52 protein-coding genes and 2 pseudogenes (2 of these 54 cut by a window edge) are annotated in these 57,150 nt (G+C 69.1%); 27 read left to right on the top strand and 27 right to left on the bottom strand.

Features of this window, described 5'->3' with window-relative positions; translation table 11 throughout:
* The 6 genes from ACWEJ6_RS03140 to ACWEJ6_RS03115 all read right to left on the bottom strand — a co-directional run.
* A protein-coding gene (locus tag ACWEJ6_RS03140; RefSeq protein WP_452420857.1) for a bifunctional FO biosynthesis protein CofGH crosses the window boundary here: on the bottom strand, positions 1-1,634 show its 5' portion. It extends 919 nt beyond the left edge of the window; only the first 1,634 of its 2,553 coding nucleotides appear in the window; the start codon lies at positions 1,632-1,634; the stop codon falls past the left edge of the window.
* Between the two features lie 51 nt (positions 1,635-1,685).
* Positions 1,686-2,579 carry a DNA-3-methyladenine glycosylase family protein gene (locus tag ACWEJ6_RS03135; protein WP_358282624.1) on the bottom strand — a complete coding sequence of 298 codons (894 nt, stop codon included), beginning with the start codon at positions 2,577-2,579 and terminating at the stop codon, positions 1,686-1,688.
* Between the two features lie 63 nt (positions 2,580-2,642).
* Entirely contained in the window at positions 2,643-3,722 is a 1,080-nt protein-coding gene (locus ACWEJ6_RS03130; RefSeq protein WP_449922201.1) for a mannose-1-phosphate guanylyltransferase, read from the bottom strand.
* Between the two features lie 32 nt (positions 3,723-3,754).
* Positions 3,755-4,873 (bottom strand): glycosyltransferase family 4 protein, encoded by a 1,119-nt coding sequence (locus ACWEJ6_RS03125; RefSeq protein WP_358282620.1) that lies wholly within the window; start codon positions 4,871-4,873, stop codon positions 3,755-3,757.
* 97 nt (positions 4,874-4,970) lie between these two features.
* Positions 4,971-5,879, bottom strand: coding sequence for a lysylphosphatidylglycerol synthase domain-containing protein (locus ACWEJ6_RS03120; RefSeq protein WP_352349216.1), 909 nt, complete (start codon positions 5,877-5,879; stop codon positions 4,971-4,973).
* Entirely contained in the window at positions 5,876-6,703 is an 828-nt protein-coding gene (locus ACWEJ6_RS03115) for a class I SAM-dependent methyltransferase (RefSeq protein ID WP_358282616.1), read from the bottom strand. Before ACWEJ6_RS03115 ends, ACWEJ6_RS03120 begins: the two co-directional genes overlap by 4 nt.
* Positions 6,704-6,793: 90 nt before the next feature.
* Between ACWEJ6_RS03115 and ACWEJ6_RS03110 the strand changes: the two genes are divergently transcribed.
* Positions 6,794-7,753 carry a lysylphosphatidylglycerol synthase transmembrane domain-containing protein gene (locus tag ACWEJ6_RS03110; RefSeq protein ID WP_387668838.1) on the top strand — a complete coding sequence of 320 codons (960 nt, stop codon included), beginning with the start codon at positions 6,794-6,796 and terminating at the stop codon, positions 7,751-7,753.
* Here ACWEJ6_RS03110 and ACWEJ6_RS03105 read toward each other — a convergent pair.
* The 4 genes from ACWEJ6_RS03105 to ACWEJ6_RS03090 are packed head-to-tail and all read right to left on the bottom strand — an operon-like array spanning position 7,654 to position 12,598.
* Positions 7,654-8,718, bottom strand: coding sequence for a glycosyltransferase family 4 protein (locus ACWEJ6_RS03105; protein ID WP_452420853.1), 1,065 nt, complete (start codon positions 8,716-8,718; stop codon positions 7,654-7,656). The genes ACWEJ6_RS03110 and ACWEJ6_RS03105 overlap by 100 nt on opposite strands.
* Before the next feature lie 3 nt (positions 8,719-8,721).
* Positions 8,722-9,651 (bottom strand): glycosyltransferase family 2 protein, encoded by a 930-nt coding sequence (locus tag ACWEJ6_RS03100; RefSeq protein ID WP_358282610.1) that lies wholly within the window; start codon positions 9,649-9,651, stop codon positions 8,722-8,724.
* Between the two features lie 58 nt (positions 9,652-9,709).
* Complete coding sequence (locus ACWEJ6_RS03095) at positions 9,710-10,537, bottom strand: hypothetical protein (protein WP_452420851.1); 828 nt, start codon at positions 10,535-10,537, stop codon at positions 9,710-9,712.
* Positions 10,538-10,570: 33 nt separating this feature from the next.
* Positions 10,571-12,598: a glycosyltransferase family 39 protein gene (locus ACWEJ6_RS03090; RefSeq protein WP_452420849.1), complete on the bottom strand. Its 2,028-nt coding sequence runs from the start codon at positions 12,596-12,598 to the stop codon at positions 10,571-10,573.
* Positions 12,599-12,663: 65 nt separating this feature from the next.
* On the opposite strand from ACWEJ6_RS03090, the gene ACWEJ6_RS03085 reads away from it, so the two are divergent.
* The 5 genes from ACWEJ6_RS03085 (at position 12,664) to ACWEJ6_RS03065 (ending at position 19,144) form a co-directional block, all read left to right on the top strand.
* Entirely contained in the window at positions 12,664-14,229 is a 1,566-nt protein-coding gene (locus tag ACWEJ6_RS03085; protein WP_452420847.1) for a hypothetical protein, read from the top strand.
* A 143-nt stretch (positions 14,230-14,372) separates the two neighbouring features.
* Positions 14,373-16,007, top strand: a complete 1,635-nt coding sequence (locus tag ACWEJ6_RS03080) for an LCP family protein (RefSeq protein WP_387668852.1) — start codon at positions 14,373-14,375, stop codon at positions 16,005-16,007.
* Positions 16,008-16,179: 172 nt separating this feature from the next.
* Positions 16,180-17,379, top strand: a complete 1,200-nt coding sequence (locus ACWEJ6_RS03075; protein ID WP_452420844.1) for an acyltransferase family protein — start codon at positions 16,180-16,182, stop codon at positions 17,377-17,379.
* A gap of 56 nt (positions 17,380-17,435) precedes the next feature.
* Positions 17,436-18,398, top strand: a complete 963-nt coding sequence (locus ACWEJ6_RS03070) for a glycosyltransferase (RefSeq protein WP_387668856.1) — start codon at positions 17,436-17,438, stop codon at positions 18,396-18,398.
* A 38-nt stretch (positions 18,399-18,436) separates the two neighbouring features.
* Entirely contained in the window at positions 18,437-19,144 is a 708-nt protein-coding gene (locus ACWEJ6_RS03065; RefSeq protein ID WP_387668858.1) for an acetoacetate decarboxylase family protein, read from the top strand.
* Here ACWEJ6_RS03065 and ACWEJ6_RS03060 read toward each other — a convergent pair.
* From ACWEJ6_RS03060 to ACWEJ6_RS03035, 6 genes are all read right to left on the bottom strand, one after another.
* Entirely contained in the window at positions 19,141-20,025 is an 885-nt protein-coding gene (locus ACWEJ6_RS03060; protein WP_352321577.1) for a glycosyltransferase family 2 protein, read from the bottom strand. The genes ACWEJ6_RS03065 and ACWEJ6_RS03060 overlap by 4 nt on opposite strands.
* A 186-nt stretch (positions 20,026-20,211) precedes the next feature.
* On the bottom strand, positions 20,212-20,979 hold the full coding sequence (locus tag ACWEJ6_RS03055) for a CDP-alcohol phosphatidyltransferase family protein (protein WP_352321579.1): 768 nt from the start codon (positions 20,977-20,979) through the stop codon (positions 20,212-20,214).
* The gene (locus ACWEJ6_RS03050) at positions 20,957-21,997 is read right to left on the bottom strand and encodes an iron-containing alcohol dehydrogenase family protein (protein ID WP_358283907.1); all 1,041 of its coding nucleotides are present in this window, start codon (positions 21,995-21,997) and stop codon (positions 20,957-20,959) included. The genes ACWEJ6_RS03055 and ACWEJ6_RS03050 overlap by 23 nt, the downstream gene beginning before the upstream one ends.
* A gap of 29 nt (positions 21,998-22,026) precedes the next feature.
* Positions 22,027-22,761 (bottom strand): phosphocholine cytidylyltransferase family protein, encoded by a 735-nt coding sequence (locus tag ACWEJ6_RS03045; RefSeq protein ID WP_352349191.1) that lies wholly within the window; start codon positions 22,759-22,761, stop codon positions 22,027-22,029.
* A 77-nt stretch (positions 22,762-22,838) separates the two neighbouring features.
* Entirely contained in the window at positions 22,839-23,447 is a 609-nt protein-coding gene (locus ACWEJ6_RS03040) for a DUF5941 domain-containing protein (protein WP_387668862.1), read from the bottom strand.
* Positions 23,448-23,517: 70 nt separating this feature from the next.
* Positions 23,518-24,933, bottom strand: coding sequence for a CDP-alcohol phosphatidyltransferase family protein (locus tag ACWEJ6_RS03035; RefSeq protein ID WP_452420840.1), 1,416 nt, complete (start codon positions 24,931-24,933; stop codon positions 23,518-23,520).
* A gap of 91 nt (positions 24,934-25,024) precedes the next feature.
* Here ACWEJ6_RS03035 and ACWEJ6_RS03030 point away from each other — a divergent pair, with 91 nt between their 5' ends.
* Together ACWEJ6_RS03030 and ACWEJ6_RS03025 are read left to right on the top strand one after the other, a co-directional pair.
* Positions 25,025-25,759, top strand: a complete 735-nt coding sequence (locus ACWEJ6_RS03030; protein ID WP_387668867.1) for an IspD/TarI family cytidylyltransferase — start codon at positions 25,025-25,027, stop codon at positions 25,757-25,759.
* 69 nt (positions 25,760-25,828) lie between these two features.
* Positions 25,829-27,562 (top strand): CDP-glycerol glycerophosphotransferase family protein, encoded by a 1,734-nt coding sequence (locus ACWEJ6_RS03025; protein WP_452420838.1) that lies wholly within the window; start codon positions 25,829-25,831, stop codon positions 27,560-27,562.
* Here the strand turns inward: ACWEJ6_RS03025 and ACWEJ6_RS03020 are convergent, their stop codons facing one another.
* Positions 27,563-28,579, bottom strand: coding sequence for a glycosyltransferase family 2 protein (locus tag ACWEJ6_RS03020; protein WP_452421302.1), 1,017 nt, complete (start codon positions 28,577-28,579; stop codon positions 27,563-27,565).
* A gap of 82 nt (positions 28,580-28,661) precedes the next feature.
* Here ACWEJ6_RS03020 and ACWEJ6_RS03015 point away from each other — a divergent pair, with 82 nt between their 5' ends.
* From ACWEJ6_RS03015 to ACWEJ6_RS02995, 5 genes are all read left to right on the top strand, one after another.
* Positions 28,662-30,104, top strand: coding sequence for an LCP family protein (locus ACWEJ6_RS03015; protein WP_387668873.1), 1,443 nt, complete (start codon positions 28,662-28,664; stop codon positions 30,102-30,104).
* Between the two features lie 34 nt (positions 30,105-30,138).
* Positions 30,139-30,486, top strand: a complete 348-nt coding sequence (locus ACWEJ6_RS03010) for an STAS domain-containing protein (protein WP_352349177.1) — start codon at positions 30,139-30,141, stop codon at positions 30,484-30,486.
* A 98-nt stretch (positions 30,487-30,584) separates the two neighbouring features.
* The gene (locus tag ACWEJ6_RS03005; protein WP_452420835.1) at positions 30,585-31,154 is read left to right on the top strand and encodes a hypothetical protein; all 570 of its coding nucleotides are present in this window, start codon (positions 30,585-30,587) and stop codon (positions 31,152-31,154) included.
* Entirely contained in the window at positions 31,151-31,990 is an 840-nt protein-coding gene (locus ACWEJ6_RS03000) for an LLM class flavin-dependent oxidoreductase (RefSeq protein ID WP_452420833.1), read from the top strand. Before ACWEJ6_RS03005 ends, ACWEJ6_RS03000 begins: the two co-directional genes overlap by 4 nt.
* A 132-nt stretch (positions 31,991-32,122) precedes the next feature.
* Complete coding sequence (locus ACWEJ6_RS02995) at positions 32,123-32,836, top strand: DUF4097 family beta strand repeat-containing protein (protein ID WP_452420831.1); 714 nt, start codon at positions 32,123-32,125, stop codon at positions 32,834-32,836.
* Positions 32,837-32,932: 96 nt separating this feature from the next.
* Here the strand turns inward: ACWEJ6_RS02995 and ACWEJ6_RS02990 are convergent, their stop codons facing one another.
* Entirely contained in the window at positions 32,933-33,580 is a 648-nt protein-coding gene (locus ACWEJ6_RS02990; protein ID WP_452420829.1) for a hypothetical protein, read from the bottom strand.
* Positions 33,581-34,067: 487 nt separating this feature from the next.
* Between ACWEJ6_RS02990 and ACWEJ6_RS02985 the strand changes: the two genes are divergently transcribed.
* The 3 genes from ACWEJ6_RS02985 (at position 34,068) to ACWEJ6_RS02975 (ending at position 35,717) form a co-directional block, all read left to right on the top strand.
* The gene (locus ACWEJ6_RS02985) at positions 34,068-34,304 is read left to right on the top strand and encodes a hypothetical protein (protein ID WP_358282576.1); all 237 of its coding nucleotides are present in this window, start codon (positions 34,068-34,070) and stop codon (positions 34,302-34,304) included.
* Between the two features lie 375 nt (positions 34,305-34,679).
* Positions 34,680-35,138 (top strand): hypothetical protein, encoded by a 459-nt coding sequence (locus tag ACWEJ6_RS02980; RefSeq protein WP_387668883.1) that lies wholly within the window; start codon positions 34,680-34,682, stop codon positions 35,136-35,138.
* A 63-nt stretch (positions 35,139-35,201) separates the two neighbouring features.
* Complete coding sequence (locus ACWEJ6_RS02975; RefSeq protein WP_452420827.1) at positions 35,202-35,717, top strand: N-acetyltransferase family protein; 516 nt, start codon at positions 35,202-35,204, stop codon at positions 35,715-35,717.
* A gap of 327 nt (positions 35,718-36,044) precedes the next feature.
* Here the strand turns inward: ACWEJ6_RS02975 and ACWEJ6_RS02970 are convergent, their stop codons facing one another.
* On the bottom strand, positions 36,045-36,698 hold the full coding sequence (locus ACWEJ6_RS02970; protein WP_387669269.1) for a DNA alkylation repair protein: 654 nt from the start codon (positions 36,696-36,698) through the stop codon (positions 36,045-36,047).
* Between the two features lie 105 nt (positions 36,699-36,803).
* Here ACWEJ6_RS02970 and ACWEJ6_RS02965 point away from each other — a divergent pair, with 105 nt between their 5' ends.
* A complete protein-coding gene (locus tag ACWEJ6_RS02965) occupies positions 36,804-37,463 on the top strand; it encodes a hypothetical protein (protein WP_452420825.1) in 660 nt (219 codons plus the stop codon).
* A 48-nt stretch (positions 37,464-37,511) separates the two neighbouring features.
* On the opposite strand, the gene ACWEJ6_RS02960 is transcribed toward ACWEJ6_RS02965, so the two are convergent.
* From ACWEJ6_RS02960 to ACWEJ6_RS02945, 4 genes and pseudogenes are all read right to left on the bottom strand, one after another.
* Entirely contained in the window at positions 37,512-37,925 is a 414-nt protein-coding gene (locus ACWEJ6_RS02960) for a hypothetical protein (RefSeq protein ID WP_452420823.1), read from the bottom strand.
* A gap of 99 nt (positions 37,926-38,024) precedes the next feature.
* A pseudogene (locus ACWEJ6_RS02955) lies at positions 38,025-38,105 on the bottom strand (hypothetical protein); the annotation flags it as partial.
* Between the two features lie 597 nt (positions 38,106-38,702).
* Positions 38,703-42,236 (bottom strand): hypothetical protein, encoded by a 3,534-nt coding sequence (locus ACWEJ6_RS02950; protein WP_452421313.1) that lies wholly within the window; start codon positions 42,234-42,236, stop codon positions 38,703-38,705.
* 213 nt (positions 42,237-42,449) lie between these two features.
* Positions 42,450-42,653 (bottom strand): annotated as a pseudogene (locus ACWEJ6_RS02945) (helix-turn-helix domain-containing protein); the annotation flags it as partial.
* Positions 42,654-43,093: 440 nt separating this feature from the next.
* Here ACWEJ6_RS02945 and ACWEJ6_RS02940 point away from each other — a divergent pair.
* The gene (locus ACWEJ6_RS02940) at positions 43,094-44,038 is read left to right on the top strand and encodes an ADP-ribosylglycohydrolase family protein (RefSeq protein ID WP_452420821.1); all 945 of its coding nucleotides are present in this window, start codon (positions 43,094-43,096) and stop codon (positions 44,036-44,038) included.
* A gap of 1,143 nt (positions 44,039-45,181) precedes the next feature.
* Here ACWEJ6_RS02940 and ACWEJ6_RS02935 read toward each other — a convergent pair.
* On the bottom strand, positions 45,182-47,092 hold the full coding sequence (locus ACWEJ6_RS02935; RefSeq protein WP_452420819.1) for a hypothetical protein: 1,911 nt from the start codon (positions 47,090-47,092) through the stop codon (positions 45,182-45,184).
* A gap of 462 nt (positions 47,093-47,554) precedes the next feature.
* Here ACWEJ6_RS02935 and ACWEJ6_RS02930 point away from each other — a divergent pair, with 462 nt between their 5' ends.
* Positions 47,555-49,399, top strand: a complete 1,845-nt coding sequence (locus ACWEJ6_RS02930; RefSeq protein WP_452420817.1) for an IS481 family transposase — start codon at positions 47,555-47,557, stop codon at positions 49,397-49,399.
* Positions 49,400-49,553: 154 nt separating this feature from the next.
* On the opposite strand, the gene ACWEJ6_RS02925 is transcribed toward ACWEJ6_RS02930, so the two are convergent.
* Together ACWEJ6_RS02925 and ACWEJ6_RS02920 are read right to left on the bottom strand one after the other, a co-directional pair.
* On the bottom strand, positions 49,554-50,021 hold the full coding sequence (locus ACWEJ6_RS02925; protein WP_452420815.1) for an SRPBCC family protein: 468 nt from the start codon (positions 50,019-50,021) through the stop codon (positions 49,554-49,556).
* Positions 50,022-50,142: 121 nt separating this feature from the next.
* Positions 50,143-50,370, bottom strand: coding sequence for a GntR family transcriptional regulator (locus ACWEJ6_RS02920; protein ID WP_352365806.1), 228 nt, complete (start codon positions 50,368-50,370; stop codon positions 50,143-50,145).
* Positions 50,371-51,141: 771 nt separating this feature from the next.
* On the opposite strand from ACWEJ6_RS02920, the gene ACWEJ6_RS02915 reads away from it, so the two are divergent.
* A complete protein-coding gene (locus ACWEJ6_RS02915; protein WP_452420813.1) occupies positions 51,142-52,356 on the top strand; it encodes a helix-turn-helix domain-containing protein in 1,215 nt (404 codons plus the stop codon).
* Positions 52,357-52,547: 191 nt separating this feature from the next.
* Here ACWEJ6_RS02915 and ACWEJ6_RS02910 read toward each other — a convergent pair whose 3' ends face one another.
* Entirely contained in the window at positions 52,548-52,928 is a 381-nt protein-coding gene (locus tag ACWEJ6_RS02910) for a GntR family transcriptional regulator (RefSeq protein ID WP_452420811.1), read from the bottom strand.
* Between the two features lie 144 nt (positions 52,929-53,072).
* Here ACWEJ6_RS02910 and ACWEJ6_RS02905 point away from each other — a divergent pair, with 144 nt between their 5' ends.
* From ACWEJ6_RS02905 to ACWEJ6_RS02875, 7 genes are all read left to right on the top strand, one after another.
* On the top strand, positions 53,073-53,405 hold the full coding sequence (locus tag ACWEJ6_RS02905; protein WP_452420809.1) for an SCO3933 family regulatory protein: 333 nt from the start codon (positions 53,073-53,075) through the stop codon (positions 53,403-53,405).
* On the top strand, positions 53,398-54,768 hold the full coding sequence (locus ACWEJ6_RS02900; protein ID WP_452420807.1) for an FtsK/SpoIIIE domain-containing protein: 1,371 nt from the start codon (positions 53,398-53,400) through the stop codon (positions 54,766-54,768). The genes ACWEJ6_RS02905 and ACWEJ6_RS02900 overlap by 8 nt, the downstream gene beginning before the upstream one ends.
* 6 nt (positions 54,769-54,774) lie before the next feature.
* Positions 54,775-55,470: a DUF2637 domain-containing protein gene (locus ACWEJ6_RS02895; protein ID WP_452420805.1), complete on the top strand. Its 696-nt coding sequence runs from the start codon at positions 54,775-54,777 to the stop codon at positions 55,468-55,470.
* Between the two features lie 13 nt (positions 55,471-55,483).
* A complete protein-coding gene (locus tag ACWEJ6_RS02890) occupies positions 55,484-55,825 on the top strand; it encodes a hypothetical protein (RefSeq protein WP_452420803.1) in 342 nt (113 codons plus the stop codon).
* Positions 55,826-55,827: 2 nt separating this feature from the next.
* Positions 55,828-55,995 (top strand): hypothetical protein, encoded by a 168-nt coding sequence (locus ACWEJ6_RS02885; RefSeq protein WP_452420801.1) that lies wholly within the window; start codon positions 55,828-55,830, stop codon positions 55,993-55,995.
* Positions 55,992-56,150 carry a hypothetical protein gene (locus tag ACWEJ6_RS02880; RefSeq protein ID WP_452420799.1) on the top strand — a complete coding sequence of 53 codons (159 nt, stop codon included), beginning with the start codon at positions 55,992-55,994 and terminating at the stop codon, positions 56,148-56,150. The genes ACWEJ6_RS02885 and ACWEJ6_RS02880 overlap by 4 nt, the downstream gene beginning before the upstream one ends.
* A gap of 122 nt (positions 56,151-56,272) precedes the next feature.
* Positions 56,273-57,150: the 5' portion of a replication initiator gene (locus ACWEJ6_RS02875; protein ID WP_452420797.1), read on the top strand. Its footprint extends 430 nt past the window's final position; only the first 878 of its 1,308 coding nucleotides appear in the window; its start codon is at positions 56,273-56,275; its stop codon lies off the right edge, out of view.

Raw genomic sequence — 57,150 nt, 5'->3', positions numbered from 1 at the left:
GCGTCGGTCCTGCGCTGGGCGAAGGCGCAGAAGCGGCAGCCGGTGTAGCAGACGTTGGTGAAGTTGATGTTCCGGTTGACGACGTAGGTGACCTCGTCGCCGACGGCCTGCGCGCGCAGCGCGTCGGCGATGGCCGCCAGCTCGTCCAGCGCCTCACCCTCCGCGCCCAGCAGCGCGACGGCCTCGGCGTCGGTCAGCCCGGCGGGGTCGGCCTCGGCCCGCCGGAGCGCCTGCCGCACGTCGCTCGGCGTCGAGGCGGCGATCGGGCCGAGGCGTTCGCGCAGGGCCGTCCAGTCGCCGTAGACGTGGTCGAAGTCGTCGCGCCGGTCGGTCGCCCGGCCGGTGGTGTCCACCTCGACGTGCAGGTCCACCCGGCCGGCGGCGGTGAACCCGCCGTCCGGCTCCTGCCAGGGACGGCCCTGCGGCACGGCGTCCTCGCGGGCGAGCCCGGTGTCGGGGTCGGCCAGGGCCTCGACGTGCGCGAACAGCCGCGGGTCCAGCCAGGGCTCGCCGGCCCGCACGTACTCGGGGTAGATCGTCAGGCGTTCCCGCAGGTCGAAGCCGGATTCGGCGGTACGCGCCGCCAGGTCGTCGATCTGCGGCCAGGGGCGTTCGGGGTTCACGTGGTCGGGGGTCAGGGGCGAGACGCCGCCCCAGTCGTCGATGCCGGCGCGGATCATGAGCGCGTACTCGGAGTCGACCAGGTTGGGCGGGGCCTGGAGGCGTACGCGGGGGCCGAGGACCAGGCGCGCGACGGCGATCGTGGCCGCGAGCTCGTGCAGGTCGGCGTCCGGCAGGCCGCGCATGGCCGTGTCCGGCTTGGCGCGGAAGTTCTGGACGATGACCTCCTGGATGCCGCCGTACTCGCGGGCCACCTTCCGGACGGCGAAGATCGACTCGGCCCGGTCCTCGACGGTCTCGCCGATGCCGATGAGGATCCCGGTCGTGAACGGCACGTTGCTGCGGCCGGCGTCCTCCAGCACGCGCAGCCGTACCGCCGGGTCCTTGTCGGGGGAGCCGTAGTGCGGCTGCCCCTTCTCCTCGAACAGCCGCCGCGAGGTGGTCTCCAGCATCATGCCCATCGACGGCGCGACCGGCTTGAGCCGCTGCAGGTCACGCCAGCTCAGCACACCGGGGTTGAGGTGCGGCAGCAGCCCGGTCTCCTCCAGCACCAGGATGGCCATGGCTCGCACGTAGGACAACGTGTCGTCATAGCCGTGCGCGTCCAGCCACTCGCGGGCCTGGTGCCAGCGGTCCTCCGGCCGGTCCCCCAGCGTGAACAGCGCCTCCTTGCAGCCCATCGCCGCGCCCTGCCGGGCGATCTCCAGCACCTCGTCCGGGCTCAGGAAGGCCGACTCCAGCTTGTGCGGCGCGGTCGCGAACGTGCAGTAGCCGCAACGGTCCCGGCACAACCTGGTCAGCGGGATGAACACCTTCCTGCTGTAGGTGATCACCCCTTCCCTGCCGGCGGCCTTCAGCCCGGCGTCGCGCACGCGGGAGGCGTGGTCGAGCAGCGCGTCGAGCTGCTCGCCGCGCGCGTGCAGCAGCACGACGGCCTCGGTGAGGTCGAGCGCCTTGCCGTCACGGGCACGGGCGAGGGCACGGCGAAGCGCGGAATCACTGACAAGACTCATAGAGGCACAGTACGCACCCCTGAGTTCGTGACGCGCACTCAGGGCGGGATGTCAGAAGGACCGGTAGTCGCGCGCGGCCATCCGCGGCCCGCGCGCGGGCGGGCGCAGACCGCTGAGCCAGACGAGCACCGTCGCCCGGTGCCGATGCCCCCGGTACGGCTCCAGCAGCCGCATCATCCCCTGATCGTCGGTCTTCTCCCCGGTCAGCGCGTAGCCGACCAGCTTGGCCAGGTGGAAGTCCCCCACGCTCACCGCGTCGGCGTCGCCGAAGACCCGCTGGCGCACCTCGGCCGACGTCCAGACGCCGATGCCGGGCAGGGCCCGCAGCAGCCGGTCGAGCTCGTCCGTGGTGGCCGCGGCCTCCAGCTTGGCGGCGTGCCAGGCGGCGTTGGCGATCGTCCGGGCCCGGACGGCCTCCGCGCCCGCCCGGTGCCAGTGCCAGCTCGGGATCTGCCGCCACACGACCGGCTCGGGCGGCACCCGCATGCCGTCGGGGGCGGGGCCGGGGGCGGGCTCGCCGTAGTGGCGCAGCAGGTAGCGCCAGGCCCGCCATGCCTCCCGGCCGACGACCTTCTGCTCCAGCACCGCGGGCACCAGCGCCTCCATGACCCGCCCGGTACGCCCGATGCGCAGCCCCGCGTGCTTGCGCGCCACGTCCGCCAGCACGTCGTGCCGGACGCGGAAGCCGGAGACGTCGTCGAGCGCGCCGAGCAGGGCGGGCAGGGTCTCCAGCGACCATCCGGCGCCCGGCCCCCACGCCTGGGCCCGCACGGCCGCGGCCGTCACGGTCACCCGCAGCGTGCTCGGGCCGTCGGGGGTGCGGCAGGCGCGCCAGATCGAGCCGTCGGAGGTGCGGCGCCAGGCGGGATCGCCGGTGCCGCGCCGGTGGGGGCCGAGGGCCAGCTCCACGTCGAGCGGCCCGTCGGGCTCCCACCTGCGTTCCATCACATGTCCAGTCTGCCGCGCGGCGGCGGGTGGTCGCTCACCCGCGCGGCCCCGGCGGGCGGGTCAGACGTCGCTGGAGTAGCGGACCGCGCGCTCGGGCAGCTCGACGCCCGGCCAGACGCGCACCCCGCCCTGCAGCTCGTTGCCCGGCCCGACCACCGCGCCGTCGCCGATCACCGCGTCGCGCACGACCGTGCCGGCGCAGATCCGGGCGCCCTTGCCCACGACCGAGTCGCTCACCGTGGCGCCCGCCTCGACGACGCTGTCGTCGCACAACACCGAGCCCACCACGGACGCGCCCGCCTCGACGACGGCCCGCGCGCCGACGGCGGTGCCGCCCTGGACCTTGGCCTCGGCCGAGATCTTCGCCCCGGCGAGGGCGAGGTGCTCGCCCTGCGGGCCGGGCAGGGCCGGCGAGTCGAGCCGCCCGAGCACCAGGTCGCGCGAGCCCTTCACGAACGCGGCCGGCGTGCCCACGTCGAGCCAGTACGTGCGGTCGGCGTAGCCCAGCACCAGCTCGCCGGAGTCGATGAGCCCGGGGAACGTCTCGCGCTCCACGGAGACGACCTCGCCGCGCGGGATCGAGTCGATCACCGAGCGGGTGAAGACGTAGCAGCCGGCGTTGATGCGGTTGGTGACCGGGTTGGGGGTCTTCTCCAGGAACGCGGTCACCCGTCCGGACTCGTCGGTCGGCACGCAGCCGAACCGCGTCGGGTCGTCCACCTCCGTCAGGTGGAGCGTCACGGCGGCGCCGCGCTCGCAGTGGGTGCGCACCTGGTCGCCGATGTCGTGGCCGGACAGGATGTCGCCGTTGAGGATGAGCACCGGGTCGGAGGGCCCGCCGGTGAGCGCCTCGGCGGCGTTGCGGATGGCCCCGCCGGTGCCGAGCGGCGTCTCCTCGGTCATGTATTCGAGCGAGAGCCCGAGTGCCGACCCGTCACCGAAGGCCGGCTCGAACATCGCCGCCTTGTACGAGGTCGCGAACACGATCCGGCGCACGCCGAAGGACCGGGCACGGGCGAGTTGGTGGGCCAGGAACGGCACTCCGGCGGTCGGCAGCAGCGGCTTGGGCGTGCCCAGTGTCAGCGGACGCAGGCGTGTGCCCTGCCCCCCGACCAGGAGGATCGCCTCGAGGTCTGGCAAAGAGCTCTCCATCACTCCGTGAGAGTAGCGAACTATTCGATTGCGCGTTGATAGGAGTTGAGATGGGCCTCCGCCGAGGCCTCCCAGGTGAATTCGCGAGCCCGCGCCCGCCCGGCCTCCTGCAACTGCCGCCGCCGATCGGCGGAGGCGAGCAGCTCGCCCAGGGCGTCGGCGATGCTGTCGGCGTCCGGCTCAGTGTAGGCGACGGCGTCGCCGCCCACCTCGGGCAGCGAGGTGCGATGGCTGGTGAGGACGGCCGCGCCGCAGGCCATGGCCTCCAGCACCGGCATGCCGAAGCCCTCGCCCCGGGAGGGGAACGCCACGACGAGCGCACCGCCCAGGAACCCCGGCAGATCGGGCGCGCGCAGGTATCCCGGCCTGATCACCCGGACGGTGGCCTCGACCTCGCGGCAGGCGGCGTCGACGTCGTCCTCGTGCACGCCGCCGCCGAGCACCAGCGCGGGCGGCGTCTCCAGCCGCTTGACGGCGGCGGCGAAGCCGCGGATCAGGTTGGGCACGTTCTTGCGGGGGTCGAGGTTGCCGAGGAAGGCCACGTACGGCTGGCCGCGCAGCCCGCACCTGATGGCCGCCCGGCGCACCTCGTCCTCGCTCGGCGGGTGGAACTGGGCGAGGTCGACGCCGTGGTAGGCGACGTCGATGCGGGTGGGGTCGGCCGACAACACGCGGACCAGCTCGTCCCTGGTGGCCTTCGACGGCACGATGACGCGCTGCGCGTGCCGGACGGCGGTGCGCGTGGCCGAGCGGAAGAACGCGGCCCTGGCCGGGCTGTGCTGCTCGGGCTCGGTGAACCAGGTCACGTCGTGCACCGTCACGACGGTCGGCAGGCCGGAGCGCAGCGGCATGGAGTAGTAGGGGGCGTGGATCACCTCGGCCCCCGTCTGGCGGGCGAGCAGCGGCACGCCGGTCTGCTCCCAGGCGAGCCGGGCGGCCCGGTTGGTGATGGCGACGGGGCCGGGGACGACACGGGCCGAAGGCGCCAGCCGCTGGTACCTTTCCGCTTCCGCACGCTGGCAGACCACGACCAGATCGGTCCCTGCCTGGTGGAGCGCGGCCACGAGCCCGTCCACGTACCGGATCAACGCACCACGGTCGGCGGGGACCGCGGCGGCATCGACGAGCACTCGAGGCATTACGTGGATCTTCTCCCCTCAAGATCGACGTGGGACCTGGCAAGTCCCCCCTCTTTGCTTCAGCTTATGACCACCCTCCCCCAAATCGTGGGCCAAATCACACCGAGTCGCGACGTGCGGCAATTCCCGCCATACCTGCGCAGATCAGGTCGCCGAGGATGATGACGATGCGGGAGCAGAGGGCCACCGCGATGGCCGCGCCGCTGTCGAGCACGGGGGCGAGCACCGCCACCATCGCCAGCTCGCGCACCCCCGCCCCGGCCGGCACGACGAAGGTCACGATGCCCAGGCACCACGACAGCGCGAAGGCTCCGACGGCGAACAGCAGGCCGCCCTGCGGCGCGACGAAGTAGAAGTGCACGCCGTAGGCCGTCCAGCCGGCCAGCGCCCAGCCGAGCGCGGTGAGCATGCCGCGGCGGGTGAGCGGGCGTTCCAGGGGCTCGCGCTTCAGCCTGCGCAGGCCGAAGCCGATCACGCCGTTGACGACCTTGGGCTCCAGCAGCACCAGCAGCAGCGGGATGAACAGCAGCACCCAGCCGAACCGGTGCCAGCCGAGCGTGACCAGCGTGACCAGCAGACCGCTGGCGATCTGGACGGGCATCATCAGGAAGAACGCCGCGGCGCTGCGCGGACGCGGCACGCCGAGGTCGCGGCCCATCTCCATCTGGGCGAGCACCGGCCAGACCGCGCCGGGGATGTACTTGCCGAGCTGGCCGACGAAGAACACCTTGGCGGCCGGCCGCAGCGGCAGCGGCGAGCCCAGGTCGGCCAGCAGCGTGCGCCAGGTGAGCATGGCCCCGAGCAGCGCGGCGACCACGGCGACGAGCGACCCGGCCAGCGCCGGCCACGACAGCCGGGCGAACCCGGCCACCACGGCGTCCCACTGCCTGGCCACCGCCCACGCGCCGAAGGCGAGCGCGACGGCGAGGAAGCCGAAGCGCAGCAGCCGGCGCGGCAGCGACCGCTTGGGGATCGCGCTCGCGCCGGTCTCGTCCACGAGGCTCACAGCGGCAGGACCCGCTCGGGCGGCTGCGGCAGCGCCGGCCCCGCGGGCCTGCGCGGGGTCTTGGTGGCCACCCACAGGTACGTCGGCACGACGGGCAGCAGCAGCCGCAGCACCTCGCGCGGCGCGCGGGCCAGCACGGCCTTGACCAGCCGGCCCGGCAGGCCGGGGAACAGCTCCGACCCGGCGAACCTGGTCGGCGTGGCCAGCACCGGGAACGTGTAGTCCCAGACGTGGAAGGCACGCAACATCCGGCGCAGCCCCCGCCGGGTCCTGAACCGCTCGTAGTAGTGGTCGGCCCGGCCGAAGGCGCGCACGTAACGGTCGGCCAGCGCGGGCGGCAGGTACGACAGGAACGGCAGCTTGTAGTGGGGCTCGACGACCCCGAGCCGGTTGCCGAGCCCGAGGTAGAGCACCCCGGTGTCGGACAGCACGCGGTGCATCTCGGCCACCACGGCGTCGGGGTCGACCACGTGCTCGTAGATGTGGTTGAACACCAGCACGTCGATCGACCCGTCGGGGAAGGGCAGCGCCGTGCCGTCGCCGCAGACGAACGCCACCCGCTCGCCGAACCGGTCGGCGGCCTTGCGCAGCCCCGGCACGTCGATGTCGATGCCCAGCGTGTGCTTGGCCCCGGCCTGGGCCAGCTCGTCGGCGATGAACCCGGCCGAGCAGCCGACGTCGCCCACGGTCAGCCCGCCGAGCGGCCCCTGGAAGTGCTCCAGCACGGCGATGATCTTCGCGGCCTTGCGGCGGCGTTTGTCCTCGTCGAGCATGGCCGACTGGAATTCGGAGTACTCGAGCTGCGCGACCCGTTGCTTGCCCACGTCGCCCAACAGTACCCGCGCCGCGGGCCTCGGCAGGCTGACCTGGCCCACATGCTGGCCCTCCCCCGGGCTCCCGCGTAGCCTGGGCTGATGTTGCGCCGCCTGCTGCGCGTCCTGCTCGCGCTGGTCGCCCTCGCCTTCCTCGGCTACGGCCTGGCGCGGAACTGGCACGACACCACGCAGGCCCTCTCCAGGCTGTCGCCGTGGGCGGTGCTCGGGGCGTTCGGCGCGGTCCTGGCCGGGCAGGTCTGCATGCTGGCGGCCTGGCGGCAGATCATGGCGGGGCTCGGCACGCGGCTGCCGCTGCGGGTGGCCGGACGGATCATGTTCGTGGGCCAGCTCGGCAAGTACATCCCGGGCGCGGTGTGGGCGTACGCGGCCATGATGGACCTCGGGCGCGACCACGGGAGCCCGCCGCGGCGCACGTTCGCCACGATCTCGCTCGGGCTGGTGGTCAACCTGGGCGTCGGCATCTCGATCGCCGCCGCCACGCTGAGCTCGCACGAGGCCGTCCGGCGGGCCTGGTACGTGGTGCTGCTGGTGCCGGTGATCATCGTGTGCCTGCATCCCAGGGTGCTCACCTGGGGGCTCAACCTGGCGCTCCGCATCGCCCGCAAGGAGCCGCTGGAGAGCGTGCTGCCCGGCCGCACGGTCGTCGTCACGGTGGCCTGGACCGCGCTCGGCTGGTTCGTCTACGGCCTGCACACCTGGCTGCTGTCCGGCCGCCCCGACCTCTACCTGGTGGCGACCGGCGCGTACGCGTTCGCCTGGTGCACCGGCATCCTGGCCTTCGTGGTGCCCGCCGGGGTGGGCGTGCGGGAGGGCGCGCTCGTGCTGGTGCTCGGGCCGGTCATCGGCACCGCTCCGGCCATCGCGGTGGCGATCGTGTCGCGGCTGGCGTTCACGCTGGCCGACGCGGTCGCCGCGGGGGCGGCGTTCCTGCTGGGCCGTCAGAGGGCGAGCAGCGCGCCCGCGTACGCGGCCCAGAACGGCTCGGGATCGACCGCCTTGACCCCCGACCGCAACCTCTCCGGCTCGCCCGAGGCGTAGAAGCGCTCGATCGCCGCGCGTAGCGCCCCGGCGTCGCCCGGCTCGACCAGCAGGCCGTCGACGCCGTCGGTCACGTGGTCGGCCAGCGCGCCCACCCGGGTGGCGATCACCGGCACGCCGTGCTCGTGGCCGAGCCAGACGTTCTGGCTGGCGGTGGCGCTGCGGTACGGCAGCACCAGCGCGTCGGCCGCGGCGAACAGCTTCGGCACGTCGGCGGCCGGGACGTACCCGGGCCGCAGCTCCACCCTGTCGGCCAGGCCCAGCTCGTCGATCAGCGCCTTCGTCTCGTCGAGGCCGCCCCAGAACTCGCCCGCCACGGTCAGCGAGATGCCCTCGGGCAACGCCCGCAGCAGCAGGTCGAGCCCCTTGTACGGGCGTACCATGCCGAAGAACAACAACCGCCGGCGCACCCCGCCGGCCTTCTCGGCCGACGTGGACGGCAGGTGCGGCGGCAGCCCCGCCACCCCGACCGGCCTGCCCGGCGCGAGCCCCCTGGCCAGCTCGGCCTGCTGCTCGGAGTGGGCCAGCACGCCGTCGACCCGCCGCAGCAGCGCCCTCATCAGCGGCTGGTCGTACGGCTTGCGCTCGTGCGGCAGCACGTTGTGGCAGAGCGCGACCGTCCGGGCCTTACCCCCGATCCCGGACAGGATCCCCAGGTACGGAGGAACCTGGACGGAGCTCAGCACCGCCAGCACCACCAGGTCGGCCGTGCGCAACCGGCGTCCCGCCGCGTACCACCCGTCGGGCCGCCGCCAGTCGAGCCGCCGCGCGGTCCGCGGGTACGGCGTGCCCTCGGGCTCGGAGATCGTCTGCTGCCCGGGGTAGAGGAAGGACGGGTACTGGGCCCGCCACGACTCGATCACCACGTCGTGGCCCTGGCCCGCCAGCCGGTGCGCCAGCTCGGTGGTGTGCTGCGCCCCGCCCCCCTTGTACGGATGGGTCGGGCCGACGATCGCGATGCGCACGCGCTATTCCCCCCGCGACCGCACGATCAGGTCGGCCAGCAGCGCCACCGAGCCGATCAGCAGGCCCGACAGGAAGATCATGACGGTGTTCGCCGGGAAGTAGAACGGCTGCCGGATCATGTCCCAGACGCCCTTCACGAGCCCGATCGCCACCAGCCAGAGCGCGGGCGGCATGAGCACCTTGAGCGGGTTGAAGTACATGATCATCCGCAGCACCTGCAGGATGTAGCGGTAGGCGTCGGAGACGAAGCTGAACTTCGACTTGCCGGCCCGCTTGGCGTACTCGATGGGCAGGTAGTAGACGTCGTGCTGGTTGGACAGGAACGACAGCGTGATCGTCGTGACGCAGGAGAACCCGGGCGGCAGCAGCCGCAGGTAGGGGCGGGCCACCGACTTGCGGAAGGCGCGCAGCCCCGAGTTGAGGTCGGGGATCTTCTGCCCGGCGAGCTTCTCGGCCACCTTGCGGATCACCCACTTGGCCGGCACCCGCAGGATCTTGTGCGACCCCTCCTCGGTGGTGCGCGCGCCGACGACCTGGTCGACCGTCTGGTCCTTCTCCAGGATCTGGACCAGCTCGGGGATGCGCTCGTTGGGGTAGGTCATGTCGGCGTCGGTCCAGACGACGATCTCGCCCCTGGCCTCCTGCGTGCCGATGCGGCGCACGGTGCCCGAGCCGCCGTTGCGGTGGAAGGCGCGGATGCGCAGGTGGGGGTATTCGGGCGCGGCCTCTTCGAGCCGGGCCAGGGTCTGGTCGGTCGAGCAGTCGTCGACGGCGACCAGCTCGTAGGTGTAGCCGCTGGAGTCCATCGCCCGCGTGATGCGCTCGACCTCGTCGATGACGTGGTCCTGCTCGTTGTAGCAGGGCAGGACGATCGTGACGTACGGCGCTTCTTCCACGGCAGGTCCACTCTTGGGGGTCTCAAGCGTGCTCACGGGGGTCGAGGGTACTCTGCCCCGCTGGAAGCCGAGTCCACATCGACGGGCTTTACGCTCACTTGATCAGCTGTGACCATCCTACGCCGGGCATCCTGAGCATCTCCTGACCCACCGCCCTGGCCCTGGCGGGGTCGTCGAAGCGCACGTACAGCACCTCGGAGATGTCGTCGAGCTTCTTGGGCCATTCCTCGCCCTGGTAGAGCCGGGCCAGCCGCAGGCCGAACGGTTTGTCCTGGAGGAACACCTCGGTGACGCCGTCCAGCTCGCGCAGCCGGGCCACGACGGCGTCGCGCTGCGCCGCGGTCGCCGGAATCCGGCATTTGCCGGCAGTCCCCCACTGCCTGCACATCGTGACGCTCAGGTCCGCCTTGCCCCGCCAGAAGTCGGGAATCCGGGGCAGGAGCAGGACGCCCTTCTCCTCGGCCAGCCCTCGCCGGACGGCGTCGTAGTCGGCCGGGCCGCGAACCCCGCCCTCGATCTGTGGGACCCAGCTTCCGGCGCGGAGCCCCGTCAGCCCCTCGGTGATGATCATCTGCTGGGCCCAGCGCCGCTCGACCTCGTCGGCGGGCACCAGCGTGGGCGCGACCGCCTCGGGGATCCGCCGGACCAGCGCCAGCACCCGCTCGGCGGTGCCCTGCGGGCAGCCCTGGGTGCCCTCGGTGCACAGCGAGACGGTGAAGCCGTCCACGACGGGCAGCGCGCCGACGGGCGGCGGCGAGGGCAGGAGCGAGCGCAGGTGCAGGTACCAGCCGCCCCCGCCGAGCGCCGCCACCAGCAGGACGGCCGCCACGATCATCGCCGCCGTCCGCTGGTGTGCCCTGATCCAGGGCCGTAACCACGGCTCCCGGTCGTCGCCGAACGACAGCTCGTCGGTGTCAGACATGTCCAGAACTATCGCAATACGCCCTGAGCGGGGTCAACCCACCGCCATCCATACGTTCACCCGCAAGGACCACGTCCCGTTGGGCGGGTCCACGAGCGAGCGCTCGTCCTGGCGCGTGACCAGGCCCATGATCTGGCGCGGCGTCCCGTAGGGGGCCACCTGGGCGGGGTCGGCGGCCAGCACGACCGGCACCCGGCCGGCCGCCCTGACCCTCTCGACGGCGGCCCGGACCTCCGGCTCCGCCGCCAGGTCGGGCTCTCCGGGAGGCCGCGCCACCTGCGCCGCCGGACGTCCGCACATCCCGCGGACGAGCTGGGTGAAGCGGTCGCCGGTCACCCGCTCGACGAACAGCACCGACGCCTCGGCCGGAAGCGCCGCGCACATCGACCGGACCGCCGCCGCCTCCCCCCGCTCGACCGGCGTGAACGCGGTGCCGATCGAGGTCACCACCGGCGGCGCGAGCACCAGCAGCACCCCCGCGACCGTCGCCCACCGCCGTACCCGCTCCCGCGGCCACGACCGCTCGCGCAGCCAGCCCAGCCCCCACACCGCCAGCACGATCAGCCCCGGGATCACGACCGGGACCAGCCGCCGGGAGGCCCACGGCTGGTCGGGGGTGATCTCGGGCCGCAGCAGCGTGGTGACCGTCGTCCAGCCGATCATCGCCAGCGGCAGCAGCCAGACGAACGGCCTGCCGTCGCGCAGCAGCCTGCGCAGCAGCACGGCCGCCGCGACCGTGGCCAGCACGACGGCCGGGATGCCGATGTACCAGGTCACCCAGTGGAGCGAGAGCTCGAAGTAGAGCCGGTCCGCCTGGACGGGCAGGCCGTTGGCCTGCTGGATCTGGGCGATGAACTCGGCCGTGCGGGCGTCCTCGGCGTTCGTGGCCTTCCTGGTCACGATCTGGAACCAGGGACGGGCGTACAGACCGGCCATCACCAGCACGACCAGCGCGGCCCCCGCCGTCGGCAACCACCGCGGCGGCCGGAACCCGGCCAGCTTGGGCGCGACGGCCACGCCGACCGGCGTGAGCACGAGCACGACCGCGCAGATGAGCAGCAGCGGCCGCACGGACCCGGACAGATACTCCAGATACGGACGGGCCAGCACGTACGCCGCCAGCAGCCCGAGCCCCGCCCCCGCCACCAGCCCCGCCAGCAGCGGCACCCCCACCGCGCCCTGCGGCCTGCCGGAGCGCCGCATCGCGACCAGCAGCCCCGCGTACGCCAGCACCGGCAACACGTCGCGCAACCCGTCGACCCTGACCAACACGGCCAGCCCCAGGACCAGCCCGGCCGGCAGCCCCTGCCGCCAGCCGGGCCGCTCGGCCTCGATCGCGTCCTGGGCCAGCGCCAGCCCGCCGAACAGCAGGATCAGCGACGGGATCTCGCTGAACGTCGTGCGCGAGGTGTAGAGGATCGGCAGGCTCACCGCGAACGCCGCCGCCGCGAGCACCGCCCACCGTCCGCCCGCCAGCCGCGCCGCCACCCCGGCCACCGTCAGCACGGCCAGCGCCCCCAGCACGGCCGGCACCGCGAACGGCGCCCCCAGCCAGTCGCCGATCGCGAACACCAGCGGCGGCCCCGGCATGAACTGCGGCACCACCCCGCCGTCCACCGCATACGTGCCGACGCTGTCGAAGTACAGGGAGGGGTGGTGGCCGCCGAACGCCGCCGCCTGGTCCGGGATCGGCAGCGAGCCGTGCCCGGCGATCCAGGCGGCGTACTGGGCGTAGGTCGCCGGGTCGCGCCGGACCAGCAGCTGCTCGGAATGCATGACGACGTTGAACACGCCCGACCCGGCGGCCACCGCCACGACCCCCGCCACCTGCCAGGGCGTGGCCTGGACGCCCTGACCCGCGCCCCGCCTCCCGCGCAGGACGCCGCGCGTGCCCGCCCAGCACAGCAGCGCCGCCGCGGGCACTCCGAGCAGCACCGCGGGCAGCGGCGCGAACCGGCCGGCCAGCAGCAGCGGCAGGCCCGCGAGCAGCCAGCCCGCCAGGGCGAGCGCGGGCGACACCGACAACGCGGCCAGTACGCGGCCCGATCGATCACGTTCCATCGGTGAGCGAGCGTATCCAACGCCGCGGTCACGGCGTCCGCGGAAACGCGGGTAGCGTACGCGAGGTGCAGGAGGAGCGGGATGACCAGCGGGTGAATCCGAAGCCGCGCGCGGGAACCCCTGCCCGCGTCCAGGAGCCCGGCTGGCGGCGGCACGGCTGGTTCGCGCGCGTCCGGGAGGCCGGATGGTGGCGGCGGCACGGCTGGTTCACGCGCGTCCTGGAGGCCGGATGGTGGCGGCGGCACGGCTGGTTCGCCGGGGTCCTGGCGGTCGGCGCGGCCCTGCGCGCGCTCGCCATGCTCGGCTACCGCCCGGCCCTGTGGTTCCCCGACTCCTACACCTACATCGTCACCGTCTTCCGGCCGCGCCCCGACCTGGTTCGCCCGGCGGGCTACTCGATGTTCATGAAGCTCCTGGAGCCCTTCCACGGCTTCTGGGCGGTCACCGCCGCGCAACACCTGCTCGGCCTGGCCACCGGCGTTCTCGTCTACGTGGCCGCGCGCCGGGCCCCGCGCTGGGCGCGCACGCTCGCGGCCGTGCCCGTGCTGCTCGACGCGTACCAGATCGAGCTGGAGCACCTGCTGGTCTCCGACACGCTGTTCCTGTTCCTGGTCGTGGCCGCCGTGGCGCTGAGCCTGACCGAGAAGCGCGCCACCGTCGCCGCCGTCGGCCTGCTGCTGGCCGCCGCCACCCTGACCAGGACCGTCGGCCTGCCGCTCATCGTCGTCCTGGCCGCGTGGTTCGTGCTGCGCAGGCGCGTGGGCCTGGCCGGGGTGCTGCTGGCCGCCGCGCTGGTCCCGGTCATCGCCTACGGCGGCTGGTTCTACGCCGCCCACCACCGCGTCGGCCTGGTGGGCGCGAACGGCGTCTTCCTCTACGCCCGCACGATGTCCTTCGCCGACTGCGCCAGGATGAACCCGCCGGCCGACCTGCGGGTGTTGTGCGACCCCCGTCCGCCGGAGCTGCGCCCGCCGTCGCAGGAGTACATCTGGAGCAAGGACTCCCCGCTGGTGAAGCTGCCGGGAATCACGTTCTCGAAGGCGAACGACGACCTGGCCTCCAGGTTCGCGACCCTCGCCGTCACCAGCCAGCCGCTCGACTACGCGGGCTCGGTGCTGGCCGAGCTGGCCCGCACGTTCACGTGGGGGCGGCCGGTCTACCCCGACGCGGAGGTCTACGCCTACTACGAGTTCCCGGTGACCCCGCCCGGCCCACCTGGCCGCTATCCCGCGCAGGTCGGCGCCGACTATGCCAAGCTCTACGAGCAGGGTGCGATCGGTACGGAGATCGTCGAGCCCTACGCCGGATGGCTGCGGGGCTACCAGAGCGTGGTGCGCCTGCCCGGCCCGGTGCTGCTGGCGCTCCTGCTCGCGCCGCCCGTCGCGGCCGCCGTGCGCCGGGCGCGGGGCCTGCGGCACGCCGGTCCGCCGGCGTGGGCGGCGCCCTGGGCGGCGGCCGTTGTGTTGCTCGTCACACCGCCCGCCGTGGCCGAGTTCGACTACCGGTACGTGCTCCCGGCCGTGCCTCTGGCCTGCCTCGCGGCGGCCCTGAGCGTCCGGCCTGACCTGCGGGGACGGTCAGAAAGCGGGAAAGACTTTGGCAATGATATTCCACGAAATGTCCGGCTCTGAGTATGCTGTGCCGCGGAAACATCACGCCCGGGTCACGGTCGTTTCCGGCGGTCATGGCACCGGGCACGCCGTACGTGACCTAATCTCGTGGCGCGGAGCGACCAAGCCGGCGCGTTGGCGCAAGGAACGAGGCTAGGGGGCGTATGAGTGACTACAGGAGCGCGTCCGTCCAGGACGCCAGGGTCGCCCCCAGCGCTCCGGGCAGCCGGATGGCGCGAAGGGCCGCGGGCTCCCCGCCTCCCCCGCCCGACGACCGGCCCCCACGCGGCCACCGCGGCGACGGCGGCGGCGGTCAGGGCAAGATGCGGGTGCTGGCCTGGGTCAGCATCGCCGCCACCACGGTCATGGTGGCCGGCGCGCTGACCGGTTACACCGTCTACCGCGACGCCTTCGGCAACATCACCCAGAAGAGCGTCAAAGAGGACATCATCAACCCGCGTCCGCGCGACACGGGCGCACTCAACGTGCTGCTCGTCGGCTCCGACACCCGCGCGGGCAAGGGCAACGCCAAATACGGCCAGCAGCTCGCCAGGACGGCCGACGCCGGCGGCAAGCGCACCGACACGATCATCGTCATGCACATCTCTCCCAACCGGGACAAGGCGCGCCTGATCAGCTTCCCGCGCGACTCGATGGTGCAGATCCCGAAGTGCAAGAACGAGACCACCAAGGCCGAGATGCCGCCCCGCCGGGACATGATCAACTCGGCGTACAACTCCGGCGGCATCGCGTGCACGATCTCCACGATCGAGACGCTCACCCAGATCCGCATCAACCACTTCGTCGAGGTGGACTTCAGCGGCTTCAAGAACATCGTCGACGCCCTCGGCGGCATCGAGATCTGCCTCAAGTCCGGCGTCAACGACAGGGCGTCCCATCTCGTCCTGCCTCCGGGCAAGAGCCTGCTCAACGGCGAGAAGGCGCTCGGTTACGTACGTCTGCGCCACTACGGCGACGGCAGCGACATCCAGCGCATCAAGCGCCAGCAGATCTTCCTGAGCAAGGTCATCGCCAAGGCCACGAGCAGCGAGCTGCTCACCGACATCGGCAAGCTGACCGGCTTCATCAAGGCGGCTGCGGGCTCGGTCACCATGGACCCCGAGCTGGCCAACGACACCCAGCAGCTCATCGACATCGCTACCAGCGCCAAGGAGCTGACCGCGGGCGGCGTGCAGCTCACCACGATCCCGTGGCTGCCCGACCCGCAGGATCCCAACCGGGTGATCTGGAAGGAGCCCGACGCCTCCGCGCTGTGGGCCTCCATCATCAGCGACACCGAACTCCCCGACCCGACCCCGAGCGCGAGTGCCAGCGCGAGCACCAAGCCCAAGGTCACGCCGAAGCCCGAGCAGGTGAAGGTGCAGGTGCTCAACGGCACCACCACGCCGGGCAAGGCCCGCCTGGTGGCCGACGAGCTGGCCAAGCAGGGCTTCAACGTCGTCGGGGTGGGCAACTACCAGGCCGCCGACGGCGCGAGCCTGCCCTCCAGCGAGATCCACTACGCCAAGGGCGCCGCCACCGGCGCCGACTACGCGGCCGTGCTGTCCGGCGCGGTGCTGCCCAAGCCGGCTCCCTCGGCGGGCAAGGTCACCGCGACCAACCCGCAGCCCTACACCTCCGGCACGACCGGCACGGCCGCCGGCGCGGGCGGCAAGGGCGCCCCGGTGATCCAGCTCGTGGTCGGCTCCGACTTCAAGTCGGTGAAGGTCACCAAGCTTCCTGACAGCGTGAACAACAGCACCATCACGGCCGCCGACCAGAAGAACGTGTGCACCTGAGGCTCCAAGTTCCCTGTGGAACCGGACTTCTGGTGAGACAGGGACCACTAGATCGGGATAATGTTTGCGGGTCGGCGACGCAGCGCGACACGGCCGCTGTTAAGGCGGTTGTAAGTATGAAATGTCAGAGTTGCGTCGTGCACCCCGGCCCCTAGCGAAGCTGAGCTCCCCAGTGTCTGACACAAAGTTCTCTCCACCGGTCACGACCCCGCGGAGCCCTGACGGCCCCGTCGAGGAAGGCGGGCCGGCGAACACTGGAGCTCGCTGGCCCCTGCCTCAGGAGTCCGTCTGGGGCAACCAGACCGACCCCCACGGCATCGCGACGGGCGAGCGCCCCGAGGAGCGGCAGGAGCCCGCCGAGGAGCCCGAGCCGCCCAAGCGCAGGCGCGACCCCTACCTCGACAACGTCAAGTTCATCCTGATCGCGCTCGTGCCGCTGGGCCACTCGCTGGTGCCCACGCTCTCGACCCATTCCTCCAGAGCGCTCTACATCTACATCTACATGTTCCACATGCCGCTGTTCGTGATGATCAGCGGCTACCTGTCCAGGAACTTCTGGAACTCCAACGCGAAGACGAACAAGCTCGTCGACACGTTCGTCGTGCCGTACGTGATCGTGGAGATCGGCTACGCCGCCGTCCGCTACGGGCTCGGCCAGAAGTGGAGCCTCACGATCATCGATCCGGCGTGGCTCAACTGGTACCTGCTGGCGCTGCTGTTCTGGCGGTTGTCCACACCGGTGTGGAAGCGGATGAAGCACCCGGTCCCGGTGGCCATCGTGATCTACATGTTCGCCGGCTTCTCGCAGATCGCCGGCGACTTCAGCATGGACCGCTTCTTCGGCCTGCTGCCGTTCTTCGTGATCGGCCTGGTGATGCAGCCCGAGCACTTCGAGATGCTCAACAAGCTGTGGATCAAGATCGCGTCGGGGGTCACGCTGCTCTGCGCGGCGGCCGTGGCCATCGTCATCGCGCCCAAGGCGCCGCTCGACCCGTTCTACTTCAAGCACAGCTTCCAGGACATGGACCTGTCCTGGTGGATGGGCCTGCTGCTCAAGGTCGGGCTGCTGGTCTGCGCCCTGGCGATGTCCTTCGCGGTGCTGGCGCTGGTGCCGCGCGGCGAGACCTGGTACTCCGACCTCGGCACCCGCACGCTCTACTGCTACCTGCTCCACGGCATCCCCGTCCTGATCGCCAAGGACCAGGGCTGGCTGGCGCTGCCGTGGCTGCACGGGCCGCTCGGCGTGCTGGCCATCGCGTGCAGCTCGTTCGCACTGGCGATCGTGTTGTGCCTGCCGGAGACGCGCACCGTCTTCAAGTGGGTGCTCGAACCCCGCCTGACCTGGCTCTATCGCCGCCCCTCTGGAAGTTAAGCGGCCCTTTCACCTGAGTTAACGCCTTTGACCTGGTAGGCGCGGAGCATCGACACATGCGCGCATGTGTCGCCACCACCGTCCATCATCCCGAGGACGCCCGGATCATGCACCGGCAGATCAGGGCGCTGCTCGACGCGGGCCACGAGGTGACCTACGTCGCGCCGTTCACCTATTACAACGTCACCCCGGCCGTCGGGCTCACCGCCGTCGACGTCGCCCGGCAGGCCCCGTACGGGAAGGCCCGCGCGGCGCTCAGGCGCGGCGTGCGGGACGCCGACCTGCTGATCGTGCATGATCACCGGCTGCTGCGCGCGCTGCCCCACCGGCGCCCTCCGGTCGTCTGGGACGTCCGCGAGGACGTCTCGCCCAGACGGCGGGCCCGCGCGGAAAGACGGCACCACGTGATCACCTCCGCGGAGGTGCCCGAAGCGACCCTGGTGTCGCCCAGCCCGCCCCCTCCCGGCGACACCAGGGTCGTGCACATCGGCCGCCTGTCGGCCGAGCGCGGCGTGGCCGAGCTGATCGCGCTGGCCGAGCGCCTGGCGCCGCACGGCATCCGGATGGACCTCATCGGCGCCGCCGACCGCGACGTGCGCCCGCTGCTGCGCGACGCCCAGCGCGTCGGCCTGCTCGACTGGTTCGGGTACGTGCCCAACCGGCACGCCCTGCGCATGTCCGAGGGCGCGCTGGCCGGGCTGTCCCTGGCCGCCGACACCGTGACCGGGCCGCCCACGAAGATCCTCGACTACATGGGCCGGGGCCTGCCGGTGATCGCCACCCCGCAGGCCGCCCCGCTGGTGCGGGCCGTCGGCTGCGGCCTGGTGGTGCCCCGGGACGTGGACGCGCTGCTGGACGCCGTCCTGGACCTCAAGGAGGACCCCGTGCGGCGGGCCGACCTGGGAGCGGTCGGGCACGCCGAGGCCCGGCTGCGCCACCACTGGCCCGACCGGGCGGCGGACTTCGTCAAGCTGGCCGAGTCGTGGGCGGCCCTGCCGGAACACGCGCTGGCGGTGTAGGAATGGCCAGCGGGCTTCCTGGTTGATGTACTGGACCCATGGCATCGCATCTGATCCAGGGCCGGACGGTGGGCATGCCTGTGCGAGTGGAGGACGCGGAGGTCTGCAGCGCCTTCTACGCGGTGCGGGCCGACGCGGCGCGGGCGGTGATCGCCTATTCCGGCCTCGACGTGGCCGAGGTGTTCCCCGGCAAGGCCGTGTGCGTGCTGGTGTTCGTCGACTATCGCGACGGTGACCTCGACACCTACCACGAGTTCGGGATGGCCTTCCTGATCCGGCGGCCGGGGGCGGCGGGCTCGGTCGGGCTCGGCGACCTGCGCGGCGCGGGCGTCTTCGTCCACTGGCTGCCCGTCGACCAGCGGTTCACGCTGGAGGCGGGGCGGACGATCTGGGGCTTCCCCAAGGAGCTGGCCGACATCGAACTGCGGCTCGGGTCGCCGTACAAGCGGTGTGTGCTGCGCAAGGACGGCAGGCTCGTGCTCGACCTGCTGATCAGGCCCGGCGTGCCGGCGCCGGCCGCCATGGCGCCGCTCGACGCCTTCACCCATCTGGAGGGCGTCACGCGGCGCGTCCCCTGGTCCGTACGGGCCGGGGGCACGCGCGTGCGGCCGGGCGGCGCGCTGATCCGCCTGGGCAACCACCCCATCGCCAAGGAGCTCAGCGAGCTGGGGCTGCCCAAGCGGGCGCTGTTCGCCTCGACCGTCTCCCATGCCTCGATGACCTTCGGCGAGGCGGAGGCGGTCTAGACGATCGGCGGGCGGCCGAGCTTGACCATGCGCCAGGCGGTGCGCCAGGCCATGGGACGACGCTCGCCCGCGGGCGTGCGCAGCCCTTCGAAGAAGCCGGAGAACCACGCCTTGATCGCGACCCCCGAACGGCGCTCGCGGATCAGGGTGAGCACCACCCAGTTGGTCAGGTAAAGGAACGCCAGCGGCCACGGCAGGTTGCGCCGCGCCAGCCAGACCCGGTTACGGGCGTTGAGCTGGTAGAACTGCGCGTGCCTGGTCGGCGGGACCTGCGGGTGGTACATGACGGTCTCGGCGTCGTACTCGATCCGGTAGCCCTCGCCCAGCAGGCGCCAGGCCAGGTCGGTCTCCTCGTGCGCGTAGAAGAACCGCTCCGGCAGGCCGCCGACCTGGAGGAAGGCCGAACGCCGCACGGCCGAGGCGCCGCCGAGGAACGTGGTGACCGGCGAGGAGCGCTGCGGGTCGCCCGCGCGCAGCCGGGGCACGTGCCGCCGCTGGCCGACGCCGCCCTCGGGGTCCATCACCCGGAAGGAGATCACCGCGAGGTCGGGCTCGGTGGCGAACCGGTCGCGCACGTGGGCGACGACCTTCTGGTTGGCGTACCAGCCGTCGTCGTCGAGGAACAGCACGACGTCGCCGGAGCACTCCTCGACGCCGCGGTTACGGCCGGCGGGAATGCCGGTGTTGTGGTCGAGCCGGATCGTCTTCACGACCGCGGCCGAGCCCTCGGGTGGCGTGGCCGACACCTGGGGCACGTCGGCGCCGTTGCCCACGATCACCACTTCGACGTCGCCGTCGACCTGGTTGAGCGCGGACTCGACGGCCCGGTTCAGCTCCGCGACCCGGTTGCCCATGGTGAGGATGACGCACGAGATCTTCAACGGGTCATCGTCCTGACGCGTTGAGGACACGAGCGGAGCATTCTTTCATGATCACCGAGTCTGCTGGTCTGCATCTTGTTGACAATGGTGGAGCTAAGCGTATCGGAACCGATGGTGAACCCCCACCGAACGGCGGACGTCCGATCAATACGACGGACGGGAAGCTCCTCCGGTTCCGACATGAGATCACCCAAGCCGCCTCGACGCCATAATGCTGATCAGATGGAGCACGGTCTGCAGCGCGGCGGCGATCGCGCAGGCCACGATGAGCACGCGGGAGGCCCCGAGCGTGCCGGTCGCCAGGTCGATCACCGCGGCCGCCACCGCGAGCAGCGACAGCTCGATCGGCTGCATGATCCGATGGAACTTCGTCGCCGCCAGGATCCTCCTGCCCAGACCGAGCAGCCCCGAACGGAACTGCACCGCCGACGCCTCGGAGGACGCGCCCAGCCCGCCCTTGGCCCGCGCCACCTCCACCAGGTCGGTCTCGGCCTTGATGAGGATGGCGCCGAGCGCGGCAGCGAAGCCGAGCACGGTGTACCAGTCGGGCAGCACGGCCGAGGCCCGCCAGCCGAGCCCGGCCAGCACAGCGGCCTCGGTGAAGTAGGCCCCGACGCGGTCGAGGTAGACCCCGGCCAGCGACGTCTTGCCCGTCCAGCGGGCCAGCTCGCCGTCGGAGCAGTCGAGCAGCAGGTAGACCTGGACGAGCAGGGCGGCCAGCACGGCCGCCCACAGCCCCGGCAGGGCCAGCACGAAGCCCGCCGCGACCCCGGCGACCGTCATCACCCAGGTGAGCTGGTTGGGCGTGACCGACGTCTTGCTCGTCAGCCACGTGACGTAGATGGACAGCCGGCGCATGTAGAGCACGCCTGCCCAGTGCTCGCCGTTCCTGCGGTCGAGATGGCCCTCGGGCTGGGCGACCCGCCGCAGCTCAGCTACCGAAGGCCCGGACATAGTCCCCCACCCGATCGCGGATCTCGGAGTCCTGCATGCGCAGGTGCTCCAGGATCGTGTAACGGCCGGGACGGGTCGACGGCGCCAGCGCGACCACGTCGGCGAACTGCTCGCCGGTCAGCCCGATGTCGGCGGGCACGACCGGGAGCTCGTGCCGGCGCAGGCAGTCGACCACCTGGGCCACCCTGGCGGCGTCCTCCCGCAGGAAGAAGCAGAAGGCGGCACCTATGCCGGCGAGCTCGCCGTGGTTGGAGGTGCCGGGGAAGAGCTGATCCACGGCATGAAGGATCTCATGATCTCCACCGCTCGCGGGCCGCGACGACCCGGCGACGACCATCGACATGCCCGACAGGATGAGAGACTCGGCCAGGACGGTCAGGAACGCGTCGGACTCGATGCCGTCGCTCCGGCCGACCAGCGCCTCGGCGGCGGTGCGGGACATCGAGCAGGCCAGGCCGTCGATGGGCTCGCCGCGCTCGACGTTGCCGAGCTGCCAGTCCTCGATCGCCGACAGGTTGCTGACGACGTCGCCGATGCCGGCCCTGACCAGCGACTTCGGCGCGTTGTGCACGAAGTCGAGGTCGACCAGGATGGCCAGCGGCATCGGCACGCCGAAGGTGCCCTTGCCCCCCTCGTAGACGAGGGAGGCGGTGGGCGAGCAGATGCCGTCGTGGGAGAGGTTGGTGGCCACGGCCACCATGGGGATGCCCGCGAGGGAGGCGGCGTACTTCGTCGCGTCGATCGTCTTGCCGCCGCCGACCCCGACGACGACCTCGTAGGCGCCCTTGCGCAGGTCGGCGCCGAGTGAGACGGCCGCCTCGACCGACCCGTCGCTCACCCTGAACACCTCGGCCTCGCCGAGGGTGGGGGCGATCAGACGCTCGATGTGGTCGCCCTGGCCGGGCCCGACGGCCACGGCCACCCGGCCGGAGGTGGCCACGCGGCTGTCGGCCAGCAGGGCGCCGAGCTCGGCGACGGCGCCGCGCCTGACCTCCATGGTCAGGGGCGCCGGCAGCATCCTCGCTAGAAGCGGCATGCGCGCTCCCTCTAGTAGCGAACGGCTATGGTGCGAGCCTTGGCCAGGTCGTCGTGGTTGTCCACCTCGACCCAGTCGACCTCGCCGATGGGCGCGACGTGGATCGCCTCGCCGCGCTCGACCATCTCCTGGTAACCGTCCTCGTAGTAGAGCTGGGGGTCGCGCTCGAACGTCGTCTTGAGCGCGTCGGCCAGCCGCTCGGCCGCGCCGGGCCTGATGAGCGTGGCGCCGATGTACTCGCCGTACGCCTCGGCCGGGTCCATCAGCTTGGTGATGCGGCGCAGCGAGCCCTCCGGGGAGAGGGTCACCTTCATCTCCTCGTCGGCCAGCTTCTTGACGTTGTCGACCGCGAGCAGGACGTCGCTCGTCCCGGGGGCGGCCAGCAGCGTCTTCTCGACCGAGACGGGGTGGACGGTGTCGCCGTTGACCAGCAGCACGCCCTGGGCGAAGTAGTCGCGGGCGCACCACAGGGAGTAGGCGTTGTTCCACTCCTCGGCCTTGTCGTTGTGCACGAGGGTGAGCTTGACGCCGTGGCGCCTCTCCAGCTCCTCCTTGCGGTCGTGCACGGCCTGCGCCGCGTAACCGACGACGACCACGACCTCCCGCAGGTCCACCTCGGCGAGGTTGCGCAGCGAGATGTCCATGATCGTGGTTTCGCCGTCAACCGGCACGAGCGCCTTGGGCAGCGTGTCGGTGTACGGCCGCAGGCGTCGTCCGGCCCCGGCGGCCAGAACCATTCCCAGCAACGTGCACTCCTCGGTCGAGCATGACTACGTGTGCCCAAAGGTTAGTTGCCTTTGGCCCCTTCGCGGGTAATCCGGCGTTAGTCTTGCGTTCCCATCTCGCCCGCCTCGACGCCCGATCGGGGCGCGGCCAGCCAGCACGTGACACTCTCCCAGCCGAACAGCGCCCACAGGTAGAGGGTCAGCAGCACGTAGCCCGCGGTCATCCAGCCGGCCAGGGCGGCCAGCGAGACCGCCATCATCCGGCCGTCCCAGCCGAGGCCGAGCGTGGAGAGCCAAGCCGGCGGGTAGACGCGCTGGCGCAGCCGGTAGACCAGGTCGTAGTGGTGGAAGGCGAGCGCGCCGAGCAGCAGGAAGGTCAGCACCGGCGGCAGCCCGTGGGCGAAGCCGCAGGCGGCGACGAAGCTGTACTCGATGAGCCGCAGGATCGGCGGCACCAGCCAGTCGAAACGGCCGTCGTGCGGGTGGGTGCTGCCGGGCCCGGCCAGCAGCAGCGTCACGGCGGGCGCGAACACCGCGAGCCCGTCGGACCCGGCCACGCCGATCAGCAGCAGCACGCCGGTGACGAACGTGCCGGCGATCACCGGCGGCAGCGGCGGGAGCTGCCCGGCCACGAGCAGGCCCATCGCGCGCGAGAGCGGCCCGTCGTCGCGGTAGGCGACGACCCTGCTCTCTGGCACGGGGGTCATGTGCACGGAGATCACGCTGCCTGCCTCCCGATCCGGCGAACCGCCGCCGCCTCGCCCGCCCCGGCGGCCCTCACCGGGCCGACCTCGCCAGGCGCCCGGCGAGCTGGTAGAGGGCGGCGACCCCGCCCCAGCACAGCAGGGACACGAACGTCACCCTGGCGTCCCACACGGCGGCGGTGACGGCGATCAGCACCGTCCGCTCGCCGATGGGCAGCACGACGATCTTCCTCAGCCAGCGGGCGAGCGAGTCGCGCTCCAGCCGCTGGGCGAGCCCGAGCATCCCGTGGGCGTGCCGCGCGTCGGCCGGCTCCAGCAGCGACCGGGCGGGCCTGGCCCACAGGGCGCCGACGCGGCCCGCGTCGGCCAGCGCCCCGGCGTAGGAGTAGTCGATGGTGTGGCGGACGACCTGCGTGATCATCGCGGCGGCGGCCAGGTACCAGATCGTGGTCCCGCCGTGGCCGAAGGCGAGCCCGACGTAGACCAGGTACTCCTTCAGCCGGTCGGCCATGCCGTCGGCCCAGGCCCCGAGCGGGGAGAACGTGCGGGTGTAGCGGGCGAGCTGCCCGTCGAGGCAGTCGAGCGCGAACGACATCACGAACAGCGCGCCCCCGGCCGCCCGCCCGGCCTGGGTGCCTGCCGAGAACCAGACGGCGGCCAGCGCGGCCAGGCCGATCGAGACGCCGGTGACGGCGTTGGGGGTCAGCTTGAGGCGGACGGCCGGCCTGATCAGGTGGCGCGACCAGGTCGAGACGAAGAACGTGGCGAAGAAGCCGTCGTCCTCCTTGACCGAGGTGTCGAGCCGGACCCTGGCCTCGTCGACCTCGGCGAGCCTGGTCAGGGCGCTGTCGGCGGCGTGCTGGCCGGTCACGCGGTCGGCGTGCAGCGGGCCGATCGAGGCGGCGCGCACCCGTACGCCGGCCCTGACCAGGCCCACCAGCAGCAGGTCGACCGCCTCGACGGGGGTGACCGGGCCGAGCTTGCCCAGGTCGGCCAGCTCGGCCAGCTCCTCGGCGATGTCGGCCAGGGACGCCAGGTCGGCCTCGCCGGTCTGGAGCACGCCCCTGAAGGTGGCGTTGGCCTCCGGGACGGTGTGGAACGAGCTGCCGGCGGCGACCACCCTGCCGGACTCGACGCGTACGGGCGGCCGCATCGGGGCGGCGGCGTCGTCGTGGGAGACCAGCGCCCCGGTGTCGCGCGCGGGATGTTCGAGCAGCAGCGCGAGCGCCTCGGTGTGGGCGACGAGGTCGGCGGGGAGCACCACGACCGTGCCCGAGGAGACCCGGGCGATCTTGGCCACCCCGCGCAGGTCGGCCCCGAGCCCGCCACCGGGGGTCACCACCTGGACGTCACGCACGGGAAGCGCGGCGAACTGGTCGCTCAGCCGGTCGAGGAGCGTGCCGTCGGCGCAGGAGAGCCGGCACGCCGGGGTCGTGGCGAGCAGCACCACCGAGGTGGTCGTGCCCTCGCGGGTGAGTGAGTCGGGCAAAGCGCAGGTCTCCTCCCGGTAGGGAGTGCGTGGACACAGCGTAGCGACAGGGGCGCGCGATATCACGGAACAGGACCGTTACGCTGCCGACATGGATGCAGCGCGGCGGTCGGTCGGAGTGCTCCTCGCGGGAGGCGTGGGGCAGCGGGTCGGACATGAGATACCCAAACAGCTCATCGAAGTAGCCGGGCGGACGATCCTGGAGCACTCCATCGCGGTGTTCGAGCAGGCGCCGGAGATCGACGAGATCGTGGTGCTGATGACGCCCGGCTTCACCGACCGGGTGAAGGAGATCGTGGCGAACGGCGGCCACCGCAAGGTCACCCGGATCGTGGAGGGCGGCCGCAGCCGTACGGAGAGCACGTGGCGGGCGTTGCGGGCGCTGGGCACGCAGGAGTGCGACGTGCTGCTGCACGACGCCGTACGGCCCCTTCTGGAGCCGCGGATCATCACCGAGTGCGTGGCGGCGCTGCGCACCCACCGGGCCGTCAACGTGGCGATCCCGAGCTCCGACACGGTCCTGGTGGCCGTGCCCGGCCCGGACGGCGAGGTGATCGGCGAGGTCCTCGACCGCTCGCGGCTGCGCCGCAGCCAGACGCCGCAGTGCTTCCGGCTCTCGGTGATCCGCGAGGCGTACGAGCGGGCCATGGCCGACCCGGGCTTCGCCGAGCGCCCGGCCACCGACGACTGCGGCGTGGTGCTGCGCTACCTGCCCGAGGTGCCCATCCACCTGGTCCCCGGCAGCGAGCGCAACATCAAGGTCACCCATCCGGACGACCTGCGGATCGCCGAGCAGCTCTTCGCGATCAGGGGGTCCATCTCCTGACGTGTCCGGGCATGTCGTAGACGTTCGCGTGGAAGGCCCTTGACCTGCGGGTTGTTACCGTGCGGTCGCATGAGAAGACTGCTGGCGATCGGCGCGCTGCTCGGCTGCTACCCCGTCCTGCTGGCCTCGGCGCTGTGGCCGGCGCCGCTGCTGTTCGGGCTGGTCGCCGTGGTCTCCTACGCCGTCGAGTTCGCCGCGGCACGCCTGGCCGGCGGGCTGACCGAGCTGCTCAGCCGGATGCACCTGGGGACCACGCTGCGGTTCGCGGCCAGGGAGACGGCCGCGCTGCTGCTGGTGGCACGGGTGTCGGGGGCCGCCTCGCCGTGGTTCGTGGCGCTCGCCGCCGGGCTGTTCGCGCTGCACGGCGCGCGGGCCGCCCACTCGGGGCTGGCCATCCGCCTGCGGCAGACGCTCAGCAGCATGCCGGTGACCACCCGCAACCTCGACGTGTCCGCGCTGCGCATCCCCAAGATGCCGCCCCCGTTCCTGGGCGCCCACCGCGGCCTGCGCTTCCTCGGGCTCGACGCCCTGCCGGTGCTCGGCGCGACCTTCGGCGCGGCGGCCGGGGCGGCCGGCGCGGGCGTGGCGCTGCTGCTCGGCGTGGCGGGCGTGCTCGCGCTCCTGCCGTACGTGCGCCGCACCCGGCCGCTCGGCGACCGGGCGAGGGTGCTGGAGGTCGTGGGCGAGCAGGTCAGGGCCTACGACCCGGAGGTCATCCTGTACTTCTCCGGCGCGACGGCCGCCGCCTACCAGGCCAGGATGTGGCTGCCCACCCTCGAACGCATCAACCGGCGGGCGATCGTCGTGCTGCGCGAGCGCGGCATGGCCAGGCACCTGGAGTCGACCACGCTGCCGATGGTCTGCATCCCGTCCTCGGCCGACCTGATGAGCTTCCGCGCCCTGTTCAGCGCCAAGCTCTGCCTGTACGTCTCCAACGTCGGCCGCAACGTCCACATGCTGCGCATCCCGACGCTGCGCAGCGTGTTCCTCAACCACGGCGACAGCGACAAGGAGGCCTCGTTCAACCCGTTCTCCCGGGTGTACGACGAGGTGTGGGTGGCCGGGCCGGCCGGTCGCGACCGCTACCGGCGCGCCCGCGTGGGCGTCCGGGACGAGAGCATCCACGAGGTCGGCCGGCCGCAGCTCGAAGGCATCTCGACCGAGGGGCCGGGGCTGCCGTACCGGACCGTCCTGTACGCCCCCACCTGGGAGGGCTGGAACGACGACCTGTTCCACACGTCACTGATCACCATGGGCCCGCGCATCGTGCGCGCCCTGCTGGACCACGACCCGCAGCTGCGGATCATCTACAAGCCGCACCCGCTGACCGGCCACCGCGACAAGAGCGCCGCGCGGGCGCACCGCAGGATCGTGTCGATGATCGAGGCGGCCGAGCTGGCCAGGTCGAAGGCCAGGCATCCGTCGAGTCCCGGCGGGGCGCCGGAGATCAGGCACCTGATCGTCACCGGCGACAGCCCGCACCTGTACGACTGCTTCAACGAGTGCGACCTGCTGATCAGCGACATCTCCAGCGTCGTGGCCGACTTCCTGGCCAGCGAGAAGCCGTACGCCGTGACGAACGTCGCGGGGCTGCCCGAGCGCGCCTTCCACGAGCGCTACCCGAGCACCGAGGCGGGGGTGCTCCTGGGCGAGGACCTCGCGGCCCTCGCCGGTTTCCTGGACGGTGAGGACACCCTGGCCCGAGCCAGGATCAAGCTCAGGAGCTACCTGCTCGGGCCGGAGTACCCGGACGCGCTGACCCGCTTCGACGCGGCCGTCGAGCGGGTCTTCTCGGGCTCGTGATCAGCGTGGCGGCCTGGACAACCTCCGCGGGCTGGTGAGGAAGCCCCATCCCCACGAGACGTGCATGGCGGCGTACACGAGGGGCAGCCGCAGCTTGACCGCGCCCGGCAGCCCGCTGCCGGTGACCGCCGAGCCGGCCACGATGGCCAGCACGTAGCCCCCGGGGACGACGAGCGTCAGCGGGAAGAACGGCGAGAGCACCAGCCCCAGCGCCATGGCCAGCACCGCGGCGGGCGGCGCCAGGTAACGCAGGTTGATCGTGCCCTCGTGGGTGCGCGCGACCACGCGCCGCCAGCGGCCGTAGTGGAAGTACTGCTTGGCCAGCGCCTTGACGTTGGGCCGCGGACGGTAGGTGACCCGCATGCGCGGCTGGAACCAGACCAGCCCGCCGGTCTGGCGGATGCGGTGGTTCATCTCCCAGTCCTGGGCCCGCTGGAAGTGCTCGTCGTAGCCGCCGACCCGGTCGAGCGCCGAGCGGCGGAACACGCCGAGGTAGACGGTGTCGGCCGGGCCCGCGGTGCCGCCCACGTGGAAGGCCGCGGCGCCGACGCCGATCTTGGAGGTCATGGCGCAGGCCACGGCCTGCTCGAACGGTGTGACGCCCTCGGCCGCCATGACGCCGCCCACGTTGTCGGCGCCGGTCTCGGCCAGCGTCTCGACGGCGACGCGCAGGTAGTCGGAGGGCAGCATGGCGTGCCCGTCGACCCTGGCGATGATGCCGTTGCGTGCGGCGGCGATGGCGGCGTTGAGCGCGTTGGGCGTGCGACCGGTCGGGTTGGGCACCACGGTCACCCGGCGGTCGGCCGCCGCGATGGCGTCGGCGACCTCCTGGGTGCGGTCTTGGGACGGACCCACGGCGAGGACGACCTCGATCTCACCGGGGTAGCTCTGGGCGAGGACCTGGTCGACGGCCTCGCGAAGGTGCCGCTCCTCGTTGAGGACCGGCATGACGACGGAGATGGGGGGCCAGCCGCGCGTCTCCGCGGGCGCGTGCGGCGAGTCGGGGAACTGCTTCATGGCGGGGCTCACGCTACTGTACGACCAGGGGAGAAGGGCAATCGAAAGCCCCGGTGTCCCCGGCGGATCCGAGGAGGAGGGCATGCGCGAAGCGGGCGAGGAGGACGGCGGCGTGCTGGTGGGCGGCGACGCCTACGGCGGCGTCAGGCTCACTCCTGCCACCCGTCCACGCAGGCCCGTGCGGAGTGCCAAGGCCCGCCGCCGCAACGTGATCGTCGCCGGCCTGCTGTCCACGGGCATCCTGGTCACCACCGGCGTGGTGTGGGCGACCCCGCGCCAGATCGGCACGGTCGACGCGGGCGTGACCGCCCCCAAGTCCCAGGGGGCCGAGAACATCCTGCTGGTCGGCGTCGACAAGCGCGACGACCTGACCCGGCAGCAGCAGAACCAGCTCAAGCTGGGCCGCGAGTCCGGCCAGCGCACCGACACGATGATGGTCATCCACCTGTCGGAGGACCACCAGCGCGTCACCGTGGTGAGCCTGCCGCGCGACACCTGGACGACGATCCCCGGCAAGGGCGACCACAAGATCAACTCGGCCTACCAGTTCGGCGGGCCGAAGCTCACCATGCAGACCGTCAAGGCCGCCACCGGGCTGGAGATCAACCGCTACATCGAGGTGAACATCCTCGGGTTCATCGACGTGGTCGACTCGCTCGGCGGCGTCACCGTCTGCACGCCCATCCCGATCAACGACCCCAAGACGGGTCTCAACCTGCTCGCCGGCACCCACCAGCTCCAGGGCGCCCAGGCGCTCGGCTACGCCCGCACCCGCGCCACCGCCCGCTCCGACCTCGACCGCATCGACCGGCAGCAGCAGGTCATCTCCGCGCTGCTCAACCGGGCGCTGAGCGCCGACACGCTGGCCAACCCGGCCAAGCTCGCCGCGTTCGTCAACTCCACGCTGAGCACGGTGAAGGTCGACCCCGACGACGGGCTGATCGGGCTGGCCACCCAGCTGCGCGACGTGTCGCTGGAGGACGTCCGCTTCGCCGACGTGCCGCTCGCGAACGTCGACTTCAAGGCCCCGACCGGCGAGTCGGCGGTGTTGTGGGACCGTCCGGCGGCCCGCGACATGTTCCGCCGCATCGACGCCGACCAGGACCTCGCCAAGCCCGTGCCGACCAAGACGGCCACGCCGTCGCCGGCCAAGACCGTGGTCCCGCCGGAGAGCGTCACGGTCAAGGTCATGAACGGCACGCTCATCACGGGGCTGGGGGCGCGCACCAAGTCGGCGCTGGTGGCCTCCGGGTTCAAGGTGCCCGGCGAGCCGGGCAACACCGGCAAGAAGGACCACAAGCAGACCCTCGTGCGTTACGCCGCGGGCCAGGAGGCGGCCGCCCGCCTGGTGGCGTCCGTCATCCCGGGCGCGGAGCTGAAGCAGGCCGACGTCGAGGGCGTCGAGGTGATCGCCGGCAGCGACCAGCCGAAGATCAAGAAGCTCAAGCAGCCCGACACCCCGGCGAGCAAGCCGAGCTCCACGCCGACCACCAAGACCGCCATGGAGAACATCTGCAAGAAATAGGCATAACCAGGTAAAGCCAGGGCACGTGATTGGCATGGTGGTCAAGTCTTGGCGGGAGGACCCCTGTACCGTCCTGCACGTCGTCGGTGATCTCGACGTGGCGGGCGCTCCTCGGCTTCGCGCCGAGCTCGATCAGGCGCTGGCGGCGGCTGATCCGCTCAACCTGGTGATGGACCTGACCGAGGTGCCCTTCTGCGACTCGGTGGGCCTCGGCGTCCTGGTGGCGACGCTCAGTCACGTCCAGGACATGAGAGGACGCATGATCCTCGTCCTCGGGCCCGGCATGATCCGTCACCTGCTCACGATCACCAATCTCGACCGGCACTTCGAGACCAGCGCCTCGCTCGGCGAGGCCCGTGCCGCCCTCGACCCGGCCGCCTGACCGCGTCCGGCCCGGATCACGGACGTGAGCACATCTCCCCGGAGCCAATGGCTCGTAGGCTCGCGGGAAGATCCCTCTCGCGTCCGGAGGCCCGCACGTTGTTCGATGAGTTCCCCGAGCCTGCCTGCTCCCAGCTCGCCGCCGCCTTCGCCTTCGCCGAGGGCAGGACCAAGCCGGAGTGGTGTTTCCCGGAGGGGCGGGCGCGCCTGGCGTTCTGGGCCCCCCGGATCCGGGCCGGGCTGACCTACCGGCCGGCCCGCGACCTGCGCCCCGACGAGGTGCTCGCCCTGCTCATGGGCATCTCCGAGGGCTCGCTCGACCACGACACGCAGGTCGAGCCGGCCTCCGCGGGCGCCGCGCAGGAGGCCCGCTGGATGGACGACGACCTGGTCGACCGCAAGGCCAAGCCCGACTGGTTCGTCGTCGGCCGCCTCGGCGGCTCGCCCGTCGGCCTGGTCGCGCCCGACGACCACCGCATCGCCTACATCGCGCGTGGCGCCCGAGCACCGCGGCCGCGGCTACGTCGACGACCTGCTCGCGCACGGCACGCGCGCGCCGGCCGAGGCCGGCGTGCGGCGCATCGCCGCCAGGACCCCGCGAACGCCTTCCTGCGTGCCGGATACTCGGAAGTCGGCCGGCTGTTCCGCTACTACTGGAGGGCTTCGTGAGACTTGGTGTGATGTTCGACCGGGATCTGCCGCCCGAGGAGCTGATCCCGTTCGCCCGGGCGCTCGACGAGACCACCGTCGACGACCTGTGGGTGGTGGAGGACCTGGGCTGGACCGGCGGCGTCTCGGCGGCGGCCACCGCGCTGGCCGTGACGTCCCGGCTGCGCGTCGGCATCGGCATCACCCCCGCGCCGCTGCGCAACCCGATGCTGCTGGCGATGGAGATCGGCAACCTGGCCCGGATGCATCCCGGCCGGCTGGCCGCGGGCATCGGGCACGGCGTGCAGGAATGGATGCGCCAGGTCGGCGCGGCCGTGCCGTCGCCGCTCGCCCTGCTGGAGGAGACGATCACGGCCGTACGCGCCCTGCTGCGCGGCGAGACGGTCACCATGCACGGCAAGGCGGTGCACCTCGACGGCGTGTCGCTGGTGCATCCGCCGGCCGTGCCGCCGCCCGTCCTGGCGGGCGTGAAGGGGCCGCGCTCGCTGGCGCTGTCGGGACGCGTCGCGCAGGGCACGATCGTGCCGGAGGGCGTCGGCCCGGCACAGCTGCCCGGCATCGTCGAGCGGATCGCCGGGGGCGACGACCACGAGCTGGGCGTGTTCACCTTCCTGCACATCGGCGAGGAGGCGGACCGGCTCGCCCATCCGGTGGTCCGGGACCAGGCGGCCTACCTGGGCGTGTCGCCGCACGACGTCGTCATGGCGGCCGGGACCCCTGAGCAGGCGGCGGAGCAGGTCAGGAGCATGTGGGCGGCGGGTGCGGGGACGGTGGTCGTCCGGCCGCTGGGGCGCGATCCCCTGCCGCACGTGCACGCCCTGCTGTCGGCGCTGTAGCCCCACCGGCGTCGGGGCTGGGATTCCCTCGATGCCTTGGCGTCGGGGCCGTGGTTCCTATGGCCGAATGGCGGAGGGGCATCGGTCGAACGGCCGATGGGCCTCCGCCGCCGCTTCGCCACGATCGTTTGCATGAGGCTTTTGCTGGTAATCGTGGCAATCCTGGCGGTCACCGGGTGCAGCGTGCGCTTCGACAGCGATGAGGTGCCCGCCGTCCGGACGTTCCCGTTCACGGGGGCCGAACTGAAGATCTCGTCGTCGCTGGGCGGGGTGCGGGTGCTGCCCGCCACCAGCCCGGCCGTCGAGGTGCGGCGCTGGACGCGTGGCAAGGCGTCCACCAGCCCCTCCTGGTCGCTGCGCGACGGCGTGCTGCGGCTCAGCGCCGACTGCACGCTCATCGTCGGCGACTGCGGCGCGCGCTACCACGTGAGGGTCCCGGCCGGGGTGCGGCTGACGATCGACTCCCCCGACGGCGTCATCCTGAACGGCCTCACCCAGGACGTCGACGTCTCCAGCGGCGACCGCATCGAGGTCAAGGACACTTCGGGCAAGCTGCGTCTGATGACCGACTCCGGCACGATCGAGGGCGACGGGCTGCGATCGTCCAGCGTGCGCGGACGCACCCTGGACGGCTCGATCTCCCTGGCCTTCGCCGCGCCGCCCGCGGACCTGGATGTGAAGTCGCGCGAGGGCGGCGTGACCGTCCGGGTGCCGAAGGACTCCTACCAGGTGAAGGTCGAGAGCCAGGACGGCTCCGAGCACTCCGACATCAAGAGCACGAAGTCCAGCTCCAGGACCATCCTCGCCCGCAGCACGTACGGGAACGTACGCGTCCTGACCCGCTGACCCCTCCGGCCGCGCTGGCGTCTCCTCCAGCCTGTGGGCGCGCGCTGGTGTCGGGCGGCGTCAGCCGACCTCCGGCCTGTAGGGGCTTTGGGGGCGTCAGCCGACCTCCGCCTCCTGCCGCGCCTCCACCGTCCGCACGGACGTCTCCGCCTGCCGCACGGCCTTCCAGAAGTACGTCGAGCTGGGCTTGCCCGCCTCGGCGTACTTCTCGGCCAGCGCCCTGGCCATCACCACCAGCCGGCGTCCGCGGAGCTGGAAGCCCGCCGCCTCCGGCACCGCGCCGAGCGCCCGGTGGTTCCAGTACGTGGCCAGCCGCCGCCAGTGCTCGGCCTCCTTCCCATCCGCGCCGCACGCCTCGCAGGCCAGCAGGACCGCCAGCTCGTGGGCGGCCCTGGCGTCACCCCTCTCCGCCGACCGCAGCCGGAACATGCCCAGACGTCCCCAATGCAGCGGCACCCGCAGCTCCGTGGGCGAGGGCTGCCAGGACGACTGCTCGCCGGGCGCGGGCTCCAGGACGTCCCCGCCGGTCCGGGCGGCGGCCGGCGACCCGTTCCGGCGTCGCGCGGCCTCCCCCGCCTCCGCCTTGGCGGCCTGCCACAGGGCGCTGAACTCGGCGGTCAGCTCCGCCACGGACTCGATGGGCATGCCGGACTTCACCGCGATCACCTGACACACCTCGACGATGGTCCGCATCAGCAGGAAATCCGGCACTTTCTGCGACCTGCCGTTCAGCAGGTCGGACACGGTCGACTTCGGCAACGGCCGGCGCCATCTGTTTCGTTCGGGCTCTTCGGCCAAAAGGGCGAGCGCGACTTTCTCAATCCGTTTCAGCGACGGGTTTCCGCATTCGATTTCACGCAATCTGTTCAGACGTGTCACGAGCACAGCAAGGTGATCTTCACCTTGACCGACATCCTTCATGAGCCGCCCCGGTTCGGACACCGTTGTCCGGTTTAAGAGTGGAAGTGGCATTTCGAGAAGGCGGGCAGGCGCCACCCCCTCGTTGCGTTGAGATAAGCAGCCATAGTGCCATAAGTCGGTCTTGTCGGGGTGCCAGGCGCATCACACACATCCGTCCCTTCAGCCCTACTCGGCCGAATCCATCCGATGTCGTCCGAATACGTCCGAGGCAAGCGCGATCACGGCCGGAACGATCAATTGCGCGGACGCGCCCCCGAGTCCCGCTGGTACTCCTACGTCAACAACAAGCCCGTACGGCAAGGGGACACGAATGAGCAAGACAACCCTCATCTGGTCGGCGGTCAGCGGCGCCCTGCTCGCGCTGCTCGTCGGTGTCGTCGCCGGCCTGCTCGCCACCGGGAACGGCAGCACGGTCGCGGGCGCCATCATGGCGGGCGCGACGGCCTCCGGCGGCTTCGCGGCACTCTGGATCACCGGCACCTCGGCCGTGCACACCTGGCTGAACTCCCAGAAACCCGAGACTCCGTCACAGGACACCAGCGGCTGACCCCGCCCCACCCGTCCCGCACCCCCTCGGCACGTCCGGCAACCGCACCCCCTCACGCCCCGGCACGTCCCACAACCGCACACCCCCGCGCTCGGGCACGTCCCGCAACGCACACCCCCGCACCCTCACCCGCACCCGCACCCGCACGGACGGCGAACGCACCGAGGACCGGTCGGAGACCCCGCACCGGTCCCACACTTCCCCCCTGACCGCACCTTCCCGGACCGCGCCTCCCAGGCCCGCACCTCCCCCGCCCCCGTTCCGGTCCTGCCCGTTCCGGTCCTGCCCGTTCCGGTCCTGGTCGCGGGCGGCGGCGGGTTACGCTGGCGACCGTCCCGCACCCACTTGTCGCGAAGGCAGCACCCGGAGGCGCCCATGGCGATGCCCAGGAAGGGCTCGCGGCTCATCACGGTCGACGGCACCGCCTTCCGCTGGCGGGTCAGCCACAGACCCGCCTTCGGCGACGGCAGTTCCGCGGCCCCGCTCACCTTCGTCGTCGAACGCGACGAGGATCCCGGCCGCGTCCTGCTCGTGTCACTCCCCTGCGCCCGTCCGGACAACTGGCGGGGAGCCCGGACGATCGCGATCCGCCCGCCGCTCGTCGCCGCATGCGTCCGCCGCGCCCTCGAACAGGGCTGGACCCCCGCCCGACCGGGCCCCCGTTTCACCCTCGCCATCACCGAGGACGAACTGACCGAACTCCTGGGCGGCCCGCCCGCCTACCTGGTCCCCTTCCTCTGGGGCATGATCCCGGAAGGCGGCACCATCAGGGACCTCCCCCGTGCCAGGCAAATCTGGAGCCGCGAAAGCGCCGGCACCGATCGCACGCCGTAACCCGGCCCCCTCCGGCGGGGAATCCCGTTGCCCGGCCCCACCGTCGGCGGGCAAGGTCGGAACATGGTCGAACTACGCATCCTGGAGCCCGACGACTGGCCGCTCTGGCGCGAACTACGGCTGGCCGCGCTCGCCGACGCCGGCCCCGCCTTCGGTTCCACGCTGGCCGACTGGCAGGGCGACGGCGACCGCGAGGAACGCTGGCGGGCCCGCCTGACGATGCGCGGCTCGCACAACGTCGTCGCCTTCCTCGACGGACGCCCGGCCGGGATGGGCGGCGGCGTCCCGATCGAGACGGCGGACAGCGTCGAGCTGGTGTCCATGTGGGTGAGCCCGTCCGCCCGCGGCCGGGGAGTCGGGGACCACCTGATCCGCGAGATCGAAAGATGGGCCACGTGGCGAGGGGCCAAGACGCTGCGGCTTTCCGTCAAACCCGGAAACGCACCGGCCATCGCGCTTTACACGCGTCACGATTTCCGGGACTCTGGCTTCCAGGATTCCGAAGAATTCTCTGCCTTGGCCCCGCACGGCTCCCGGGTGATGACGAAACTCCTCCCCGCCCTTCACAATCCTCGATGACGAGCTATGCGCGGCAGCCTCCGCACCAATTCAGTGGGGTCATCGAAATCCCATTGCTCGCCGTCCGGGACGCCGCCGAGCGCCGGAATCAAAGGGAAGCCGCCGAAAACGCCTCTGAGCCGGTGATTCTCCCGTGGACGTCGTGCGCGACAGAGGCCAGCAGCTCGAAATCCGGTCCCAGCTCATCAAGACGACGCTGCATGCCCCGCTAGCCTTCTTCGAGCCGAAGAAATCCTTCTTGAAATCCAGGTAACGCAACACCTGAGGCAGTTCGATCAGCACGTCGGACAGTCAGCGACCCTCTCGAACGTTTTTCGTCTCCACCCTCTAGTGAGCCGCCCCGCCCTGCTCCCGGCGTACCATCTCCGCGATCCACACCGGCGCGAACGGCGACGTGCACCCCGGGGACGTCGGATAGTCCTTGAGCACCTCCAGCCGCTCACCGATGCCGATCGCACGGGCGCGGTGCTCGGCGTGCTCGATCCCGATGTGAGCCAGGCAGTTGTTCATCTCCCACTGCAGACGGTCAGGGGCGTCCTTCATCTCCGCCTCGATGACGTCGAGCAGCCCCACCAGGTCGAGCCCCTCAGGCTTCTTCGCCACGCGCTCGACGGTCAACGCCCACCCGGCGCTCGCGACCAGCGGATCGGGATCGGCCGACCAGGCCACCCGCAGCTCTTCGGCGTACCGACTCTTCTTCACCACGTAGTTCACGAGCCAGTCGCGCACCTTGGGCGTACGTGCCTGGCGCACCATCGTGTCCAGCTCGTCCCGTTCGTACGCCTTCGGACGGCAGACCAGCGTCGCCAGCAACCTCGCCGCGGTGTCACCCGTCTCCCAGAGCCCGCGCGCGAGTTCCTGCTGCGTCTTCAGCCGCTTGGCGAGGGCGCGCAGCTTGCCGAGGTTCACGCCGTGATCGTCGCCGTGTCTCTCGTTCACCTCGCGCGCCTTGGGATCCTCCAGCGCGGCCAGCTCGGCCATCACCTCGGTCAACGTCACCCCGGCCACCTCCTCAGAAGCAGCTCCAGCCTAAACGCGTTGTGACGTACCTTGGTGTGTCTCCGTGACCGGACGGACAGAGGCTGCATGGAACAGGACCAGGCTTCGAGGTGGGACGGCGTCACTCTGCGCTCGACCTACAAGGACCATCTGCTCGAAGAACGCGACGAACTGGCCGACGCCGCACGTGACGGCGCCTGGTCCACAGTCTTCGAGCTGGTCGAAGAGCATCCCGAGTGGATCAACGGCGGCAGAGTCGGCGGCACCAGCGGATACGCCCCACTCCACCAGGCCGCCTGGCACGGCGCCGACGTCAGCGTCGTGCACCGGCTGATCGCCCGCGCTGCCTGGCGCACGCTCCGTACCGCTCAAGGAGAACGGGCGATCGACATCGCCACCCGCCGGGGACACCACGCCCTCCTGGCGCCCCTCACCCCGGTCACCCACCACCACCTGCCGGCCGGAACTTTGAGGTCGATCCAGCACCACTTCCACGCGCTGATCCACAAACGCGCCGACGACCTGGTCACCGAGCACCAGCTACGCCTCCCCGACCTGGAACCTCTGACCGAGCAACGTCACCCGGCCTGCTGGTTCGCCGTCCCCGGCATGTACGGCGGCTTCAGCTACCGGCTGGAGCGAACCCGGCTGACCGTGGAAAGCTGGTGCCGCGTCGTCGGCGGATCGGGCCAACGCCACATCATCGACGAGCACGGCACCCGCCTCGTCGCCGAAGGCTTCGTCTGACCAACCCGAAATCGCCACAGCTCACGCCGACCCCGAAAAAGAGACTCCTCAGTCATCGAAGCCGGCGATCCACTCACCGATGAACTTCGACGCCTCCTCGGCTGTGACGACATCACCCCTGAAGGCGGCCCCGAGGCTGTCGACAAGCAATTCCGGCGATACAGGTTCCCCGGCGACGACCAGATAGCACGAAAGGCCCTCACTCATTTGACGTGACATCGAGGAGACGAACGCATCGCGACGGTACCTGTTGCACAGCAACAGCAGATTCCGCCGCTCCAGCTCCGTTCTCAGCTGCCGCAAGGCGTCTTCGAAGTCGACCGACGAGAGAACCCTGATCGGCGAAACGCCTGCGCGATCCAGCCGCAGCTCGTACGTCTCACCATCGGTCCACGTCATCATCTGGCAGCGCGAAAGAGATTCGTCCACCAGGTCGACCAGTTCGAGCTCGTGCATGCTCACCTCGGCACGTTCGAAACAGAGTCGTCCGGCGATCCCCACGGCCTCCCCCGCGAAAACCCGGGACCGCCTCCGCGGTCTCGGGTTCTGCAGGCCGGATGCCTACTTGAGGAGCTGGCGGGCCATCACCATTCTCTGGATCTGGTTGGTGCCCTCGTAGATCTGGGTGATCTCCGGTCCGCGATGCAGTCACCTGCGGATACAGCCCGATCATGTGGATGGCCAGCGGTTATGCTTGCCGCCGTCTCGCATCACTTCTCGTCGATTCCGGCGCTCCCACGGAACAGCGACGGAACACGATCAGATCCCGGACACTGGTGTGGGTGACACCAAAGCGAGCAACGTCATGACCTACCACCGCAAGCTTCACCGGAGACAGCATCAGCCTGTCCCGCCTACCGCATGCCAAGGACATCGATGCCCGCCTGCTCGACCGCATCCCTGACAGGACGAGGAACCAGATCTTCAGCTTCATGATCACGGACCTTGATGGGGCCAATGGGCAATCGGAAGTGCCGAGGGCCTCTGGGATCTCGCGGATCGAGCGAACATGACCGACTGGTTCCTCACCACCGCGAACGTCGCCATCATCACCAGCTGGGCGACTCCTGGCGCACCGTCGACGTGGCACTCGAACTCTGGGACAGTCGGCCACCCGCCGACGACATCCAAGGGGGGCTCGAACCGAGACGGCACAGTTCTACTCCAGCTCCGGCAAGCTCCGAGTCGTGGGAACCGTAGGCGACTCGTCCGGCAACGTCGTCGGCAGAACGAATCAGGCTAATCTGTGTCGGCGCTCGTTTGTGCCTCCAAATCTTCCATTCGTGCGCGGCGCTCATAAGTATCGGCAACGCCGCGCAATACCCGTGCAGTCCTGGGCCAGCCACTGGCTATCCGGCGCGCGAGGTCTCGATAATTGTCGGCAAGGTCACGTTCTTGCCGACCCCCCTCGAACACGCCTCGCAAGGTCGCTCCACGGCCGTTCAGGATCCCGAGATATAGACCGAAATCGATTCCCGAGCTACCGATGCTTTCAATTACCTCTCTTACCTCTTCTGCGGGCCAGGAACCATCGGCATCCTCAGAGCTGACCGAGAGAATCTGGCCAATGATCTCATCACCAATATCTTCTCGGTCAATCCCGGCAAGCCTGAGACGCGCCCGCGTGACCCAGTCGCATAGGTGTTCGCCATCGATGGCTCCATTCTCCTGAGCGCCAGGCACCCGAGACCAGGAGCGCAGCACGTAATGCGCTAGAACTCCAGTAGCAATTTGATTCTCGTCAAGTTGCCGACGGTCCCCGTTCTTCTCCTTGTAGGCATAGGACACGACTTCGGCGAACAGGTCGGGATCACCACCGAGCACGGAGTAAAGCGCCTTATTTTCCCGCCTGTCGCCGGTTACCCGAGCAAACGCGAATTCATAGCGTGCGATGGTTTTTAGATCAGCGTCCTGAGCGGCCAAGTAATCGATCAAGCGTCCTACGCCATATTCTTGACGAGGAGAACGGGCATATGAGGTATCGCCAACCATTGCGCTATCCAATGCGTTGCGCACCATCGCCGCGGTGATGAAAGGGTGGTTTTCTGTTCGATGAATACCTAGCTGTAGCACCTCCAGGGCCGTCCACGGGCGACCATGCTTCACCAACTCCTCCATCGCCCGTTCGAGATCATCACCGCGCACCACAACCACTGACACTGACTCCCAGTAAGCCGTATATAGGGCGGGGTCCACGTTTGCGATGGCGTCCCACATATCACGATGGGGAAGCGCGTTTAGCACCAAGCACAACCGCCTCGTATGAGACGCCATTTCCGGACGCAGCAGGACGTCGTGCAGCCACACCGCGCCGTTTTCTAGCAGCTTACGCTGTGCCCAGCCCGCCGCGACGTCGCGCAGAGGCGGCTCTGGGGAATCCAGCCATTCAAGCAGAGGAGATGTCAGCTCCTCCGACGCGACCTCCCCCAGCGTCAATCCCAGCTGGTTCGGCACCGCGGCCATTCTGGCGAGCTGCTGGATGCCGTCGAGCGATGATTCTGCGAGGACATCGATTAGCGCATCTCGCCGCGCTGTGGCCAGTCCGTGGATGTATTGCTCGTAGTCGGCTGTCACGTCCAGACCGGGCAAGTCTGGCTGCCAGTCGAACAAATAGCCAAGCCGTTGAGGCGCCCCTGACGGCTCGAGTCGAATCACGAGGCCCCGCAGCCGCGTGAGTACTCGATCCTGCGCTTGTTCTGCCTCGCCGAAGCGCTCCCTGTTAGCGACCATCGCACGCAGCTTCTCCCAGAGCCGCGCCTGTTCGCTGATGGGCATACCGTGGTGGTCGGCCGTCCTCGATAGCGCGTCCAACAGACGTGACTGTTCTCCTGAAGGCAGCGAGCGGAGGTGTCCGAGTAGCTCAATCCATCGGCCGGCGTCAGTGCTTACATTCGCAAGGGCATGGGTCATTAAAGCGCTGACGTAGGAGATCAGTTCGGCGAGAGTCACCGTCTGGTCCTCCGGCTTCCAGTCACGGAATACCGGACTCTCCGGAGGAGTGAGGATCCGGTGGGGGTTTGGCAGTAGCGCCATGACGGTCCTCCATCCCACATCGGGCCGCCGTCGACATATCAGGGATACTGCCTGCAATTTGATCTCCGCTGGAGCGGCAGTATGGCGGATCCAACCCGCGAGGATGCTGGCGAGACTCTCCAAGGGGCGATTTGCGGTCCGGCCGCCAGGATCAATGGCGTCAAGACGTGCCAGCGCAAAGGCTCCGTCGATCAGGTGCTCGACATGCCAGCAGACAGTCTCCAGAGCCCAGAGCATGCCAGTGTGTGGGGATGTTGCGAATACTCCATCACTGTCCTGGAACAAGCCTCCCAGAGTTCGGTTCCGGTCGAGATCGTCATGGACTGCGGCGAGAAACGCGTCCGGTGCCCCCTCAGCGATAAGGGGCAAGATATCGCTAAGTAGGCCCCAGGTATTCGACGTTTCGTCTTCTGTTGCCGCGCGCAGGAGCAGCGTGGCAGTGCGAGTGGCGTGATCGGCACAGGTGTTGCCGTCAGGCATGTGCCGGTCTCCTTCGGCGCCCATTAGCGCCAGCCCTGATGCAATTCCCCGTCGCATCACACCTGAGCCGCTGCCACCGAGCAGAACGTCGATCACGATCTGCCGCCAGCGTTCCAGAACTGACAACGAAATGAGGGGCTGCAGAACCTGGAAAACCTGAAAGGCGGAGGCGGCATGCCACTGTGTGCCCGACTTGATGAAAGGTGGATCCTCAGTGTTCTGCCAGTGCAGGAGCACCACTTCGACCTCATCCCAGGAGCGTCCCGTCATCCGCTCGACCACAGACACATCTTCTGAAGGCGCAAGCCAAGAACCGACCAGCGCCAGTGAGGCCAGAATCGCATTGTCCACCGGTGTTCGTGCCCAGGCGGGTGTGGCGAAGGCTGGGTCCTGAGCCATCTCACGGACCAGCGAAGGCATGCTGCGGCGGGCCAAGGCGGAGAGGAAGTATGCACGATCCGCAGCGACACCCGACTCCTGGAGAGCGGTGGTGGCTTGGTGGCGCCCGACCGGTGGAAGGTCAATCGTCACAGCGTGATTCACAATATGGTCCCGCCCCGCGGGCACAACTACATGGTGTCCGTGTGCCTGCGCGCCAACGACGTCGGCTCCGTCGAACGCTGGGACTAGAATCGCTCGGCCGGTCTCGGCGATGACCCGGTCCCAGACATCGGCCGATGAGACGACCACGGCAATCGGCGCGTCTGGCATCCGGCATTCGATCACAGCCGCCAAGAACGCCACTGCCTCGTCTCGCCACGGTGCTTTGACCGCGATCACAGCCGGTTCGCTAATCAGAGTTCGCTCAAGCCGCGTCATCTCCCCTTCCCGACCGGCCAGGAGAAAAGCGCTGCTCAGGTTGGGGGACGTACGAGACCGAAACCGGTCCCACCAGCGATCCAGGCTTTCGGCGTCTCTTGGCCGGCGGCCCAGACGCTCGGAGATCCACACGTGGACTGAGGGCGTCGCCTGCATCCATCCTTCGAGAGCATCGGCGTCGAGCACATGAACGTTGCTGAAGAGCCCCTCATCTCGCCGAGCTTGAGCCCACTCGTCCGCCGCCGCCCATCGCCGGGGGGTGCAGAAAACGAAGACGAACTCCCCTAGTTTTTCATCGGTGTCGGCTTCATCCAGACGCTTCTGATAATCGTCGTCGGCCTTCCCCTTGGGGTCCTTACCAACCCCGAACTCGAAACACAGCTTTCCTGCCGGAAGGAAGGCCGTTCCTGCTGACTCCGCCAGCCCATCCCATCCTGACAAGGCGACTCCATCGCCTGCTCGTATCTGAACGTGAGTGACGCCAGGGGTAGCGGCGAGCAATCTTCGGACGAGTTCCGGAAACCGTTCTTGAGCATCCCTCGAAGCTGCCCACTGCGTGAGTTGCGTCGCGTCCACCAGCTCAGGTCCTGCCGCACGCCGCCCACGTTCAACGGATGCAACATGCGCGCCACGCTGCCGCCCGAGCCGATCGACCTCACTCGCTCTGAAGCGGTGAGCCCCTCCCGGGAGCCTAACCGACTGCAGGACGCCTTTGGCCGCCCAGTTCCGCACCGTGTTCTCGTGCACATGGAGCCGCTTCGCAGTTTCGCGTACGTTCAGTAGGGGGTCGTGCTCATCATCCACGGATGGACAGTACCTCGAGCGATTGTGAACCTTGTAGACAATGCGGGAAGACATCAAGCAGCTGTAGCCAACAAACTCGTTGACGATCGTACGACTACATCCACCCCGATTGTGAGGGTACGACCTCGTTGGTGTCTCGGGCCTCACACTGAGTCCGCATTGTCCGCGCGGCGCCGATCGCCCAGCCATCGCAGACAGCGGCACCACTAAGAGCGCCTACACAGAATGATCTTTGTTGTGCCTTGATCTCTCGCTGTAGTCGAGCGAGAGGCCAGTTACCTCGTTGAGGGTTCGCGAGCGTGGTCAAGCGGTAATGCGGGTCGACGACTCGTGATCGCGTAAGGAGACGTTGCTGTAGTCCGCTGCTGTACACAGCGTCCTGCTGGCGATCTGCCTGTCATAGTCCAACGTTCGCCGTCTCCTGCGGATTGGTTTGCTCACCCCGCTGCGAAGCATCAGACGATCGGCGCTGCAAGGCTATGTAGCCTGCTGGTATGAATCTTGTGCGGCGTGCCGTTGGCGCAGTCGTCGGCTCGGCTGTGGGCGACGCGCTGGGTGCTCCCTTCGAGTTCGGCCCGGCGGGCGCGTTCTCCTCCCGCTTTCCGGTGCCGGGTGCCGGCGGCGAGATGGTTGGAGGCGGCGGCTGGGACGCCGGCGAGGCCACCGACGATACGCAGATGGCCGTTCATGTAGCCGAGTCGTTGTTGGAACATGGCGGTTTGGACCTGCCGGATATCTTCGCCCGCTTCCAGCGATGGGCGGCCGATCAGCCGAAAGACATCGGACTGCAGACCGAAGACGTACTGACCCGCGGCCTGCCTTGGGATCAGGCCGCCGCCGCCCACTACCGGAGCAGCCACCGAGCTGCGGGTAACGGCGCGCTGATGCGCTCCACCCCGTCAGCGGTGTACTTCGCCCGCGACGGACGGCAAGCCACCATGGACGCCGCTCGGCACATCGCCGCCCTCACCCACGGCGACCCGGCGGCCTGGGAAGGTACCGCGATCTTTCACGACCTGATACGTGTCGCCCTGGGCGGCACGGACCCCTTGGGCCAGCTCTCCCGCACCCTTACCGCTGTCCACCCCGACCATCGTCAACGCTACGCCGCCATCCTCGCCCGCAGTTGGCATCCCGACCAGGCCACCGAATTCAACGGTGCCGTCTGGCCTTGTCTCGGCTCGGCCGTATGGGCACTGCGAACCACCCGAAGCTTTGAGGACGCCATCCGCGCCGCGATCGACCTGGGCGGCGACACCGACACCGTCGCCGCAGTCACCGGCGGATTGGCCGGGGCCGTGTACGGATCGGCAGCGATTCCAACCAAGTGGACCGAGGCCTTGCATGTTCCGCTACCCGGAAGCGGTGGCCGAACCCTCCACCTGCCCCACCTGATCCACCTCGCTCGTGCCCTCGTAGAGCGTCCGACTCCCGACTGACCTGGATCCTGGCTGGCAGAGCGCAACGACCGTCCTCTTCTCAGGCGGAGCAATCACCCTGCTCTGCTGATCAACAGCTTAGTGAGACACGAGTGGACGGTCGGATGGATATGGAGGTGTGTGAGGACGCTGCTGTCAGTGTTGCTGTCACTCTCAGCCATGGTTGCTCTGCGGCGCTAGCAGGGTGAAGGAGACCTCACGTCGATCCGATCACTTTGTACGGCTCGTGTTGAACGGCCAAGCGCGAAGCATCCCAAAGGACCCACGCAACGGCGCCATCGGGCCGCGACATAACCTCACATCCTCCACCTTCATCCCGCCACACATCAAGCCGTCTCGCTGTCAACCCTTTTCACAAGATCTTCTATACATCATGTATCAGAATCTCGCAGTCGTTCGCAATGCACGGCGCCAGTTCCGGCCATATATCCGCTAACCTCTCATCATGAAGTCCACTCACGCATAAGGAGGCGCTTGCAGGATTCCAGCAGGTGCCATTGTGGTTCACCCAGAGAACCACAAACACTGATCGCGACTTGTTTTGCTCTCTAGAGGCGGACTCGATATAGCCTAGCTCTCGCGAGACAACAAGACCCGAGGGGCCTTGCCAGGCCTTTTGCGCATCGCGCCAGCCCCTCCCACTAAGAGGCGCTTACTGATCTGATGAATGGAGAGCCAATAGTAATGTCGTTGGACCTAGTTCTCTCGCTACCAGCGTTAAAGCATGTGCCGCGCTATATTTGGACTGTCGTCATCGTCATCATCGTTCTGCTTGTTCTGGTGCAGCATGGCGCCAACATCACCTTCTCCATTGGTGACCACATTTAAGCAGGCCGAGTAGAGTATGGGGACGCGTGCTGGGGCCACCCAAGGTAACGGCCTCGGCCGTTGGCGACGCCCGGCGACTAAGTCACTCTACGCCTCGAAATGCTATCTCCGCCCCCGCCTGCGGCCGTAGCCCAAGCGGCTGATTCAGCCCAAACGAGGCTGTGTGACGCCGCATGGGACGACAATCGGGCTGCGTGAGGCAGCGTTGCTGTACTCCCTGCTTACAGTGCGGAGTACAGCAACCCGCATATCCGATGGCAAGCCGACCCGGAGCGTAGGGCCGCCAGGCCCGAGCACCGGTAGCGGCGCGGCAGCCTACCGTTCACCAGCAACCCCATCGCCCTTCACTAGCTGCAGGGATGGATCAGAATCACATGCCCGCAACGCTGCCAATAGTTCAAGTGGATCGCGGATGAGATGGGGATTTCGCTCAAGGAAAACAAGTTGCCGCTGTGACAGCGTTATGACAGCGAGAACGCCATCATCCTTGATCAGTACGATAGAGCCGATTTGAATAAAAGCGCGAGGCGTACCTTCCACAGACTCAATCAGCTTCGCGGCCGCCCCAGCCTGTACGTCATCCACTCGAGCTTGCGTCTCATGAAGGCTCTTCAACTCGATAGCACGCTGAAGTTTGAGTGCGACGTCTTGGCCTGCCTCCGTATTTGCGGCCTCCTTGGCTTTTGCCTTCAAAATCCGCAGCCAGGAGCCGAGGAGGGGAACTCCACGCTGAGTAATACGGCGACCGAAGGCGTCGACAACTCGTTCGACTGATTCTTCTATCTTGTTCGCATCGCGATGATCGCTGACATATATCACGACAATCGCATCAGGACTTGATTCGGCTTCAGCAAGTACAACTGTGGCGAGCTGCTCAGCGAACGCCCCCGCGGCTGCCTTGTTCTGCCGATCCCATTTTTCTACCAGGAGCAGGTCTCTCTCAATGTCCTGAGTTGCAGATACGAGAGACCGGGCCTGCTCCAACAGTGCGCCGAGCATGGCTACGCGCACCGTGAGGGCAATATCGAGCTTATTTCGAATTTCTTTGAGAGAATTCTTGGCGGCATCGGAGGAAATCTGCAGCTGCAGTTGCCCGAGACCTGAGATGCGGCTTGCGTCGTTGCCAGCCTGACTCCTTAGCCTGATATAGGCGTCCTGCTTATTTGAAGCTTCGACAATCAGGCGTTCCAGCTCGTCAGGATCGACTATCTCCAGCGCCATAGACGCTTGCAATAGCGATTCAAGCAAGCTAGCAGCAAGAATAACTGGCTCAGGATGCTCCGGCCTGTCCAACTCCACAAGATGAGCCAGTCGATTGACTCGGTCGGCAATCAAACTCAACCGAGACCACAGCGTTGACAGGCGAGCCTCCGAACTCGAAGGGACAAGAAAATGTCCGCTGAGGTCGCTATCCCCCTCTCGATGTGTCACATCACCACGTATATTAGCCAGATCGGCGATACAAGCCGCAGGCTCACCAAGCCAGGAGAAGATCTCATTTCGCCCCACCAGCCGGTGCACCCATGCAAGGGCTTCCGCGATATCTCTTGCAAGCTTAAAGTTGTGCTCAGCGGCCGCCAGATTGCGCCTGAACTCGCGATACAGGGAGCGGGCCCTCTCCAGCTCCGGGCCATCAAGGTCTGCGAATAGAGTCTCTTCCGCGCGTCGGTAATGCAAACGCGGTACCCTCACGCGCGATCCAGATTGTCTAGCTTCATGGTCGAGACTAGAACCGTCGACGTCGATGTCAGCGATTTCTGCGAGCTCTACTTTTGCCTCGGCGGCGCGCCTGTAATGGTCGAGTAGGGCGGCGCTTATGATCCGACTCTGGTCGATGAGGTAGGCCCGGTCTAGCACGGAAGGGACGAGAGTTGCCCACCGCTGCGCACTCGTAGAAACCGCGTTGAATGCTTCCTCTACGGTGTTTTGAAATGCCGTGGCTTGAGAGATCAGTACAGAGATTTGCTGAATATCCCGCGAGTAGTCGATAATGTCACCGACAGTCGACTCAACGATTTCTAGCGACGCTTCGCGAGATTTGTCCATCTCGCCTCTGTGCCGAGTGGGCTTGAGTCGCGTGATAGCTGCAAGAGCGTCTGCGAGGCGGTCGGATCCATCAGAGACGCTCTGGGCCTCTTCCCCCTCTTTAGAAGGCTCTATTTCAGCTTGGCGCAGAGCATCAGCTATGTGGCTAAGAAAGCTTGCATCATCGGCCAACTCGGCCAAGAGCCTCGGCTGTATCGATAGGACCGCCTTGATCTCGTTGATCGCCGTCCGGATCGTGCCTAGGTCGCTTACTTGCCCCATGCGCCACCACCGCTCCTGAATCGCGCGAAGACGTGCCACTGATTCTGAACCGTACATGCTCCCCCTTCAGGAAGGGCGCAATTGGCCATGTTTGCCTCAGCACGCCACGTGGTTACACACCCATCTATGAGACAGCAAGCTCCAGATGCAGGCTGGCATAGCACTCGGGGCGGTGCTGGCCGCGACCGGCCGGAGAGCCGCAGCGCGGCCAGCGACCGCCCGAAGCGCGGCAGGCCGCTGCAGGCGGGCTGCCTTGAAACCGTAGGGAAAGTTCTCATCCGGTTGTGAAGCACCGTCTGTCCTGCTCCGGTTGATGCTTGACACCTGAGCTTCGGTTGATGCTTTACACCCCTTCGGCTGACCTGCGTTCCTGGGTGATCGGTGACGGTCATCTGGGAGGTCGGGTTGGCGCTGGTGGAGTTGAGCGTCATGGAGCAGCGGTATCGCGCTGTGTTGGAAGTAGAGGCGGGCTGTCCGGTGGTCGAGGTCGCCGAACGGCATGGGGTGTCGCGGCAGTCGGTGCACGCGTGGCTGCGTCGCTATCGTGCCGGCGGGCTGGCAGGGCTGGCCGATCGATCCCATCGGCCAGAGCAGTGTCCGCATCAGACGGCCGTTTCGGTGGAGGCTTTGGTGTGGGAGCTGCGACGTTCGCATCCTCGGTGGGGTCCGCAGCGGCTGGCTTACGAGCTGGAGCGGCGCGATGTGGTGCCGGTGCCGTCGCTGGTCACTCTGTATCGGATTCTGGTGCGGAACGGGCTGGTCGTGCCCGGCGCGCGGCGGCGGCCGCGGTCGTCGTATGTGCGCTGGCAGCGTGAGCGGCCGATGGAGTTATGGCAGCTGGACATCATGGGCGGGGTGATGCTCGTCGACGGCCGGGAGCTGAAGCTGATCTCCGGGATCGACGACCATTCCCGGTTCGTGGTGATCGCGCGGTTGGTGGCGCGTCCCTCTGCGAGGGCGGTGTGCCGGGCCTTCGCCGAGGCGATGCGGGTTTTCGGGGTGCCGGAGGAGGTGCTCACGGACAACGGCAAGCAGTTCACCGGCCGGTTCACTCAGCCGCGGCCGAGCGAGGTGTTGTTCGAGCGGATCTGCCGGGAGAACGGCATCACGGCGCGCACGACCCGGCCGCGCTCGCCGACCACGACGGGCAAGGTGGAGCGCTGGCACCGGACCGTGCGGGAGGAGTTCCTGGCCGCGTGCGGGCCGTTCGACAGTCTTGAGCAGGCGCAGCTGGCGCTGGATGCCTGGGTGGCCGACTACAACACGGTGCGGCCGCATCAGGCGCTCGACATGGCCACCCCGGCCAGTTGTTTCACCGGCCCGACAGCACAAGCCGACAAGCGCAGCGACGAAGAGCCGTCCTTGCGCCTGCCGGCCGACCTGGCGGTGCTGCCCAGCGCGCCGGCCAGGTTTGACCGCCCCGCTGCGGGGCCGGACGCGCCCGCCGGTCCCGACATGCTGACGGCAGCGGTGACGGCAGCGGTGCCGGTGGCGGTGGAGTTCGAGCGCACGGTGCCGCCGAGCGGCAACCTGGGCGCGTGCGGACGCCAGATCTGGCTGGGCCGGGCGCGAGCAGGACAGCAGGTCACCATCTGGGCCAGCAGCACCACCATGCATGTCTTTGCCGGCGATGAGCGGCTCAAGACGCATCCGGTGACGCTGACCAGCGCCGACGTGGGCGGGTTGATGGCCGGCGGCGGACGGGCGGGACGGGCCTTGCCGGCGAACGCGCTGCCTGCCGGCCCGTTGCCGGCCGATGTGGTGGTGGAGGTCGACCGGCAGGTCAACAACGCCGGGTGCGTGGGCCTGGCGGGCCAGTTGCTGAGCGTCGGCCTGCCGTTGGCCGGCAAGCGGGTGACCTTGCGGATCGATGCGCGAACCGTTCAGGTGATCGCCGATGGGGTGCTGGTGCGCACCAAGCCGTCCCCGCTGGCCCCGGCGCAGCGCGGACGCTTGCACGGCGTACGGCTGGCCAGCACACCTCCAGCCGTCCCTGGCCGCTTCCCGCGGGTGGAGCGGGTGGTGTCCAGCAACGGCAGCCTGAAGGTGGCCGGCTGCAAGATCCAGGTCGGCCAGGTGCACCGGGGCAAGGTCGTCACCGTGGTCCTGGAGGAGACGCGGTTGCGGGTGCTGTTCGAGGGCCAGCTGCTGTCGGTCCACCCGCGCACCATCGTCAAGGAGGTCAACCGGCTGCGAGCCAGCGGCCATATCGACTACGAGATCTAGGCACGGTGTGAAGCATCAACCGATGCCAAACCGTCAAGCATCAACTGAAGGTTGACATTGTGAAGCACCGTCTGACCTGGTGTTTTGTTGACTTCTCAGGCCGGGAGAGGCTGCTCAGACTGGGACGGGCCCCTCGGTCGCAGGCCGACCTGACTCAGCCGGCCCCTTCGACGTGCAACGCCAGGTTGGCCAGCGAGGAGGCGATCCCGGCCTCATGTACGGCTTGGTCGATGCCGGGTGGTACGTCCGTTGCGGTGACGGTTACCTCGGTCCCTTCGCCGACGGCAGTGAGGTGCCAGGTCATCGTCATGGTGCCCGCGTACGATGGGTCATCGGCCTCGAACACTGCCCGCTGCACCACGAGCTCCGGCGGCACCAGTTCGGCCAACTCGACGTCGACGACGTCCGTCGCGTCTGACGTCTTGCCGGGGCTGTCGGTGGGGTCGAGGTACGTGAGGACCATCCGGAACCCACCACCAGGCCGGGCATCCCACCGCTCGATCCGCCCGCGCATGCCGTCCGGCGGCAACCAGGCTTCGAGGGCCTTCCGGTCGAGGAGAGCGCCGTAGACGGTCGCCGGTGGTGCCGCGATCAGCCGGTTGGCGCGGTCAATCCTGGACACGGCCCGAGTCTAAGGCCGAAGCTCTCCAGGCCCATCCTCGTCGAATAGCGGAGACCAGCGCCTTTGAGGGTGTCGTGGACAGATCCCTCATCAGGGTGTCACCCGAGATGGGCAGGCATGACTACTGTGGGGACACGATGGAGCCCTTGCCGGGCTTTGTGGTGATCAGCCCTCGTTCCCTGAGTGCTTCCATCGCCTTGCGGATGGTCACTCGTGCGACGTCGAACTCCTCCTGCAGCTTCACCTCTGAGATGAGGGTGAGGGGCGGGTAGGTGCCGTCGCCGATGCGCTCGGCCACGACGTTGGCTATCTGCTCCCACTTGTAGAGCCGCGGGTCCCATTCGATCACGGGACGACTCTAGGTATCCCCGCACCTAACGGCATAGAACAGGCATTGCTAGGAATGCTATAGACAGGTTAAGACAGGCTGGGATAGGTTGCGGGGGCATGGCGAAGGTGAGCGGCTGTTCCAAGCCCCTCGAGTGGGGCTCCGTTCGGACGCTTCGGTCTGTTGCTCCGCGAAGATGCGTTGTGCGACTGGAGACGGCTCCCCGCTCACCAACGTCTGTCCATCGATCGCGACATCCGCGAGCACCGAAGGCACTGCGCCGGCGATCGCGCGTACGAAGGACGGTGAGCCCAGTGATCGAAGTCGGAGACTTTCACGGTACGCACCCCGCCTCACCTCGACCTCATGCGGTGTCAGTGAGGTGGCTCCCAGTCGAGCGCCGTCCCGATCGGGTTCGGGTCCTGAACTACACCTGCGAATGCCGGTCGCCCGTCTTCGAGCAGTGCATGGCCGGCGGGCTGAGCTTCATCCGGCGCTACGACCGGTCCGCCCCCTCCTTGAGCGTCGTGGAGAGCCCGCGTATGCGGCTCACTGATGCCATGACGCTGTGGCGACAGCTCTTGTGCGGGGAAGCGAGGTAACGGCACACAGATCCGGCGAGCCATGCACACGTAGCGTCACTTTCTGGAACCGATCAGTGACGAGCGTTCCCGCAGGTCGAAGGCCGACCTGCGGTTTCGCATGCCCTCCGACTGGCAGTTTTTCTGCCAGTGACGCAGGTCACCCGTCTTATCGTCGAAGCAGGCGACGACGAGAAGGAGGGGCGGCGACGTGGCAACAGAGTACGTGACGCAGGGCCAGCGGATCGCGCGGGCTCGTCACCGCAAGGGCTGGGACCAGGCAACCCTCGCCGAGAAGGTCGGCCGATCTGTCTCCTGGCTGTCGAAGGTGGAGAACGGGCGGATGCCGCTGGACCGAATGAGCGTCGTTGGGCAACTCGCCGAGGCGCTCGGGGTGGAGGTCGGCGAGCTGACCGGCCAGCCGTACCAGCACGAGACGACGGAACTCGACTCCGGGCACGCGGCCGTTCCGGGGCTTCGGCTCGCGCTTCAGCGGGCGTCGTTGCCCAGCGGGATCGGGCTGCCAGTGCGCGGGGAGCCGCGGACGTTGCAGGAGTTGGAGGCGAACGTCCGCCTGGCGGAGCAGCTTCGTCAGGACGCCAAGTTCACCGCCCTGGGTGAGGTGCTGCCCAGGATTCTCACCGACCTGATCGCGATCATCAACGGCTCGTCGGCCGATCGCGACCGGGCGGAGGCGCTGATGTTGCGGGCCTGCCATATGGCGCGGGTGTCGTCGAACCTGCTGGGTCACCATGATCTCGGCTGGACGGCGGTACAGCGCGAACTCGTGGCCGCACAGCATGTGGGCTCGCCTGATCTGATCGCGGCGGCGAGCTGGGACCTGTGCGGGGTGTGGCTGCACGAGGCGCAGCTCGACCCGGCCAAGGACGCGGCTCTGTCGGCGTTGGACCGGATCGAGCCGTACGTGGGCGGGGACGACACGATCAAGGCGATGTGGGGTGCCCTGCATCTGCGGGCCGCCGTGGCGTACTCCCGGCTGTGGGACCAGAGAGAGGCAGAGAGCCACCTGGACGAGGCCCGCCGCGTCGCCGAAGTCCTGCCGCGGGACGGCAACGCGTTCCAGACCCAGTTCAACCGGGTCAACACCACCATTCACGCCGTCGAGGTCAGCATGGAGCTGGGCCGGCCTCGTGAGGTCATCTCGCGGGCCCAACACGTCGAGATAGCCGAGATCGCCTCGTACGAACGCCAGGCTCACTACTGGACCTGCACCGCGGCGGGCTACCACGTGAACAGAAAGGACAACGAAGCCGCAGACGCTCTACTCCGTGCCGACCGGATCGCGCCTCAGCACGTCCGGAACCGTCCGTTGGTCCGCAACATCGTGCGCGACCTGCGAGACAGCGGCAAGCTGCATCGTCAGCGCGAGATTCTCAACCTCGCCAAGGTGATGCGGCTGCTCTGAGCACGACAAGCGGAGGGCTATCCGCGCAATGGCTCCCCACCCAGCAGGTAACCCGGGGGCGCTTCGGCGTCCTGCCTACACGATGGGGTGATACGTGGGTCTTAGCGAGACTGAACGACAGATCCTGCTTCGCGAGCTGGCGGAGATCGCGGTCGACCTGGCCGAACTCCAACGGCGTGCGAGCAGGGTCTCTACTCGGCTTGATCAGGGCGAGTCCGAGCGTCCAGCTCGTCCAGCCTGACCGTCAGCTTGTTCATGTGCTGACGGATCTCGCGCAACTGCTCGGAGATGATGCGGAACTCTTCGCTGTGCTCGCTAGAGGCGGGGACGGCCTCGACGTTGTCAGGGGTGCGGGTGACGAAGCTGCCCGCCCCCTGGCGGGTCTCGATGATCCCTTCGTCGCGGAGTATGGCCAGGGCGTTGCCGATGGTCATCATGGCCACGCCATACTTCTCGGACAGCTCACGCGCTACGGGGAGCTGCTCTCCCACTGCATACCGGCCTGAGGCGATGTCGCGCCGAATGTCCTCGGCAATCCGCAGGTACGGCCGGCGCCGGTCAGTGGTTGCCATGACTCAACTTTAGTCGTTCTAGATGCCTAGGTCTCTGGGCAACCTGTAAGGAATCTTGAAGCGATTTAGCTATCTCAGTTTACAGAGCTAGATATCTAGGTACCTTGATAACTAGCACAGTCACCCTGAAGGAGACCAGCTCTCATGCGCACCATCCCGATCCCCGTCGACACCTCCAAGCTCATCATCACCTGCGTGAAGGCGCCGAAGCCGCGCCTGGTCAATAAGGACACCGGCGAGATCAAAACCGACAAGAACGGCAACACCGTCTACGAGATCACCGTCTCGGTGGAAGACGAGTTCGGCCGGATCGAGCTGGTCAAGATCGGCACCTCGGGGGAACCCCCTATTACCGCCGGTCAGCAGGTCAATCCGACCGGCATGGTCGGCTACGTCTGGGAGATCGCGGGCCGCTGGGGCATCTCCTACCGCGCCGCCACCCTCCTACCGGCGGACACGGAGCCGCTCCGTGTCTGACACCACGCTCCTCGCGCTCGGAGTCCTGGCCGCTGCGGCGGCCGGGCTCTGGGCCTGGCGCCGCTGGCACTACCCGTCGTTCTGGCTCGTGGCCGCCTTCCCGCTGGTCGCGATCAGCGTACGGGCGAGCTGGCGCAAGGTCGCCCTCGGCTGCCACCTCACCAAGCAGCGGCAGCGCTTCTGGTTCACCACCGTCCCCGGCCTGGTCGCCTCGACCGGCGTCGTCCGCGTCCGGCGCAAGTGGCAGCGCATCGCCGTGGACACCAAACCGTTCATGTGGCTGCCCAAACCCACCCGCTACGGCTGGCGCGTCACCCTGCACATCCTGGAAGGACAGATCCCCGCCGACTACGCCGACGCCGCCGAACGGCTCGCTCACTCGTGGGGCGTGCATGCGATCCGCGTCTCCTCCCCTCGCCCTGGACGGGTCGTCCTGTCCGCCGCCGTCCGTGACCCACTCGTCCGGGTCGAGACTCTGCCCACCTCTCCTGAGCTGCTCAAGGTCACCGTGGGACGCCTGGAGACTGGCGGCCCCTGGACCATCGACTTCAGGACCGTCCCGCACTGGCTCAACGCCGGAGCTACCCAGTCCGGCAAATCCAACCTCGCCAACGCCCTGGTCCAGGGACTGGCCCCGCAACCGGTCGCCCTGGTCGGCTTCGATCTCAAAGGCGGCGTGGAGTTCACCCCGTACAGCCCTCGCCTGTCGGCGCTGGGCACCACACGAACTGAATGCGTCGCCCTGCTGGACGACCTCGTCGGCCTGATGACCGGCCGCATGGCCCAGTGCCGGGAGGCCGGCGCCCGCAACATCTGGCAACTCCCGGACGATCAGCGGCCCGTGCCCGTCGTCGTCCTGGTCGACGAACTAGCCGAGCTGTACCTGATGGCTGACAAGAGCGAGAAGGACGAGATCGCCAAGACCTCGACGGCCCTGCTGCGGGTGGCCCAGCTCGGGCGGGCGTTCGGCATCTACCTGTTCTGCTGTGGCCAGCGCATCGGCTCCGACCTCGGACCCGGCGTCACCGCCCTGCGGGCCCAGTGCTCCGGACGGATCTGCCACCGCGTCAACGATCCCGAGACCGCCACCATGACGCTCGGCGACCTCGACCCGGCCGCCTTGGCCTCGGCTCGCGCGATTCCCGCCGAAACGCCTGGCGTCGCCATCGTCGCCTCCCAGGACGGCCAGTGGTACCGCGCCCGCTCCTACTACGTCAGCGAACAAGCCGCCGAACTCGCCGCCTCGACCTACGCCGACCGCTCACCCGTCTGGGCCGACGTCGTCGCCGGCCACGTGGCCCAGGTGAGCGACACCGATCTCGCCGAGTTTCTCAACTCCATCCCTGACCCACGAGAGGCCTGAACTCCGATGCGACGCCTCGCCCGCTGGCTGCTCGACACCGGCCCCGTCCTCGTCCTGGGCCTCATCGCCGGAGCTGGGTCCTTCACCCACATCCGCGACACCGCCAGCGACCACGGACAGTCCGGCTGGATGGCCTGGGCGATCGCCGTCTGCATCGACCTCACCTGTGTCATGGCCGCCCGCGAGCGGCAACGCGACAAGAAGACCGGCCGCGTACGACGCGGCCTGATCTCCTGGCCCGTCCTCGTCCTGACCGGCGGCATCGTCCTGTCCCTGGCCGCCAACCTCCAACAAGCCGACCCGACCGCCTGGGGCTGGATCGCCGCAGCCACCCCGGCCGCCGCGTTCCTCGTCGCCGTCTCCATGCTCGAACGCCGGACGTCTGGCCCGCGTCCCGACTCGTCCCCAGACGTCTTCGGGATGTCCCCGAAGGACGTCCCCGCGTCCCCTCCGCGTCCCGCCGCACCCGTAGCCGTCCCGACCGCCGACCGTCCAGCCCTCGTCCCCGCTCAGGACCGCCAGGCCGAACACCCTCGCCCGTCCCCGGCACTGGTCGACTACGCCCGCCGTGTCGCCGACGAACACCACGTCCGACACGGCAAGCCCATCACCCGCGACGTTCTCCGCGCCCGCCTGGGCGTGTCCGAGCAACTCGCCTCGGACCTGCTCCACACCTTGCGCACCGTCCCAGAAACCTCCTGAAAGGCGCACCACCATGAACAACGACCGAGACGCCCTCATCGCCGGACTCATCGCCATGGCGGGCTTCCTCAAGGCCCACCCTCAGATTCCGACCTCGCATGCACCCGTCACTCTCCACGCCTTTCCCGACAACGGCTCCGACGACGACATGCGCGCCGAGGTCGACAAGGTCGCCGCCTTGCTCGGCACGGAGATCGACCCCCACCACCTGCCCCATGACCACTACATGACCGGCATCGGCTTCGGACCGGTCCGCTACGAGTTCATCGCCATCCTCGCCGCCGCCCGCGCCCGCTTTGCCGCCGAAGACAGCTACCGCGACTGCATCCAGATCGACACCACCCAGGAGTCCTGACCATGCGCATCCGCCTCGAAGGCAACCGCGCCGAACTCACCCTCGGCGTGATCGACCTTCGCCAGATCTTCACCGTCACCAGCATGTCGCGGGCCTTACCCGACAGGAGCCGACCGCGGAACTACCGCCTCTACGTCACCATCACCCCGCGCAAGGACCACCGCCCATGACGACCGAAGAACCCTGGACGGACTGGCCCGCCATCCTCGCCGCCGTCCCGCTCGCCAACGGCCGCTGCTGCACCTGCAACGGAACCGGCCTCGACGGCGACAGCAACACCTGCCGCGACTGCGACGGCAGCGGCATCGATAACCACGGCGCATAGCCGAGATCCCCTCACCTGGCCGCACAACCGCCAAGTTCCGCGCCAGGTGAGGGGCCATCCCACTCCAGAACGCATCCGGACAGGACGGATCCATCTTGCACCACTCACACGCCATAGCCGGGATGATCGAGCGGCTCCACCAGCCCGACTACGACCGCTGGGCGCACCAGATCAAGCGCACCGGTGGCTGCCGACAGCCCATTCACCTGCGCGGCAAGGTCGAGCACTTCGACCAGGCCACCGGCCAGCTGCTCCACCGCTACAGCACCGACCGCGAACCGGGCAGCGTCCTGCGTGTCCCGTGTAAGACCCGCCGCGCGTCCCGCTGCCCGGCCTGCGCCGAGGTCTACCGCGCCGACACCTACCAACTCGTCCGCGCCGGCCTCGTCGGCGGCAAGGGCGTACCCGAGACTGTCAGCTCGCACCCGTGCCTGTTCGTCACCCTCACAGCACCCTCCTTCGGGGCGGTTCACGTGCGGCGGGAGAAGAACGGCAAGGTTCTGCCCTGTCACGCCCGCCGCGACGCCCAGACCTGCCCGCACGGACAGCTCATGTCCTGCGCCGACCGGCACCACGCCGACGACCCAAGGCTCGGCGAACCGCTGTGCCCCGACTGCTACGACTACGACGGCTCGGTCCTGTTCAACGCCATCAGCCCCGAGCTCTGGCGTCGCTTCACCCTCGCCCTACGCCGCCGCTTCGCCCGCCTCAACGGCCTGACCGTCAAGACCCTGCACGAACAGGTGACCATCGCCTTCGCCAAGGTTGCCGAATATCAGCGTCGCGGTGTCGTCCACTTCCACGCCGTCATCCGCCTCGACGGCCCGGACGGGCCCGACTCCCCGCCACCGACCTGGGCGACCGCCGATGCCCTAGCCGAAGCCGTCCAGCACGCGGTAATGGTGGTGACGGCCGAGGTCAAGCCGCTGAGCCGAACGTTCCGCTGGGGCACGCAGCTCGACGTCCGCCGCATCACCATGAACGGCGACCTCACCGAACA

It is taken from the genome of Nonomuraea sp. NPDC004702, from assembly GCF_053601695.1.
This window is presented reverse-complemented; position numbering and strand designations above follow the sequence as displayed.

What these genes read in the sequence shown, in the direction of transcription:
- ACWEJ6_RS02885 (WP_452420801.1), top strand. Translation starts at nt 55,828, where the DNA reads ATGCGCATCCGCCTCGAAGGCAACCGCGCCGAACTCACCCTCGGCGTG.
- ACWEJ6_RS02975 (WP_452420827.1), top strand. Translation starts at nt 35,202, where the DNA reads ATGGTCGAACTACGCATCCTGGAGCCCGACGACTGGCCGCTCTGGCGC.
- ACWEJ6_RS03110 (WP_387668838.1), top strand. Translation starts at nt 6,794, where the DNA reads ATGTTGCGCCGCCTGCTGCGCGTCCTGCTCGCGCTGGTCGCCCTCGCC.
- ACWEJ6_RS03090 (WP_452420849.1), bottom strand. Translation starts at nt 12,598, where the DNA reads ATGGAACGTGATCGATCGGGCCGCGTACTGGCCGCGTTGTCGGTGTCG.
- ACWEJ6_RS03040 (WP_387668862.1), bottom strand. Translation starts at nt 23,447, where the DNA reads ATGACCCCCGTGCCAGAGAGCAGGGTCGTCGCCTACCGCGACGACGGG.
- ACWEJ6_RS02980 (WP_387668883.1), top strand. Translation starts at nt 34,680, where the DNA reads ATGGCGATGCCCAGGAAGGGCTCGCGGCTCATCACGGTCGACGGCACC.
- ACWEJ6_RS03125 (WP_358282620.1), bottom strand. Translation starts at nt 4,873, where the DNA reads ATGCCTCGAGTGCTCGTCGATGCCGCCGCGGTCCCCGCCGACCGTGGT.
- ACWEJ6_RS03030 (WP_387668867.1), top strand. Translation starts at nt 25,025, where the DNA reads ATGGATGCAGCGCGGCGGTCGGTCGGAGTGCTCCTCGCGGGAGGCGTG.
- ACWEJ6_RS02940 (WP_452420821.1), top strand. Translation starts at nt 43,094, where the DNA reads ATGAATCTTGTGCGGCGTGCCGTTGGCGCAGTCGTCGGCTCGGCTGTG.
- ACWEJ6_RS03010 (WP_352349177.1), top strand. Translation starts at nt 30,139, where the DNA reads ATGGTGGTCAAGTCTTGGCGGGAGGACCCCTGTACCGTCCTGCACGTC.
- ACWEJ6_RS03055 (WP_352321579.1), bottom strand. Translation starts at nt 20,979, where the DNA reads ATGTCCGGGCCTTCGGTAGCTGAGCTGCGGCGGGTCGCCCAGCCCGAG.
- ACWEJ6_RS02890 (WP_452420803.1), top strand. Translation starts at nt 55,484, where the DNA reads ATGAACAACGACCGAGACGCCCTCATCGCCGGACTCATCGCCATGGCG.
- ACWEJ6_RS03070 (WP_387668856.1), top strand. Translation starts at nt 17,436, where the DNA reads ATGCGCGCATGTGTCGCCACCACCGTCCATCATCCCGAGGACGCCCGG.
- ACWEJ6_RS02995 (WP_452420831.1), top strand. Translation starts at nt 32,123, where the DNA reads ATGAGGCTTTTGCTGGTAATCGTGGCAATCCTGGCGGTCACCGGGTGC.
- ACWEJ6_RS02880 (WP_452420799.1), top strand. Translation starts at nt 55,992, where the DNA reads ATGACGACCGAAGAACCCTGGACGGACTGGCCCGCCATCCTCGCCGCC.
- ACWEJ6_RS03050 (WP_358283907.1), bottom strand. Translation starts at nt 21,997, where the DNA reads ATGCTGCCGGCGCCCCTGACCATGGAGGTCAGGCGCGGCGCCGTCGCC.
- ACWEJ6_RS02965 (WP_452420825.1), top strand. Translation starts at nt 36,804, where the DNA reads ATGGAACAGGACCAGGCTTCGAGGTGGGACGGCGTCACTCTGCGCTCG.
- ACWEJ6_RS03065 (WP_387668858.1), top strand. Translation starts at nt 18,437, where the DNA reads ATGGCATCGCATCTGATCCAGGGCCGGACGGTGGGCATGCCTGTGCGA.
- ACWEJ6_RS03095 (WP_452420851.1), bottom strand. Translation starts at nt 10,537, where the DNA reads ATGTCTGACACCGACGAGCTGTCGTTCGGCGACGACCGGGAGCCGTGG.
- ACWEJ6_RS02985 (WP_358282576.1), top strand. Translation starts at nt 34,068, where the DNA reads ATGAGCAAGACAACCCTCATCTGGTCGGCGGTCAGCGGCGCCCTGCTC.
- ACWEJ6_RS02895 (WP_452420805.1), top strand. Translation starts at nt 54,775, where the DNA reads ATGCGACGCCTCGCCCGCTGGCTGCTCGACACCGGCCCCGTCCTCGTC.
- ACWEJ6_RS03080 (WP_387668852.1), top strand. Translation starts at nt 14,373, where the DNA reads ATGAGTGACTACAGGAGCGCGTCCGTCCAGGACGCCAGGGTCGCCCCC.
- ACWEJ6_RS02910 (WP_452420811.1), bottom strand. Translation starts at nt 52,928, where the DNA reads ATGGCAACCACTGACCGGCGCCGGCCGTACCTGCGGATTGCCGAGGAC.
- ACWEJ6_RS02905 (WP_452420809.1), top strand. Translation starts at nt 53,073, where the DNA reads ATGCGCACCATCCCGATCCCCGTCGACACCTCCAAGCTCATCATCACC.
- ACWEJ6_RS03020 (WP_452421302.1), bottom strand. Translation starts at nt 28,579, where the DNA reads ATGAAGCAGTTCCCCGACTCGCCGCACGCGCCCGCGGAGACGCGCGGC.
- ACWEJ6_RS03135 (WP_358282624.1), bottom strand. Translation starts at nt 2,579, where the DNA reads ATGGAACGCAGGTGGGAGCCCGACGGGCCGCTCGACGTGGAGCTGGCC.
- ACWEJ6_RS03015 (WP_387668873.1), top strand. Translation starts at nt 28,662, where the DNA reads ATGCGCGAAGCGGGCGAGGAGGACGGCGGCGTGCTGGTGGGCGGCGAC.
- ACWEJ6_RS03025 (WP_452420838.1), top strand. Translation starts at nt 25,829, where the DNA reads ATGAGAAGACTGCTGGCGATCGGCGCGCTGCTCGGCTGCTACCCCGTC.
- ACWEJ6_RS02970 (WP_387669269.1), bottom strand. Translation starts at nt 36,698, where the DNA reads ATGGCCGAGCTGGCCGCGCTGGAGGATCCCAAGGCGCGCGAGGTGAAC.